At 69.3% G+C, this 57,671-nt stretch carries 49 protein-coding genes (2 of these 49 running past the window's edge); 28 read left to right on the top strand and 21 right to left on the bottom strand.

Annotation, left to right across the window (positions count from 1 at the left end; all coding sequences use genetic code 11):
* Both GC092_RS00765 and GC092_RS00760 read right to left on the bottom strand, forming a co-directional pair.
* Nucleotides 1–936 carry the 5' portion of an ABC transporter substrate-binding protein gene (locus GC092_RS00765; RefSeq protein WP_324013490.1) on the bottom strand. The gene continues 381 nt to the left of window position 1, outside the view, so only the first 936 of its 1,317 coding nucleotides appear in the window; its start codon is at nt 934–936; the stop codon falls past the left edge of the window.
* Nucleotides 937–989: 53 nt separating this feature from the next.
* Nucleotides 990–3,086, bottom strand: coding sequence for a glycoside hydrolase family 36 protein (locus GC092_RS00760; protein ID WP_324013488.1), 2,097 nt, complete (start codon nt 3,084–3,086; stop codon nt 990–992).
* A 184-nt stretch (nt 3,087–3,270) separates the two neighbouring features.
* Here GC092_RS00760 and GC092_RS00755 point away from each other — a divergent pair, with 184 nt between their 5' ends.
* Nucleotides 3,271–5,952, top strand: a complete 2,682-nt coding sequence (locus GC092_RS00755; RefSeq protein WP_324013486.1) for a carbohydrate-binding protein — start codon at nt 3,271–3,273, stop codon at nt 5,950–5,952.
* 78 nt (nt 5,953–6,030) lie between these two features.
* Here the strand turns inward: GC092_RS00755 and GC092_RS00750 are convergent, their stop codons facing one another.
* On the bottom strand, nt 6,031–7,839 hold the full coding sequence (locus GC092_RS00750) for a phosphatase PAP2 family protein (RefSeq protein ID WP_324013485.1): 1,809 nt from the start codon (nt 7,837–7,839) through the stop codon (nt 6,031–6,033).
* Between the two features lie 164 nt (nt 7,840–8,003).
* Nucleotides 8,004–8,573: a hypothetical protein gene (locus GC092_RS00745; RefSeq protein ID WP_324013483.1), complete on the bottom strand. Its 570-nt coding sequence runs from the start codon at nt 8,571–8,573 to the stop codon at nt 8,004–8,006.
* Between the two features lie 653 nt (nt 8,574–9,226).
* Between GC092_RS00745 and GC092_RS00740 the strand changes: the two genes are divergently transcribed.
* Both GC092_RS00740 and GC092_RS00735 read left to right on the top strand, forming a co-directional pair.
* Nucleotides 9,227–10,651, top strand: a complete 1,425-nt coding sequence (locus GC092_RS00740; protein ID WP_324013481.1) for an FAD-dependent monooxygenase — start codon at nt 9,227–9,229, stop codon at nt 10,649–10,651.
* Nucleotides 10,652–10,742: 91 nt separating this feature from the next.
* The gene (locus GC092_RS00735; protein ID WP_324013480.1) at nt 10,743–11,810 is read left to right on the top strand and encodes a hypothetical protein; all 1,068 of its coding nucleotides are present in this window, start codon (nt 10,743–10,745) and stop codon (nt 11,808–11,810) included.
* A gap of 45 nt (nt 11,811–11,855) precedes the next feature.
* Here GC092_RS00735 and GC092_RS00730 read toward each other — a convergent pair whose 3' ends face one another.
* The 3 genes from GC092_RS00730 to GC092_RS00720 form a co-directional block, all read right to left on the bottom strand.
* A complete protein-coding gene (locus tag GC092_RS00730) occupies nt 11,856–12,320 on the bottom strand; it encodes a hypothetical protein (RefSeq protein ID WP_324013478.1) in 465 nt (154 codons plus the stop codon).
* Between the two features lie 338 nt (nt 12,321–12,658).
* Nucleotides 12,659–14,560, bottom strand: a complete 1,902-nt coding sequence (locus GC092_RS00725) for a DUF4365 domain-containing protein (protein WP_324013476.1) — start codon at nt 14,558–14,560, stop codon at nt 12,659–12,661.
* Nucleotides 14,561–14,855: 295 nt separating this feature from the next.
* A complete protein-coding gene (locus GC092_RS00720; RefSeq protein ID WP_324013475.1) occupies nt 14,856–15,668 on the bottom strand; it encodes a hypothetical protein in 813 nt (270 codons plus the stop codon).
* 609 nt (nt 15,669–16,277) lie between these two features.
* Here GC092_RS00720 and GC092_RS00715 point away from each other — a divergent pair.
* The 7 genes from GC092_RS00715 (at nt 16,278) to GC092_RS00685 (ending at nt 27,196) form a co-directional block, all read left to right on the top strand.
* Nucleotides 16,278–17,090, top strand: coding sequence for a hypothetical protein (locus tag GC092_RS00715; protein ID WP_324013472.1), 813 nt, complete (start codon nt 16,278–16,280; stop codon nt 17,088–17,090).
* Entirely contained in the window at nt 17,083–20,394 is a 3,312-nt protein-coding gene (locus tag GC092_RS00710) for a DEAD/DEAH box helicase (protein WP_324013471.1), read from the top strand. The genes GC092_RS00715 and GC092_RS00710 overlap by 8 nt, the downstream gene beginning before the upstream one ends.
* A 2-nt stretch (nt 20,395–20,396) precedes the next feature.
* A complete protein-coding gene (locus GC092_RS00705) occupies nt 20,397–21,431 on the top strand; it encodes an Eco57I restriction-modification methylase domain-containing protein (RefSeq protein ID WP_324013469.1) in 1,035 nt (344 codons plus the stop codon).
* Between the two features lie 132 nt (nt 21,432–21,563).
* Nucleotides 21,564–23,327: a DUF262 domain-containing protein gene (locus tag GC092_RS00700; protein WP_324013468.1), complete on the top strand. Its 1,764-nt coding sequence runs from the start codon at nt 21,564–21,566 to the stop codon at nt 23,325–23,327.
* Between the two features lie 158 nt (nt 23,328–23,485).
* Nucleotides 23,486–25,819: a phosphoribosylformylglycinamidine synthase subunit PurL gene (purL, locus tag GC092_RS00695; protein WP_324013466.1), complete on the top strand. Its 2,334-nt coding sequence runs from the start codon at nt 23,486–23,488 to the stop codon at nt 25,817–25,819.
* Nucleotides 25,819–25,962: a hypothetical protein gene (locus GC092_RS00690; protein ID WP_282979923.1), complete on the top strand. Its 144-nt coding sequence runs from the start codon at nt 25,819–25,821 to the stop codon at nt 25,960–25,962. Before purL ends, GC092_RS00690 begins: the two co-directional genes overlap by 1 nt.
* A 385-nt stretch (nt 25,963–26,347) precedes the next feature.
* The gene (locus GC092_RS00685) at nt 26,348–27,196 is read left to right on the top strand and encodes a cation-transporting ATPase (protein ID WP_324013464.1); all 849 of its coding nucleotides are present in this window, start codon (nt 26,348–26,350) and stop codon (nt 27,194–27,196) included.
* 77 nt (nt 27,197–27,273) lie between these two features.
* Here GC092_RS00685 and GC092_RS00680 read toward each other — a convergent pair whose 3' ends face one another.
* Nucleotides 27,274–28,215: an SDR family oxidoreductase gene (locus GC092_RS00680; RefSeq protein WP_324013462.1), complete on the bottom strand. Its 942-nt coding sequence runs from the start codon at nt 28,213–28,215 to the stop codon at nt 27,274–27,276.
* 143 nt (nt 28,216–28,358) lie between these two features.
* Here GC092_RS00680 and GC092_RS00675 point away from each other — a divergent pair, with 143 nt between their 5' ends.
* From GC092_RS00675 to GC092_RS00660, 4 genes are all read left to right on the top strand, one after another.
* Nucleotides 28,359–29,201, top strand: a complete 843-nt coding sequence (locus tag GC092_RS00675; RefSeq protein ID WP_324013461.1) for a helix-turn-helix transcriptional regulator — start codon at nt 28,359–28,361, stop codon at nt 29,199–29,201.
* A gap of 37 nt (nt 29,202–29,238) precedes the next feature.
* Entirely contained in the window at nt 29,239–30,102 is an 864-nt protein-coding gene (locus tag GC092_RS00670; protein WP_324013460.1) for a serine hydrolase domain-containing protein, read from the top strand.
* A gap of 146 nt (nt 30,103–30,248) precedes the next feature.
* The gene (locus GC092_RS00665; RefSeq protein ID WP_324013459.1) at nt 30,249–31,124 is read left to right on the top strand and encodes a serine hydrolase domain-containing protein; all 876 of its coding nucleotides are present in this window, start codon (nt 30,249–30,251) and stop codon (nt 31,122–31,124) included.
* 129 nt (nt 31,125–31,253) lie between these two features.
* Complete coding sequence (locus GC092_RS00660) at nt 31,254–32,123, top strand: serine hydrolase domain-containing protein (protein ID WP_324013458.1); 870 nt, start codon at nt 31,254–31,256, stop codon at nt 32,121–32,123.
* Between the two features lie 19 nt (nt 32,124–32,142).
* On the opposite strand, the gene GC092_RS00655 is transcribed toward GC092_RS00660, so the two are convergent.
* Nucleotides 32,143–32,721, bottom strand: coding sequence for a TetR/AcrR family transcriptional regulator (locus GC092_RS00655; protein ID WP_324013457.1), 579 nt, complete (start codon nt 32,719–32,721; stop codon nt 32,143–32,145).
* A gap of 95 nt (nt 32,722–32,816) precedes the next feature.
* Here GC092_RS00655 and GC092_RS00650 point away from each other — a divergent pair, with 95 nt between their 5' ends.
* Both GC092_RS00650 and GC092_RS00645 read left to right on the top strand, forming a co-directional pair.
* Entirely contained in the window at nt 32,817–34,004 is a 1,188-nt protein-coding gene (locus GC092_RS00650) for an MFS transporter (protein ID WP_324013456.1), read from the top strand.
* Between the two features lie 86 nt (nt 34,005–34,090).
* Nucleotides 34,091–34,942 (top strand): hypothetical protein, encoded by an 852-nt coding sequence (locus GC092_RS00645; protein ID WP_324013454.1) that lies wholly within the window; start codon nt 34,091–34,093, stop codon nt 34,940–34,942.
* A gap of 91 nt (nt 34,943–35,033) precedes the next feature.
* Here GC092_RS00645 and GC092_RS00640 read toward each other — a convergent pair whose 3' ends face one another.
* On the bottom strand, nt 35,034–35,591 hold the full coding sequence (locus GC092_RS00640; protein ID WP_324013453.1) for a TetR/AcrR family transcriptional regulator: 558 nt from the start codon (nt 35,589–35,591) through the stop codon (nt 35,034–35,036).
* A gap of 81 nt (nt 35,592–35,672) precedes the next feature.
* Here GC092_RS00640 and GC092_RS00635 point away from each other — a divergent pair, with 81 nt between their 5' ends.
* The 4 genes from GC092_RS00635 (at nt 35,673) to GC092_RS00620 (ending at nt 39,963) form a co-directional block, all read left to right on the top strand.
* Nucleotides 35,673–36,050, top strand: coding sequence for a hypothetical protein (locus GC092_RS00635; RefSeq protein WP_324013452.1), 378 nt, complete (start codon nt 35,673–35,675; stop codon nt 36,048–36,050).
* A 57-nt stretch (nt 36,051–36,107) separates the two neighbouring features.
* Nucleotides 36,108–37,229, top strand: coding sequence for an ABC transporter ATP-binding protein (locus tag GC092_RS00630; RefSeq protein WP_324013451.1), 1,122 nt, complete (start codon nt 36,108–36,110; stop codon nt 37,227–37,229).
* Entirely contained in the window at nt 37,226–38,014 is a 789-nt protein-coding gene (locus GC092_RS00625) for an ABC transporter permease subunit (RefSeq protein WP_324013450.1), read from the top strand. The genes GC092_RS00630 and GC092_RS00625 overlap by 4 nt, the downstream gene beginning before the upstream one ends.
* 239 nt (nt 38,015–38,253) lie before the next feature.
* Nucleotides 38,254–39,963 (top strand): cytochrome c biogenesis protein CcdA, encoded by a 1,710-nt coding sequence (locus GC092_RS00620; protein ID WP_324013449.1) that lies wholly within the window; start codon nt 38,254–38,256, stop codon nt 39,961–39,963.
* Between the two features lie 58 nt (nt 39,964–40,021).
* Here GC092_RS00620 and GC092_RS00615 read toward each other — a convergent pair whose 3' ends face one another.
* Nucleotides 40,022–40,828, bottom strand: coding sequence for an anti-sigma factor (locus GC092_RS00615; RefSeq protein WP_324013448.1), 807 nt, complete (start codon nt 40,826–40,828; stop codon nt 40,022–40,024).
* Nucleotides 40,825–41,427: an ECF RNA polymerase sigma factor SigK gene (gene sigK / locus GC092_RS00610; RefSeq protein ID WP_271174179.1), complete on the bottom strand. Its 603-nt coding sequence runs from the start codon at nt 41,425–41,427 to the stop codon at nt 40,825–40,827. The genes GC092_RS00615 and sigK overlap by 4 nt, the downstream gene beginning before the upstream one ends.
* A 146-nt stretch (nt 41,428–41,573) precedes the next feature.
* Between sigK and GC092_RS00605 the strand changes: the two genes are divergently transcribed.
* Nucleotides 41,574–42,263 carry a fasciclin domain-containing protein gene (locus GC092_RS00605; protein WP_324013447.1) on the top strand — a complete coding sequence of 230 codons (690 nt, stop codon included), beginning with the start codon at nt 41,574–41,576 and terminating at the stop codon, nt 42,261–42,263.
* Between the two features lie 107 nt (nt 42,264–42,370).
* Complete coding sequence (locus GC092_RS00600; RefSeq protein WP_324013446.1) at nt 42,371–43,144, top strand: hypothetical protein; 774 nt, start codon at nt 42,371–42,373, stop codon at nt 43,142–43,144.
* Nucleotides 43,145–43,282: 138 nt separating this feature from the next.
* On the opposite strand, the gene GC092_RS00595 is transcribed toward GC092_RS00600, so the two are convergent.
* From GC092_RS00595 to GC092_RS00575, 5 genes are all read right to left on the bottom strand, one after another.
* The gene (locus GC092_RS00595) at nt 43,283–44,383 is read right to left on the bottom strand and encodes a Gfo/Idh/MocA family protein (protein WP_324013444.1); all 1,101 of its coding nucleotides are present in this window, start codon (nt 44,381–44,383) and stop codon (nt 43,283–43,285) included.
* The gene (locus GC092_RS00590) at nt 44,380–45,153 is read right to left on the bottom strand and encodes a ThuA domain-containing protein (RefSeq protein WP_324013443.1); all 774 of its coding nucleotides are present in this window, start codon (nt 45,151–45,153) and stop codon (nt 44,380–44,382) included. Before GC092_RS00590 ends, GC092_RS00595 begins: the two co-directional genes overlap by 4 nt.
* Nucleotides 45,154–45,182: 29 nt before the next feature.
* The gene (locus tag GC092_RS00585) at nt 45,183–46,037 is read right to left on the bottom strand and encodes a carbohydrate ABC transporter permease (protein ID WP_324013441.1); all 855 of its coding nucleotides are present in this window, start codon (nt 46,035–46,037) and stop codon (nt 45,183–45,185) included.
* Nucleotides 46,038–46,047: 10 nt separating this feature from the next.
* Nucleotides 46,048–46,965 carry a carbohydrate ABC transporter permease gene (locus tag GC092_RS00580; protein ID WP_271174185.1) on the bottom strand — a complete coding sequence of 306 codons (918 nt, stop codon included), beginning with the start codon at nt 46,963–46,965 and terminating at the stop codon, nt 46,048–46,050.
* A 62-nt stretch (nt 46,966–47,027) separates the two neighbouring features.
* Complete coding sequence (locus GC092_RS00575; protein ID WP_324013439.1) at nt 47,028–48,251, bottom strand: sugar ABC transporter substrate-binding protein; 1,224 nt, start codon at nt 48,249–48,251, stop codon at nt 47,028–47,030.
* Nucleotides 48,252–48,411: 160 nt separating this feature from the next.
* Here GC092_RS00575 and GC092_RS00570 point away from each other — a divergent pair, with 160 nt between their 5' ends.
* The 6 genes from GC092_RS00570 (at nt 48,412) to GC092_RS00545 (ending at nt 53,763) form a co-directional block, all read left to right on the top strand.
* Entirely contained in the window at nt 48,412–49,428 is a 1,017-nt protein-coding gene (locus GC092_RS00570) for a LacI family DNA-binding transcriptional regulator (RefSeq protein WP_271174187.1), read from the top strand.
* A 96-nt stretch (nt 49,429–49,524) separates the two neighbouring features.
* Nucleotides 49,525–49,896 carry a GntR family transcriptional regulator gene (locus GC092_RS00565; RefSeq protein WP_271174188.1) on the top strand — a complete coding sequence of 124 codons (372 nt, stop codon included), beginning with the start codon at nt 49,525–49,527 and terminating at the stop codon, nt 49,894–49,896.
* A 14-nt stretch (nt 49,897–49,910) separates the two neighbouring features.
* On the top strand, nt 49,911–50,822 hold the full coding sequence (locus GC092_RS00560) for an ABC transporter ATP-binding protein (RefSeq protein WP_324013437.1): 912 nt from the start codon (nt 49,911–49,913) through the stop codon (nt 50,820–50,822).
* Entirely contained in the window at nt 50,819–51,550 is a 732-nt protein-coding gene (locus tag GC092_RS00555) for a hypothetical protein (RefSeq protein WP_324013435.1), read from the top strand. The genes GC092_RS00560 and GC092_RS00555 overlap by 4 nt, the downstream gene beginning before the upstream one ends.
* A 108-nt stretch (nt 51,551–51,658) precedes the next feature.
* Nucleotides 51,659–52,885 (top strand): NAD(P)/FAD-dependent oxidoreductase, encoded by a 1,227-nt coding sequence (locus tag GC092_RS00550; RefSeq protein WP_324013434.1) that lies wholly within the window; start codon nt 51,659–51,661, stop codon nt 52,883–52,885.
* Nucleotides 52,882–53,763 (top strand): RNA polymerase sigma-70 factor, encoded by an 882-nt coding sequence (locus GC092_RS00545; protein WP_324013433.1) that lies wholly within the window; start codon nt 52,882–52,884, stop codon nt 53,761–53,763. The genes GC092_RS00550 and GC092_RS00545 overlap by 4 nt, the downstream gene beginning before the upstream one ends.
* Here the strand turns inward: GC092_RS00545 and GC092_RS00540 are convergent.
* The 4 genes from GC092_RS00540 to GC092_RS00525 form a co-directional block, all read right to left on the bottom strand.
* The gene (locus GC092_RS00540) at nt 53,760–54,068 is read right to left on the bottom strand and encodes a chorismate mutase (RefSeq protein ID WP_282980542.1); all 309 of its coding nucleotides are present in this window, start codon (nt 54,066–54,068) and stop codon (nt 53,760–53,762) included. The two genes, GC092_RS00545 and GC092_RS00540, sit on opposite strands and share 4 nt — an antisense overlap.
* Before the next feature lie 20 nt (nt 54,069–54,088).
* Complete coding sequence (locus tag GC092_RS00535; RefSeq protein WP_324013431.1) at nt 54,089–55,513, bottom strand: lactonase family protein; 1,425 nt, start codon at nt 55,511–55,513, stop codon at nt 54,089–54,091.
* An 83-nt stretch (nt 55,514–55,596) separates the two neighbouring features.
* Nucleotides 55,597–56,436, bottom strand: coding sequence for an SMP-30/gluconolactonase/LRE family protein (locus tag GC092_RS00530; protein WP_324013428.1), 840 nt, complete (start codon nt 56,434–56,436; stop codon nt 55,597–55,599).
* 4 nt (nt 56,437–56,440) lie between these two features.
* Nucleotides 56,441–57,671, bottom strand: the 3' portion of a protein-coding gene (locus GC092_RS00525) for an adenylosuccinate synthase (RefSeq protein WP_282980546.1). The gene runs 53 nt beyond the window's last position; the window shows 1,231 of its 1,284 coding nt (coding positions 54–1,284); the start codon falls outside the window, past its right edge; it ends in the stop codon at nt 56,441–56,443.

Genomic DNA, 57,671 nt, shown 5'->3' with positions numbered 1-57,671 from the left:
GCCGCTCGGAGAGATGGGGAAGAAGCCGATCTTCTCATCGAGCTCCGCGGTATCCGCCAGGGACTGCAGCTGGCCGAAGAACGAGTTCACCTGGACGACCATCGCCGCCTCGCCGCTCAGGAGCGCAGGGCCCTGCTCCTCGAAGGTCGCGGTCTTGATGTCCTCGTTGAAGAGCCCCTCATCGATCAGGGCGGCGTACTCGTCGATCGCGTCCTGGATCGGCGACTCGTCGAACCCCTTCTCGTTCGCGTTCACCTCGTCCCACAGGCCGTCCTTCGCGGCGTCGGCGAGCTGCACCTGAACCCACCACTGCGTGGCCCAGGGCGTGCCCCCGCCGAAGTCGAAGAACGGCGTCGTGCCCTGCTCCTTGAGGTCCCGCGCGAGCGCGATGAACTCGTCCCAGTTCTTCGGGAGGTCGGTGACCCCGGCCTCCTCGAAGACCTCCTTGTTGTAGTACACGCCCTCGACAGCGGGGGTCGTGATGAGCGCCGCGTAGCGCGTGTCGTCGAGGATGCCGGTGATATCCCGCAGCTCGGGCTTGTACGCGTCGAGCCAGGGGGCGTCGTCGAGCGGCTGAAGGTTCGTCGGGGCGTTGAGCGCGGTCAGCATGGACGACGTCGGCTGCCAGAACGCGAGGTCGGGCTTGTCGCCCGTGGCCACCTTCGTCTGCACGCCCTGCTCGTAGGGATCCGGGATCGTGACGACCTCGACCTCCGCGCCGGTCAGCTCCTCGAAGCCGGCGATGACGCTGTCCGGCACGGTGTTCGAGTTCTGCGCCGCCCAGATCGTCAGGGTCGTTCCCGCGAGATCGGCGTCCTGCGCGGGCCACTCGGCGGGGTCGCTCGCGCCGGCTCCTGCGCCGGGATCCGAGCACCCGGTGAGGGTGAGCGCGGCGACGGCGGCGAGCGCCGCGCCTGCGCGGAACGTGTTCTTCATCGAATTGCTCCTTCGTGGTTGCTCCGGCGCTCGGGATGGGCACCGGAGAGAGGTCAGCGGGTCGGGGTGCCCACGCTGAGGCGGATGGTGCGCGCGGCGAGATCGGCATCGCCCGCGTGCAGCGTCAGGGTCCCGGAGGGGGCGTCCCACGTCGTCCGCCAGGCCGGGAGGTGGAGGGGGAACACCGGCGAGACCTCCACGTCGGCGCCGATGAGGTGCGGGAACGACAGGGACGTCGAGCTCTCGCCGTCCCGGCGCCAGACCGACACGACCTCCTCGCCTTCCGAGCGGATGGACAGCGCGACCCACGGGTCGGTCCATCCCGGAAGCCCGAGGGGCCAATGGGCCTTGCCGCTGCGGATGAGCGTGCGCAGCGACTTGGCCTGCGCGACGGCCGCTGCGACGACCTCACGCTGTGCGTCGGTCATCCGGTTGAGGTAGCCCGACACGTAGAACCGGCCGAGAAGTCCCGTGACGAGGCTGAACGAGAGCTCCTCCGCGTTCATGTCGGGCTGCGGGTACGCCCAGCTCGCCGCCTGCTCGGGCAGCATCGAGATCGGAGCCGCGGCTGCGATCGGCGGGTACTTCCGGAAGTCCTGCTGGTCGGAGGTCGACTGCATGGCCAGCCGCGAGAGCATCGCGAAGTCCATCCGCATCGCTCCCGAGGCGCAGTTCTCGATCACCAGTCCGGGGTGGCGGTCGAGAACGCCGTCGAGCCAGGCGAGGTGGGCGCGGTTGTGAGCGAGGAGCCCATCGCCCGGGCTGTCGGCGTCGTGGTCGGTTCCCGCACCGGGGTTCACGTTGTAGTCGAATTTGAAGAACCCGACGCCGAAGTCGGCGACAAGGCGGTCGACGACCGCATCGAGGTGAGCGACCGCCGCCGGGTGCCGCAGGTCGAGGTGGTACCGGTGGTGCTCGACGATCCGCTGTCCGTGACGCTGGAGGAAGGCCTCCCGCGGAAGCGTCTCTGCGACGGGGCTGCGCACGCCGACGACCTCGGGCTCGAGCCAGAGCCCTGGCACCATCCCGGCGTCGCGGATGGCGTCGACCACCTCCGAGAGACCTCCCGGGAAGCGGGTGCGGGAGGGCCGCCATTCTCCGACCGTGTCCCACCAGTGACCGCTGTCGTCGTACCAGCCCGCATCGATGCAGAAGACCTCGGCCCCCACCTCGGCCGCCGCGGAGATGAGCGGGAGCAGCCGCTCGGTCGTCGGATCTCCGTTGAGCGTGTTCATGTAGTCGTTGAAGACGACCGGCATCGCGACGTTGTCCGGGTGGGCGCGCCGCGCGGAGCGGCGGAAGTCCGTGAGCGCGTCCAGCGCGTCCTCCAAGTCCCGACCGTAGGCGAGCTCGACAGGAACCGTCTCGAAGGCCTCCCCCGGTGCGAGCCGGCGCGTCCACGACGCGTCGGTGTCCGTCGGCCCCGAGAGGCTCAGGTATCCGCCGTCCGTGTCCTCGCCGATCTCGCTGCGCCAGGCTCCGTTGTGCTCGATCTGCCACACGAGCGCCAGCCCGAGCGCTGCGCTCTCCAGCCCCCCGACGGGCAGGTCCGCGCCCGTCGACCAGGTGCCGTCCGAGCTCACCGCCCAGGCGCCGCGCGGGTTGTGCCCCGTGAGGTGCTCGGCGAGGTGCGGGAAGTCCGGTCCGCGCAGCGGCGTGCGGGTCCAGCGCCCCTCCCCGAGCCAGTCGCTCACGCCCGACACGCGCACCCACCCGTCGAGCTTCTCGGGCCCGCTCGCGTCGCGCGCCGTAAAGCCGCCCGCCCATGACGTCACCGACCGCAGGACGACAGGGTCGGTTCCGAGCGCGCGCACACTCGTCTGCGCGCGGACGGCCCGAGGAGCGCCCGCGAGCCTTTCGAGCTGGGTCACCGCCTCGACGCCGTCGGCCTGCTGGCGGATGATGAGGCGCCCGTCTTCATCGACCTCATGATCGATGTGGCGAAGGCGCGCACCGAGTTCGGTGTGCGAGAGGCGGCCCGACGCAGGCAGGTGCCCGGCCGTGGCCGTGAGGATCTCGACGAGCGGGACGCGGTACAGCGGCAGCGCGCGCTCGCCCATCCGGAGAGCCGCGAGATGGACGGGGGCGTCGTCGGCCCATCCGAAGGTGAGGGTCAGGTCGCCGTCTCCCCACGCCAGCTGTTCGGTCACGTCACTCCTCGTCATTGCGGTCCACGCGACCCGGTCGAGTCGCTGATAGCGATTTCAAGAGGCGAACGTAGCGGATTCTGAAATCGCTATCAAGTCTGTCTTGTAATCGTTATCACGCGTTGCTAGTGTCGCCTCCCAGTGGTGAGCCGAAGCACCCGACTCGATGAAGAGGAGATCCCTTCCCATGAAGAGAACACTGGGCGCGGCGACGACGCTCGCTGCCGCTGCGCTGGTCACGAGCGGCTTCGCCGCTCCACCCGCGGTCGCGGCCGACGCGGAGCGCCTGACCGTCGACTTCTCCGATCGCACCGGAGAGTTCCGCGGAGGCGCGAGCGGAACGCTGTACGGGTTCGGCGACGACGGCGCTCCGACTCAGGCGCTGATCAACGGCGCGCACATCACGAACACGTCCCAGAAGCCGCCGTACGGCACGCAGCACCCCGGCGGCGACACACTGAAGATCGAGGACGGGTTCTTCGACAAGCACGGCGAGGACCTGTACATCTACCAGCAGGACTACTACCCCGAGTGGCCGTACAACAGCGGCGTCCGCCCGGGCGACGACCGCACCTACGACGTCGCGACCGGCTCCTACACCGAGGGCGGCAACGGCGTCTGGGACTACCTCGAGGTGATCGAGTTCGTCACCGAGGCGGTCGCGACGCAATCCGACCACCCCGAGGAGTACACCTTCATCCCGTTCAACGAGCCGGACTGGATCTGGTACTCGGACTGGGCGGCCGACAAGGAGCAGTTCTTCGCCGACTGGACCGCGGTGCACGAGAAGATCGAGGAGGTCTACGCGCGACACGGTCTCGACCGGCCGCGCATCGGCGGCCCCGGCGACAGTCACTGGCGGAAGACGCCGAGCACGGAGTTCCTCGACTACGCGATCGCCGACGGGTCCGTCCCCGACGTGTGGATCTGGCACGAGCTCGGCATCGACAATCTCGCGACCTATCGCGGTCATCTCGCGGAGTTCCGCGCGATCGAGTCATCGAAGGGCATCGATCCGATCCCCGTCAACATCACGGAGTACGGGATGCTGCGCGACATGGGGCAGCCCGGTCAGCTCATCCAGTGGTTCTCGATGTTCGAGGACACGAAGGTCGACGCCCAGACCGCGTACTGGGGCTACTCGGGCAACTTCTCCGACAACTCCTCACGGCCGAACGGCGCGAACGCCGGGTGGTGGATGTTCAAGTGGTACGGCGACCTCGAGGGGTCGGAGACCGTGCGTGTGACGCCGCCGCGTCCCGACACCGCCGACACTCTGCAGGGCATCGCGGCCGTCGACGACGAGAACCGGCGCGCGACCGTGCTTCTCGGCGGGACGGACGCCGACGTCGAGGTGTCGCTCGAAGGGCTCGATCGAAAGGTGTTCGGCAACCGGGTCGACGTCGAGGTGCGCGAGATCGCGACGGTCGGCGCGCAGGGGCTCGCCGACACCCCGGCTCTCGTCTGGGCGGCGGATGGCGCAGCGCTCGCGGGCGGCAAGCTCACGATCCCGGTCGACACGTTCAACCGCTACGCGGCCTACCAGGTGCTGATCACTCCGGCCGGCACGCACGATGTCGAGCAGGATCTCGCGGCGCAGCCCTGGAGCGCGACGGTCGAGGCCGAGAGCACCGCGATCACCGGCTCGTACGTGCAGAGCCACGACCCGAAGGCGAGTGGCGGCTGGACGTGGCTCGCCTCCGGCAACCAGGACGTGCGCGCGTTCAAGACGCTCGACTCGACCGCGACCTGGACGGTCGAGGTGCCGCGCGACGGTCTCTACCGGTTGCAGGCGATCGGCGCCTCCAACAAGAACCCCGGCCAGCACGCCCTGTGGGTCGACGGCGCATACGCGGGCACGGTGCAGTACCGGGCCGACCTGCACTGGAACTACCGCGGCAGCGGCGAGACCCTGGTCGAGCTCACCGCGGGCACGCACGAGCTCACGCTCCGCACCACCGCCGATGGAGAGAACCTTCTCCCCTACCCCGACGTCACGCTCGACCGCTTCCTGCTCACGGATGTGACCGACGGTGAGCCGACGGTGCACCCGGCATCGACGTTCCGTCTGTACGACGGCGCGAAGATCGCGTACCAGGGCAAGAAGGCGTCCGGATTCGCGAGCCTGTCGGACAGCGGGCGCGCCGACCTCTACGTCACGGCGATGGACTCGGGCTACTACGACCTGTCGGTCGCCTACGAGAGCGGCCGCGCGGGCGCGATCGAGGTCACGATCAACGGCGGCTCGCCTGTCGAACTCGCAAGCGACCGAAAGGGCAGCTGGGAGTCGACGGCCCGAGTGCACCTCGCTGAGGGCATCAACGAGATCGAGCTGCGCTCGTCGGGCGATGTCGCGATCGAGAGCGTGACGACGACGCGGGTCCGCGCCGCCGACGACGCGCGCGTCGTCCTGGAGGCAGAGGACGGGCAGCTCACGGGCACCGCGCAGGCCGGAACGCTCGCCCCCGCCACGGGCACGAACGCGACGGGTGGCGGCTACGTCGACGGTCTGGGCGGCGGCGAGGGGAACGCGATCGAGTTCGCGCGCTCCGCGGGCTTCGACAGCGCCGGGGACTACGCCGTGTCGGTCTGGTACTCCAACGCGAGCCTCGCCTCGCCCCACCCGTACAACCCGCAGGTGGTCGACCTCCGCCTCGACATCGCCGAGGGTGACCAGGAGGTGGGGTACGGCTACCACCGCCACACCTTCAGCTGGAACAGCTTCCTGGAGCGCAGCATGCAGGTGACCCTGTCGAGCGACGGCGAGCCGCTCCGCGTGTTCAGCGCCGACGGCGAGGCCCCGCGCGTCGACAAGCTGATCGTCGCGCCGATGGTGCTCGGTTCGCCGACGACGCAGCCGGTCGGCTGAGCATCCGGGTGGGTGAGGGGGCCGCCTCCTCTCACCCACCCCGCCGGCGGGCGGGGATCTCCCCCGCCCGCCGACACGTCAGCGCGCGTCGACCAGCGTGAGCACGCCGCCCTCGACCCGCAGCTCCGGCTGGTAGCCCTCCGGCAGCCCCGTGACCTCAAGCGCCGGAAGCGCGCCCGGGAACTTCGCGGCCTCGATGAGCGGCAGCTCTGCCGGCACCTCGGCCAGCGCCGGCACGTCGACCGCGAGCGTGCCGCGCAGCTTCGCCTTGCCGTCGACCGAGAGGGCGGGAGCGGAGGCGTCCTCGATCGTCAGCGCGAGCGTCGCGCCCTTCTTCTGCGTGAGCTCCCCGCCGACCTCGAGCGTGCCATCCGCCTGCTCGCGGACGGCGCCCCGCTGCAGCTCGACGTCGGCCGTGCCGAGCGCGGTCGCGGTCGTCGCGACGAGCTCGCCGCCCTTCACGCGCACGCCGCCCGTGAAGGAGTTCTCACCCGCGAGGATGAGCGTGCCCGTGCCGTCGAGCGTGAGCGACCCCGCGCCGTCGATGTCGTTCCGCCACACGTCCACCGCACCGTAGCCATCCGCCGTCGCGTCGAGCGAGACCGCGACGTCGCGGTCGAATGCGCCGAAGCCGTTCGCGGCGGCGAAGAGGTTGAGCCGGCCCCAGCCCTCGGCGTCGTCCGCGACGGGGAGGCCCGACTCGAGCGCGGTCGAGTAGAGCACCCAGCGCAGCTGCGCGTCGTCGAGATAGGGGTAGCGCGTGCGGATGAGCTCCTCGGCGCCCTCCGGCACGACCGGCGCGACGCCCGCCTCGCCGACGGGGTCGAGGCCGAACGTGGTGTTCGCGAGGTACTCCGCGAGGCGCGCCTGGTACGCGTCGCGGTCGGTGTCGAGATCGAGCTCAGCCTCGAGTGCGGTGTCGGCGTCCGCCGTCGCCTCGGCGATCAGCTCGGCGTTCTCGTCGTCGGCGAGGGTCGCCGCGGCGAGGCCGGTCGCGAGGATGCGGCCGCCGATGATGTCGAGCGCCGAGTGCATCCCGGCCTCGGCACGGCTGTAGCCGAGGTCGGACGCCTGCAGCAGGAGGTCGTCGTAGTGCTCGGGCACGGCCGTGGCGAGCGCGATGCCCGCGAGGAAGGCGGCATTCGTATGCCCGCTCGGGAATCCGCCGTCCGAAGCGGCCTCCGACTCGGGCTTCTTGACCGGCTCGAGCTCGGGCACGAGCACGACGTCGTCGCTCCAGCGGAACGGGCGCATGTACTGGTAGTACTCCTTGGCGCGGTTGGAGGTCGCCCACGGCCCGCGCACGGTGTTCACGAGCTGCACGACGCTGCCGAGCTCGGAGTCGACGTCGGCCCAGGCGCCGTTCTCGTTGCCGCGGTCGTCGTACTTGGTCGTGAGCGCGTCGGCGGGGATCTCGTCGGGGATGGTCGTGCCCGCGTTCGCGAGGTCGCGGAACTCCTGCGCGTCCTCCTCGAGGCCCTCGATCATCGAGTAGCTCTGGTGGCGGCGGTCGGCGAGGTAGGCGGCGTCGGCCTCCTCGTCGGTGCGGTTCTGCGTGATCCGCTCGATCGCGGCGATGTTCTGCTCATGCACCTGGGCATTCAGGACCGTGCCGTCATTCCAGGTGGTGCCGGGCGTCCAGTACTCGAGCATCTCGGAGAGCACGCCGATCGCCGGGTTCGTCTCGGGCGTCGTGAAGTCGGTCGTGTTCTGGCGGTACGTGTCGACGAACGCGCCGTACGCCGCCGCGCGCGGCTCGATGGCCGACGCGTCGACGAGGTCGTCGTCCTTCGCGGCGAAGGCAGGCTGCGCGAAGGCGGGGCCGACGAGGAGCGGGAGGAGCACAGCGCAGGCGACGGCCTTGCGACGAGGGAATGCGGATGGCACGGATCTTCCTTCCTGAGTCCGTCGGGTCGGACTCACGGCGGGCGCGGTCGGATGGCCGCGGAGGGGATGCCGGAAGGCTCGCGGATGGCGGTGAACGGTCGGGAAACGCCTTCCCGACGTCCTGCGCGCGGGGCCTGCGCCCGCGTGATCGGACGCCGGCCGTCCTATGCGGCGAGGTCCTTCCGCCACTCGGCCGCGAGGTACTCCAGATCGCCCCAGCCGGTCGGATGCCGCGTGACGGTCTCGAGCGCATAGCCCGACTCGGCGAGCGCCCGCGCCTGGGGGTCGCGCGGCGCCGCCTCACCGCCATCCGCCGCCGGGATGACGTCGCCCTCCGCATCGGGGCGATGCAGGCTCACCGCGCGGACCGCCGCGAACCAGTGCGCCCGCGCCTGCTCCTCCACGGCCTTGATGAGCATCGCCTCGAGGATGCCGGCGTCGCGGCGCGGCACGAACACGCTGATGCTCGCGAGCACTCCGCCGTCCGGCGGCGCCATGAACTGCGCGGCTCCCGCGGCCCGCCCGGCGATCCGCGCGAGCAGCGGCACGCACGTCGCGCCGCGCAGCCGCTCGAGTGCGTCGGCAGGCTTCTGCGCGCCGATACCGGCGCCGCTCTGCTCCCGCATCACCGTCGCGGCGATCTCGAGGTAGTCGAGGAAATCCTGCGCATCGCGCGCGTCGACGGCGTCCGGCAACGTCACGGGTGCGATCTCGACGGCGATCATCCGGGTCATCCTGCCAGGAGAGAAGCGGATGGCCCGGTGCACGCGCGCGGGACGCCGAACGTCAGGCCCGGGCCGTCCCACGCCCACGGGTCGAGCGGGGTCGGCCGTCCCCGTCAGCGGGCGGGCGGACGAGCCACGAGCAGCTCGCCGATGCCGTCGACCTCGACCGGTCCGTGGCTTGCGGGCACGAGGAAGGTCGAGCCGACGGCGGCCCGCGCGCCATCGATCACCGGGGAGCCCTCGCGTGAGCATCACTCGGCGTTGGCCACCGGGGCGTTGCGAGAGGGTGCTCGCGAATGGCCGCACAAGGCGCTCCATCGATACGCTCATCGACCCAGATACGTTTCGGGAGAGGTCGGATTGTCGACGCTTTCGATGAGGTCGTGGAAGTCATTGAACTTCGACGAAAAGCCGCGGCCTATATCGCCAATTGACGATCGCCGAACTGGCAGCTGGCCGTAACCGCCGCCCAGCGCTGGCGCGAACGACGGAGCGTTACGCCTCGGAGGCAGGTTTCGAAGCGTAGAGACGACAAAGGCAGGAAGCTCGAGGCCTCCTGCCACCTTCAGGATATCGCCCGCCCAGGGGCTTGCCGCAAGGCCCCCGGCGCGGAGCAGAATGGTCCGCCGCGCCGGAGATTCCGGCGCGGAAGGGGGCGGCACATGTACGACGTGATCATCATCGGCGGCGGCCCGACGGGCATGATGCTCGCGAGCGAGCTGCGCCTCCACGACGTCAGCGTGCTCGTCCTCGAGCGCGACGCGGAGCCAACCCGCCTCGTGCGGTCACTCGGGCTGCACGCGCGCAGCATCGAGATCCTCGATCAGCGCGGGCTCCTCGAGCGCTTCCTCGAGCACGGCGCGGCCTACTCCGGGGTCGGGCGCTTCGCGCGAATCGACAAGCCGCAGCCCGCCGACCTCGACACCGCGCACGGGTACATCCTCGGCATCCCGCAGCCGATCACCGACCGCCTGCTCGCCGAGCGCGCGGCCGAACTCGGCGCCGACATCCGACGCGGCATCGAGGCCGTCGGCCTCACACAGGATGAGGATGGCGTCACGGTCGAACTCGCGGATGGCGCGAGCGTGCGCTCCCGGTGGGTGGTCGGCTGCGACGGCGGTCGCAGCCTTGTGCGCCGTGCGCTCGGCGTCGGCTTCCGCGGTGAGGCCGCGACGACGGAGTGGCTGCTCGGCGAGATCGAGATCACGGCGCCGGCGGATGAGGTGGCCGCGATCTCGGACGAGGTGCGCAAGACGCATCGCGGGTTCGGAATCGGCCCGACGCCGGACGGCCACTTCCGCGCGGTCGTGCCCGCGGCATCCGTCTCGGAGGACCGCACCGTGCCCCCGACGCTCGACGAGTTCCGATCACAGCTCCGTGCCTTCGCCGGGACGGACTTCGGCGCCCACTCCCCCATCTCGCTCACCCGCTTCACCGACGCGACGCGTCTGGCCGATCGATATCGCGTGGGCCGCGTGTTCCTCGCGGGCGATGCGGCGCACGTGCATCCGCCGCTCGGCGGGCAGGGCCTGAACCTCGGCATCCAAGACGCGTTCAACCTGGGGTGGAAGCTCGCGGCGGAGGTTCGCGGATGGGCCGCGCCCGGCCTGCTCGACACCTACTTCGCCGAGCGGCATCCGGTCGCGTCGGATGTGCTGACACTGACGCGCGCACAAAGCGTGCTGATCGACGCGGCTCCTGGCCCGCAGGCGGCGCGTCGGCTCTTCGCCGAGCTGATGGACTTCGACGACGTCAACCGCTTCCTCGCGGAGCGCGTCGCATCGATCGGGATCCGCTACGACCTCGGCTCAGACAACCCGCTCGTCGGGCGGAGGCTTCGCGACATGCCACTGGCGGAGGGGCGCCTGTACGAGCGCATGCGCGACGGGCGCTGGCTGCTGCTCGACCCGACCGGCGGGCTGTCGGTCGACGGATGGCCGGAGGTCGTCGACCGGATCGTGGACGTCGGCGAGCACCTGGGTCAGGAGGCTGTACTGCTGCGGCCGGATGGGCACGTGGCGTGGGTCGGCGGCGTTCAGGAGGGGCTGGAGAGGGCGCTCGAAGAGTGGATCGCGGTCGTTCGCTGAAGACGTTGTCGAAGGGAGACGACCCGAATGTCGCATGATGCCGATATCTTCATGTGACCACCCCGGGCACCCGGGCACTCGAAGGAACACCATGAGCGATCAGAACCCTCCCGAACAGCCTCCCTACCGCCCTGGCGACGTCGTCAACGGTTGGCTCCTCACCGAAGGAGGCGAATGGGTTCCCGCAACCCAACCGCCGACGGCACCTGCCTTCACCGATACAACGGCCGTCTCGCAGGCCCCCGTGTCGTCAGCCTCGCATCCCTTCGCACCCCAGGCGACCCCAAAGAAGAAGCGGAAGAAGTGGCCGTGGATCGTCGCGGCGGCGGTCGTGGTCGTCATCCTGGCCGTGGTGAACGTCGCCGACCAGATCATCTCGAACGCCATCACGACAGCGCGCGAAGAGAGCACCTCATCCACCTCTTCAGACGGCGGCGCGAGCGCGGGTGATGAGCAGGCCGACGAAGGATCCGTTGCGGAAGACGAGCCGGTGGCCGAGGAAGAACCCGAGCCCGAGCCCGTCGACTTGAGCACCTTCGGCGAGGTTGATGCGGCGACCTGGGCGGCAATCGCCGCCGACGCGAATGCCCACGTCGGCAAGCAGGTGATCGTCTACGCGGAGGTCACCCAGTACGACTCCTACACCGGCGCCGACAGCGTGCGCGCGAATGTGGGCGCAACGCAGCCGGGCGGCGAGTACGAGCTCGATGTCAATACCTTCCTTGTCGCCGAGGACGACGCACCATTCAACGGAGTCGTCTTGGAGGACGTGCTGAAGGTGCACGCGGTGGTGAGCGGGGCGATCGAATACGAGACGACGATGGGCGCGCTGGAGGTGGTCCCCGCGCTCTCGGTCGTCGCCGTCGAGAAGGTGGGTTACAAGGACCTGACGGGCGACACGGTGATCGGCGCGCCGGTGTGGAGCGGGTACGGAAGCATGGAGCTTCCGATCACGGTGACGAACAGCGCGGCCGGCCCGATGAGCTACTCCATCGAGGTCGTCGCCGAGAGCCCGGATGGCAGCACTCAGTACGATTCCGGGTACGTTCACGTCGACAATCTCAACCCCGGACAGTCGGGAACCGACAACGCCTTCTTCATGGAGATCCCGCAGGACGCCGTGTACCGGGTCGTGTCCGTCGAGCGACGGGCGCCCTGAGCCTCTGAGCGGTTCCACCCCAGACGCGATTCACCCAGCGACAGGTCAGTCGGGGAGAACGACCAGCGATTCTCCCTTGACTCTCAGCTGGCGACGCAGTTGGCGCCTTACTTCATCGAGTGCGTCGAGGTATCGACTGAACGGTGGAACACCGCTGCCGCTGCGCGGGTCATCCTTCCCCTTGGTGAGCTCAATGAGCGCATAGGCCTCTCGCTGAACCTGAAGCGCCGCTCGACTCAGAGGTAGATCTGCCAGCAACGAGATTCGAGAGACGGATACGCGAACCTGCTCGAGCACAGTGTCCAGATCGTCTCCTGCATACTTCGACCGCGCCAGATGGGAGAGTCTCCGTGAGGTCGCCACTAGTGCATTGACCTCGTCATAAAGATCTCTGTCCCATCGGTGCTCGAAGTCGCGCTTGTGTTTGATGATGTCGGCGAGCTGCCCGACGACAAACGCGAGAACTGTTGCGATCGCGCCGGTTAGTACGGTTTGCAGAACGGCATCCACGCATCCGAGCCTATACAGCACGTCTCGACCGCACTTTCCTGCGATGATCTGCCCATGACAGCGGTGCGGTGGCCAGACGCGAACGAACTCTTCGCTGAATGGCAGAGACAGATTTCCGGCTGGGAGTCGTTCCGGCAGGAGGTCAGTGTCCTTAAATCCACCGATCCTGACCAGCAGTTTGTATGGCGTGGTCAGTCCGATGCCCGATGGAACTTACACAACTCAGAATCGGGAGAGAGTAACCGGCCAGGCGACAGACAGGCTTCTGCGTACCACGTTGGGAGCCGCACGCAAGTCGACGGATTACGTTCATGCCATCACGCCAGTCAGAGCCTGAGTCAGAGCCCCGCGCGCGGGTCGGTTGGAAGGAATACCGACTTGTAGCTTCCGGAGTCGTCGTGATCGCGCAACTCGATCGGATGGGCGGGCAGACGTAGCGTCTCGAAGAACTCGAGCGTCATCTGCCGCAGGCTATCGGTCATCATCGGATCGTCGAGAAGCTCGTCGACGAACGTGTCTCCGAAATTCGCCCAGGCGCACCACATTGCGTCCTGCGCGATGTGTCCCAGCACGCCATCCTCGTGACTACCGTCCGCGAGGGTTGCAAACAGCAAGCTGGCCCATAGGGAACCTGCAGTGTTGACCACAACAGCCGCAGTAGCGCGCGCAAGCAAAGAATCTCTGTCCTCGTTCCCCTCCCACGCTGTAGCGAGGCCGGCGAATGCCCAGCCGTTCATAGCGTCTGCCCGAATCGCCTCCAGCGCGGCGACTTCAAGCGATTGACTCCCCTCTTCGTCGAGGCTTGGCTGGAAGGAGGGAATAGCGAGGTCCTCGCGTCTCTGCTTCGCTATGCCAAGCTCATCGACGATCAGCCTCAGCGCGTAAGAGGTGAGTCGCCACTGGGCGTCTCGCGGATCATCCCAGATCGGGGCGTCCGCCAAGACATCGCGAGCTTCCTCATAGCGGCCGGTCCGCATGAGCAAGTCAGCAAGGTAAGCACATGCCTTCCAGTCACCAAGCCTGACGGCATGGCGGTAGCAGCTCTCGGCATCGGAGATCTTCTCCATCGCCCAGTTCGCGTTGCCCTTCTCTCTCCACCAGTAGCCGCGCTTTCGATAGGCCACATCGGCCGTCGCTGCTTCCTCGTATAGCCGCAGGCTCTCTGCCGGGTCGACGGTACGCAGCATGTTGCCCGCGTTATAAAGGCGAACCGCTGGATGTTCGGACGATCCGGCGGCATCTCGCACGACGTGCGCAACCGCGCGGAGCAGTTCGGGCTCGGGGTGTGAGGACAATACCGCGGTGATTGCGACATCGTGCGGCCGCGGGTTCCCAGACGTGGCGGCACGTCGGATGAAGGTAAGCAGTGTTTCGCTCTCTCCGAATTTGGTCAAGAGTCCGATCACGTACCCGAAGGAACTCGCGTTGAAGATCGCATGCGATCCGGGCGCGGCGATCCTTAACAGTCGGAGGCATAGCTCCTCAGCACCCACGCTTGCGCACGACACTGCGAAGGACGCAATCACGTCGGGTGCAAGTTCGCTGTAGTCCTGGATCTGTGGGTCCCAAGTAATCGGGTGCTCGTAATTTCCTCGTAATCCCGCAACGATCCGATCTCCATCGATCGAGGCATAGAGGTAAGGCAGAGCCGGCGCATTGTGCACCACGCGCACGAACGCTGGTAGCGCTGCGAGTTTCCGAGCGATTGCTCTACGAAGCGGTCTGCCCACAGCACCATGCAGGTCGTCGCCCTTCAAATGCACATCAATCGGCAGATGGCGCCACAGTTCGCGAGCGAATCGCCATGCGCGGGCCTCCTCGGCGAGCAGGGACGCCGACTCGCTATCCAACATCTCCTTACAGCGTACTTGTCGACTCTTCGTCTCCGGGTTCTCATCGTGCGGAAGAAGGTGCGACCAGCAAAACCAAAGGGTTTTGCTGGGCTCATGCGCGATGACTACCAGAGTTGCGTCGGGAGTCTGCGCCCAGTAGTTCAAGGTCGATCTCTTGATGGACTCAGCAGGCTGGTGTCCGCTCCCCTGCCTCGTCGACTTCAACTGCACGTTGAAGAAGATGCCGGTCGTCTGTTCGTGCTCGAAGATCTCAACGCGCCTGTCGATGCCGTAGTCCTCTTCGACGGGATGAACCACCCATTCCGGCGGCAATACGTGCGCGAATGCGCGATCGGACCACGAAGAACGAGAGTGGTTCTCGTCTCGTTTGGGAAGGTCGGGCGTCATGAGTGAGACCTTAGCCGAGGAAACCGCCCCAGTCGTCGAGCAGCGAGACCGCCGGCACCCCCTCGAAATTCTTGCGGGCCTGTCAGCCGCGGAAAGCCGGTCGCAATCGCGCGCCGATCCAGCGATCTCCGACGTTTCGAATCTTGCTCCCAAGCGGATACCCCGCACACTCCGCGGCGGTACACAATTCGACGTGGGGCTCCACACTTCCCGGATTCACGTCGACGGTAAGAGTTACCTCCATGTCTCCGCGGACCAAACTCAGCCGACGCTCCCCTACACGTCGGTCATCTGCCTACTTCGGGTGTGCCCGCATCGCCTCGATGTACGGAGCGAGGATCGCATCAATACGCTTTCGGTCAGCCGGCGAAAGTTCGGGAGTCATAGGGCCGGTCTGGGCGACTACACCATCGCGGGTCGCGAACGTCGGATAGCCGTCTTGAGGATCATCCTGACCGCGTGGTGGTTCCCAGCCACACGGGATCGATTCCGGGTTGAATCGCTCGGCCTGAATACGATCCACTATCGAATTGAGTTGCACCGCGAGGAGGGTAAGGACTTCATCCTCGTCAGGAGCAACAAAGATCCAGGCAGTTCCGTCTGGCCATTGTGCGTGTGGAGAGATGCGTTCAGCTCCCGCCGGAATGTTTCCCGTCATGCCCGCAGGGCCGTACAGGCCCGCTCGCAGGATTCCATCCTGGTCTGGGCCGGTTACCCATTCGTCCGGTTGTTTCCCTGCCGGGTGGTCGAGGAGAGTTCGGAAGTCCCGCGCCAGTCGAAGGGTGTCCCATCTATCGGGGAAGAGGGCGATGCCCACCATCCATTCCAAGAACTTTTCGTTCTTCGTGTGGGGCGGGTTGTCAAACACTGACGGGAACCGCTTCACAAGACTGACCATTGCAGAGACGGCAGCGTAGTAACTCAGGAAAAAGTCTTTCGTCGCGTTGATGACGCTTTCTTGAACCGCTCGGCTCGGCCGCGAGTTTCGGTCTAGCTTGCTTACGGAAATTGCCCCCCGACGCGCCGCCTCGACGGCGTTGCGATGCCTCAGAAGATCGCCGAGCGCTCGACCAAACGCAAGGACGACAGTACGTTCACGGTCGCTCAACGTGCTGTGATGCGTCGCAAATGCATCCAATGAGCAAGATAGCCTGGGCCAATCCTGAATAGCGCCGGTGGTGTCGACTCGCTGCGGTCGTTGGCAGGCTCACGATTCATACGACAAGCGTAGCGATCCAGACAAACGTGTACACATCGGACCTGTCCCGTGGACGAAGGGTTCCTTTTCGTTGACTTCCGGTGAATATTGCGATTCGGCGCCGGGCGATGGTGCCTTTTGAATCGGTCGGTGCTGACTCCTCGCCGGGTTGGCCCTCACTGGTTGTAGGTCAGGAGGTGTCTACACGGCGTGCTCGCGCATGTGTCAAGTCCGAGTTCGTTAGAGACTCGCGGTGGCTCGGCGACCGGCCGGTGGATCGAGGCCGGCACGTGCGGTCCTCGAGGATTTCGGTCGCACGGACCTCACTGTCGGCCGCGGTCACGTGAATCGGCGGGCGACGGACGCACCGATGCAACCATAATCAGGCGAGACCCGCCGGGCGCGGGCGCACGAACGTCCCAGGCGGCAGGTAGACATGTTCTATCACCCGCACACGACTGACGCGCCGCTCTGAACGATGCGAACTTCTGATCGCGGCGCGCCTGATGAAGAGGCTCTATGACCCCGACTGCGCTCGCGGAAACTCCGTCATCAGTGGTGACGCCGACGCGCTTGCCCCTCGGCATCAGCGGCTCCTTCACACCCGAAGCACCTGCGCGCGACGAACTCGCATCCAACGACGACGACCCCGTGTCGCTCACCTCCTACCGACAGAAGATGGCAATGAGCAAGTCTGCCGCCGACCGCCCCTTCTTGAAGTCGCGTCATCGCGTCAAGACGTACGGCGAGGTGTTCACCCCGCGCTCGATGGTCGATCAGATGCTTGACATCGTCAGCGAGGAGCTTGAACGTGGCGAAGGGTTCGTCGACAAGACCTTCCTTGAGCCGGCTGCCGGCGACGGAAACTTCCTCGTCGCAATCCTGCAGCGCAAGCTCGCCGCGATCGAGGCGAGGCTCGATCCGTCGATCTGGCCACGGGAATCGCTGTTCGCGATTGCGTCGATCTACGCGATCGAGCTACTCGAGGACAACCACCGGGACGCGCAGGCCGCACTGGTGGGCGAGTTCGTCAAGTTCCATGCCTCCCACGGCACACCCTGCTCGCCGCGGACCGACCTTCGCCGCGCAGCTGTCTTCCTCGTCAGGACCAACATCCTGCGCGGCAATACGCTTACCGGCCGTACGCCCGACGGCAAAGAGATCGAGTTCTCGTGGTGGACTCGCCAGGCGGACGACGCGTCGATGGTGAGGAGAGAGCGGTTCACCTTCAACTCGCTGCGCGAGGACGGCGCTTTCGACTTAGCGGTGCACCCCTCCTATGAGCCGTGCCCGGTCCACCACGTTCACAAGAGAGCGAACGCAGATGCCTAACCCGCCGATCAGCACGTTCCGGGAGATCACGCCGCAGATCTACTCGTGGAGCACGACCGACCTGCCCAAGTACGCCGGCTGGGAGAAGATCGGCTACACGGAGCAAGAGGGCGGTGCGCAGGCGCGCATCGCTCAGCAGGCCACGCAGCTGTCGATCAGTAAGAAGATCGAGTGGGTGTTCAAGGCGACCTACATGACGCCCGACGGTGGGCGGTTCACCGACCACGACTTCCACGCGTTCCTCAAACAGCAGGGCATCGAACGCGACGGCGTCCCGTCGACCGAAAGCCGCCCCAAGCGCACCGAGTGGCACCGCTTCGAAGGAGCCCCGAAGACCTCGCGCCAGTATTTCCTCGACTTCGCCTCGGGCAACTTCGAGATCGAGACCTCCGGCGCCATCGAGCAGGACTACGAGCTTCGTCCGGAGCAGAAGGCCGCCGTTGCCCAGGCGCTCGAGGCGTTCCATGGCGGCAAGGCCGAGGTACTCTGGAACGCCAAACCGCGCTTCGGCAAGACCCTCACGACCTACGACCTCATGCGCAAGCTCGAAGCGCGCCGGGTCCTCATCGTGACGAACCGGCCGGCAATCGCGAATTCGTGGCTCGATGACTTCCTGCGCTTCATCGGGCATCAGACGAGCTACCGGTTTGTCTCCGAGTCCCCCTCGCTGAACGGTCGCCCGACGATGACGAGGCAGCAGTGGTCGTCATATGTCGCTCACACGAGCGACGAGGATCCGCGCATCATCGAGTTCCTCTCACTACAGGACCTCAAGGGCTCGGTGTACTTCGGAGGAGGCTACGAGAAGCTCGGCCACGTTGCCAAGCACGAGTGGGACCTGCTCGTCATCGACGAGGCGCACGAGGGAGTCGACACGACGAAGACCGACGTCGCTTTCGACCAGATCACCCGCCGGTGGACGCTGCATCTGTCGGGCACGCCGTTCAAGGCGCTCGCCTCGGGCCGGTTCGCCCAGGACCAGATCTTCAACTGGACCTACGAGGACGAGCAGGCCGCGCGCGCAGAGTGGGACGACCCGACCCAGGAGAACCCCTACGAGGCTCTCCCCACGCTCAACCTGTTCACCTACCAGATCTCCCGGATGATCAGCGATCGTCTCGCTGAGGGTGTGGCGATCGCGGAGGACGAAGCGAACATCGACTACGCCTTCGACCTGGGCGAGTTCTTCCGTACGAAGGACAACGGGTTCTTCGAACACGAAGCGGACGTGCAGGTCTTCCTCGATCGGCTGTCCGTGAACGAGAAGTATCCGTTCTCGACCCCGGAGCTTCGCGACGAGATCCGGCACTCGCTCTGGTTGCTCGATCGCGTGGCCTCGGCCAAGGCTCTGCAGCGCATGCTGAGAAAGCACCCGGTGTTCAGGGATTACACCGTGGTCCTCGCAGCGGGCGACGGGCGTGGCGCGGACGACGACAGCGATCTCGTGACCTCCAAGGCCTCGCTGACTAAGGTCCGCGAAGCCATCGCCGAGGCTGAAAATGTCGGCGGCAGGACGATCACCCTCTCAGTTGGTCAGCTCACCACCGGTGTGACCGTCCCGGAATGGACCGCGGTCGTCATGCTCTCGAACGTGACCTCGCCGGCGCTGTACATGCAGGCGGCGTTCCGGGCGCAGAACCCGTGCACCTTCGAGCGCGGCGACAAGGTGTTCCAAAAGAAGAATGCCTACATCTTCGACTTCGCTCCCGAGCGCACGCTCACGATCTTCGACGAGTTCGCGAACAACCTCCATCCGAACCCCTCGGGCGACCCGGCAGTGCGGCAGCAGAACATTCGCACGCTGCTGAACTTCTTCCCCGTGCTCGGCGAGGACTCCGAGGGGCGGATGGTCGAGCTTGACGCCTCGCAAGTCCTCACCTTTCCGAAGGTGTTCAAAGCCCGCGAGGTCGTACGCCGGGGGTTCCTGTCGAACCTGCTGTTCGCTAACGTCGCCGGGATCTTCCGCTACTCGGAGCATGTGAAGCAGATCCTCGACAAGCTCCCTACCACGGAGCAGGGCAAGCTCAAGAAGAAGGAGCTCGATCTGCCGGAGCCGCTCCCCAACGTGGACCGCGACGGCAACGCCGAGGTCGACCTCGAGACCGTCATCAACCCAAAGGTCGCCGAGCTCGGCGCTCCGGTATGGAGCGTCGAGGAGATCCCGACGACGGACCCCCAGGCTCCTGCGTCCGAGGTGGCGAGGAAGCTCGCGAAACTCGCGACCGAGAAGACGCGCGAGACCCGCGACAAGCTGCAGACTGAGTACGGCTTGACGAAGAAGCAGGTCGAGCGCGACGAGAAGGCGACCGAGGCGGAGATCGTGCGCAGGTACGAACGCGCGCGCGTCGAGCACGAGATCGCCTCGAAGCACCTCGCCGACGAGCTGGCCGAGGCCCCCACCGAGGCCGAAGCCGCCGCAATCGTCATGAAGAAGGCCGATCAGGAGAAGGCCTTCCACGAGAGCGTCGCCAAGATTCTTCTGGAGACGACCGAGTCAGTCACCCGGACTGTCGTTCAGCGCGAGGAACAGAAGAAGGAGCAGAAGCGCGCCGACCAGACGATGGACGACGCACGCTCGCATCTGCGCGGCTTTGCCCGCACGATCCCGATGTTCCTCATGGCCTACGGCGATAGGAACACCAAGCTCTCGAACTTCGACGACTACACGCCCGACCACGTGTTCGAGGAGATCACGGGCATCAGCGAGGCGGAGTTCCGCCTGCTGCGCGACGGCCAGGAGGTCGCTGAGGAGGACGGCACCGTCACCAAGATCCCCGGTCTCTTCGACGAAGCGGTGTTCGACCAGTCGATCCAGGAGTTTCTCGACAAGAAGGAGGCCCTCGCCGACTACTTCGACGACGCGCAGACGGAGAACATCTTCGCCTACATCCCGCAGCAGAAGACCTCGCTCGTCTTCACACCGCAGCCGGTCGTCAAGCAAATGGTCGACATCCTCGAGACCGAGAACCCCGACATCTTCGCCGATCCCGAAAAGACCTTCGCCGACCTGTTCTCCACCGCCGGACTTTTCCTCATGGAACTCGTGCGCCGCCTGGACACGGGGCTGACGGACTGGATTCCAGACCAGGGCGAGCGACTAAAGCACATCCTCACCTCGCAGCTGTTCGAGATGAGCCATAACGAGATCCTTCACGAGATCACCCTCGAAGCCGTCTCCGGCGGGGTGCCCGAACGCAAGCGGTGGCTCGAGGAGTCCGGCCACTTCAGGGTAGGCAACCTCGCGAAGATGACCAGCGAACAGCGCACTCAGGTGATCGACGACATGCTGACGAAAGGGGACTGACGATGGGAAAGAAATTCGATGTCGTGATAGGCAACCCTCCCTATCAGGAGGAGGCGCAGGGCGACGGCACCCGCGACACACCGGTGTATCACCTGTTCATGGACGCTGCATATGAGGTCGCCAACAGGGCCGTGCTCATCACGCCGGCACGTTTCCTGTTCAACGCCGGATTCACTCCGAAGGCGTGGAACGAGAAGATGCTCGCGGATCGGCACCTGAGTGTCCCGCACTACGTCCCGAACAGCAACGATCTGTTCCCTGGAACCGATATCAAGGGCGGGATCGCGGTCACCTACTGGGACGCAGAGCGTGACGACGAGCCGATCGACACATTCACCAGCTACCCGGAGCTTAACGAAATCCTCCACAAGGTCAACGTGGCTCACGACGCGTCGATCGCACCCACCATCACCAGCTCGCGCTCATTTCGCTATACCGACGCGCTGTACGACGAGCACCCGGAAGCGCGATCGCTCCGTCCCGACGGCAATGCAGCGCTGGTGAACACAAACACGTTCGAACAATTCTCCTTCCTGTATCACTCGCAACAGCCGCAGGATGGGCAGGACTATGTGCGCGTTCTCGGCTTGATCAAGAATCGTCGACTGTCCCGCTGGATTCGCGGGGAATACGTCGCCGGTCCTGAGAGCTTCAATAAGTTCAAGGTTGTCGTCACGGCTGCGAACGGTTCTGGAACCTTCGGTGAAGCACTCTCTAGCCCGCTCGTCGCGGAACCTAATGTCGCGGTCACTCAGACCTTCATCACGATCGGGGCATTCGACGACGAGGTTCACGCGCAGGCGTGTCTCAAGTATGTGAAGACGAAGTTTGCGCGCGCGATGCTCGGCATCTTGAAGATCACGCAGCACAACCCGGCGAAGGTCTGGAAGCACGTCCCGCTTCAAGACTTCACAGAGACTTCTGACATCGACTGGAGCAGGCCAGTTCCCGAGATCGACCAGCAGCTGTACGCGAAGTACAGGCTCGATGACGCGGAGATCGATTTCATCGAGTCGCGCGTGAAGCCAATGGAGTGACGGCCCGACTTCGTCATCGGCCGCGGCTCCCATAGCCCGCGATTTCGGTTACCTGCGATAGCTTTGCTCGGTACGAGATCCCCCTGCGTTCGTGCACCGGAGCGCCGAGTCCTCACCGTTGCAAGGAGCCCAATGTCCTTCCAGACTCCTCGGAGCATTGAAGAGATGCTGGCCGCGATCCACAAGCGCGAGTACCTGATGCCCGCCATCCAGCGCGAGTTCGTGTGGGGCACGCGACAGATCGTCCAGCTTTTCGACAGCCTCATGCGCGGCTACCCGGTCGGATCGTTCCTCTTGTGGGAAGTTCATCCAGAGACGGCACAGTCTTACACGTTCTACGAGTTCCTCACGCACTTCCACGAACGGGACAACCCCTACGCGGGTCGCGCCACGGTAATGCCGGGTTCCGGCACGGTCGCGGTCCTCGACGGACAGCAACGGCTCACGTCACTGAACATCGCGCTCTACGGCAGTTTCGCGGAGAAGAGGAAGTATGCGTGGTGGAATAGCGCAGATGCCTTCCCTACCAAACGCCTCTACCTCAACCTCGCTGAAGAACCGGCCGATGAGGAACTGGGGCTGAAGTACGACCTGCAGTTCCTCAGCGATCGGGAAGCAGTCCCTGCGGACGGAGAGCCGGACAAGTGGTTCCGCGTCGGCGAAGTGCTCGGGCTTTCCGACGCTGGGCCCGCGATCATGTCACAGCTCGCGAACCGGGGCCTTGCTGGCGACGCGGCTGCGTTCCAGCGCTTGTACGACCTCTACCAGGCCGTGCGGATGCTGAAGCCGATGAACTACTTCCTGGTCACGGACCAAGACCCCGACAAGGTCCTCGAGATCTTCGTCCGCATTAACAGCGGCGGCACACCGCTGTCGTACTCCGACCTTCTCCTGTCCATGGCGACGAACCAGTGGAGGGAGCTGGACGCTCGCGAAGAAGTCCGTTCGCTCGTAACCGAACTGAACGGCAACGCCGGTCGCCAGTTCTCTTTCTCAAAGGACGTCGTTCTCAAAGCCGCACTCGCCATCGCCGGCGTGGATCTTCGCTTCAAGGTGGCGAACTTCACACAGGCCAACATGGCGCTGGTGGAGGCGAAATGGCCGGAGATCGAAAACGCCCTGTTGCGCGCAGCGACCCTCCTTCAGCAGTTTGGTTTCAACGATCGCAACCTCACGGCGAATAGCGTCATCGTGCCGGTTGCGCACTACCTGCATCTCCGCGGGGTCTCGGACTCCTATCTCGATTCGACCGCCGACGCAGCAGATCGGCTTACGTTGCAGCGTTGGGTCACCCGCTCCCTCATCAAGCGAGGCATATGGGGTTCAGGGCTCGACACGACGCTCGCACGAATCCGCGACGCACTCACATCAAGTCGACTCGACGCATTCCCTGTTGATGCGGTGGAGGCAGCGATGGCTGCCGTAGGGAAGGGCCTGTCCTTCGACTCTGCAGAGATCGACGAGCTGCTCAACCTGAAGTACGGTGGGCAGCGCACGTTCGCGGTCCTGTCGGTTCTCTACCCTGGCCTCGATTTGAGCAAGAAGTTCCACGAAGACCATGTCTTCCCGAAGTCTCGCTTCACACCGAAGAAGCTCCGCGCTGCCGGCCTCGACGAGAGCCAGATTGAGGCGTTCGTGACGAGTGTTGACCTCCTGCCCAACCTTCAGCTTCTGGCAGGAACCGCAAACATCGAGAAGCAGGACGTTCTTCCGGCACAGTGGATCGCGACGGCGTTCCCGACGACGGATCGTCAGAGGACATACATCGATGAGAACGATCTCGCTGACCTTCCTCTCAATCTGTCGGAGTTCCTCGAGTTCTTCAACGCGCGCAAGGCAAGAATGCGTGAGCGGCTTGCGGAAGCACTGGGCGCGAAGGCGAACACGAACGGATAGGGCACCGAACGGCGAAGCCGCGCCCTCAAAACTGCACCGCCGCGTGTGCGAGGCTCTCGCGAGAGTGTCCGCCGCCATCCCCCACCCCTCAACCGCCTCACGCCCCGCCCGGTAGACTCTCCCTCGTCCGCTCCCCCTCGCCCCTCAGGAGCTTCCGCGTGACCACGCCCGCATCATCCGCTGCCCCGCACGCCCACGTCGCCGACACCGTCGAGAACGCCGTGGCCACTCCCGAGAAGGAGCAGCCGTACGACGCGCTGGGTCTGAAGCCCGACGAGTACGAGCAGATCAAGTCCATCCTCGGCCGCCGCCCCACCTCGGGCGAGCTGGCGATGTACTCGGTGATGTGGAGCGAGCACTGCTCCTACAAGAGCTCGAAGATCTACCTGCGCCGCTTCGGCCAGAAGGTCAGCGACGAGATGCGCGAGCGCCTCATGGTCGGCATGGGCCAGAACGCGGGCGTCGTCGACGTCGGCGAGGGCTGGGCCGTGACCTTCAAGGTCGAGTCGCACAACCATCCGTCGTACATCGAGCCGTTCCAGGGCGCCGCGACCGGCGTCGGCGGCATCGTCCGCGACATCATCTCGATGGGTGCGCGCCCGGTCGCCGTCATGGACCAGCTGCGCTTCGGCGCGATCGACCACCCCGACACCGCGCGCGTCGTGCACGGCGTCGTCTCGGGCATCTCGTCGTACGGAAACTGCCTCGGCCTGCCGAACATCGGCGGCGAGACGGTCTTCGACTCCGTCTACCAGGCCAACCCCCTCGTCAACGCGCTCGCGGTCGGCGTCATGCGCCATGAGGACATCCGCCTCGCCAACGCGACCGGAGTCGGCAACAAGGTCGTGCTCTTCGGCGCCCGCACGGGCGGCGACGGCATCGGCGGCGCCTCGATCCTCGCGTCGGACACCTTCGCCGACGGCGGCCCGACCAAGCGCCCTGCGGTGCAGGTCGGCGACCCCTTCGCCGAGAAGGTGCTCATCGAGTGCTGCCTCGAGCTCTACAAGGGCGACCTCGTCGAGGCCATCCAGGACCTCGGCGCCGCGGGCATCTCGTGCGCCACGAGCGAGCTCGCCGCGAACGGCGGCTCGGGCATGAAGGTCGAGCTCACGAACGTGCTCCTCCGCGACCCCTCGCTCACGCCCGAGGAGATCCTCATGAGCGAGTCGCAGGAGCGCATGATGGCGATCGTCGCTCCCGAGAAGCTCGACGCCTTCCTCGCCGTCACGTCGAAGTGGGATGTCGAGACGAGCGTTCTCGGCGAGGTCACCGGGGATGGCCGCCTCGTCATCACGTGGGACGGCGAGACGATCGTCGACGTCGACCCCTCGACCGTCGCGGTCGACGGCCCCGTCTACGAGCGCCCCGTCGCCTACCCGACGTGGATCGACGCCCTCCAGGAGGACTCGGCGTCGGCGCTCCCGCGCCCGACCGAGCCCGAGGCCATCCGCGAGCAGTTCACCCGGCTCGTCGCGAGCCCGAACCTCGCCGACACCTCGTGGATCACGAACCAGTACGACTACTACGTGCTGGGCAACACGGCCCTGTCGTTCCCCGACGACGCCGGCATGATCCGCGTCGACGAGGAGTCGGGCCTCGGCTTCTCGATCGCGACCGACGCCAACGGCCGCTACTGCCAGCTCGACCCGTACGCGGGCGCGCAGCTCGCCCTCGCCGAGGCGTACCGCAACGTCGCCGTCACGGGCGCGACGCCGACTGCCGTCACCGACTGCCTGAACTTCGGCTCGCCCGAGAACCCCGAGGTCATGTGGCAGTTCTCGCAGGCCGTCGACGGCCTGTCCGACGCGTGCCTCGCCCTCGGCGTGCCGGTCACGGGCGGCAACGTCTCGTTCTACAACCAGACCGGCGACACCCCGATCCACCCGACCCCCGTCGTCGGCGTGCTGGGCATCATCGACGACGTCGCGCGCCGCATCCCGAGCGGATGGCAGGACGCGGGCGAGAACATCTACCTCCTCGGCATCACGCGCGAAGAGCTCGACGGCTCGGCCTGGGCCGACGTCGTGCACGGCCACCTCGGCGGACGCCCGCCGGCCGTCGACCTCGAGGGCGAGAAGCGCCTCGCGGGCCTCATCGCCGCCGCACGCGACGAGTGGCTCATCTCGTCGGCGCACGACCTCTCGGAGGGCGGCCTCGGCCAGGCCCTCGCCGAGGGCGTGCTGCGCTTCGGCGTGGGCGCGCGCGTCTGGCTCACCGAGATCCTGGAGCGCGACGGCGTCGACGCCGCGACCGCCCTGTTCAGCGAGTCGACGGGCCGCGTCATCGTCACGGTGCCCCGCGAGGAGGACGTGAAGTTCCGCGGACTCTGCGAGGGCCGCGGCTACCCCGTGCTCCGCATCGGCGTCACCGACACCGTCGCCGACCTCGAGGTGCAGGACGTCTTCACCGTCTCGGCCGCCGAGCTCCGCGAGCTGTCGACCTCGACGCTGCCGAAGCACTTCGGCCCGACCGTGGTCGAGCCCACCGCCTGATGACGACTCCGGAAGAGGACGACGAGTTCGCCGCGTACTCGACGCAGCGCACGCGCCGCATCCGCATCACGGCGTGGATCGCCATCGTCGCGCTCATCGCGACGGGCGGCGGCTCCGCGCTGTTCGCGCTGCTCTTCCCGTAAGCCATCGTCTTCGACGCGCAGCGGCCATCCGGATCTCCTCGGATGGCCGCTGTCGCGTTGTGGGGGCTTCTCTCCGGCGTCCTCCCTGGGGCCTGTCTCCCTCGGGCATGTCTCGGTCGTGGCGATTCCTCCCTCCGGCATGTCTCACTCGTTCAGGTTTCCGGGGCGGTTTGGCCTGCATAAGCGAGACATGCGAGGGGCGGGGAGCCGCTCACACCGCGCGCATAAGGTCGGCGGATAGCTTCGGTCGCACAGAGGGAGTACTTCCACCGCGGTCGACCCGTCAGTACGGACTCGCCATCGAGTCCCGGGCGGCCGGCTCCGTATCCGGAGCGAAGGAGACTTTGGCAGACGTCGGCTGCGCCGACCCTTCCGGAAGGACCCCATGAGCAGGCTCAACCAGTTCATCAAGCTCGCGAAGAAGGCCATGGACGCGAGCTCCTCCTCGTCCTCGTCGCAGCGCGGCTCGTCGAGCACCGACTGGATGGCCAAGGCACGCGGCGCCGTCGACTCGCTCCTCGGGGACGAGCGGTCGGCGAGCCCCCAGCCGAGCCACCGCCAGGACCCCGCGCCTGATACGCGGCGCGGGACCGGGCTCACCCCTCCTCCGTACCCCGCCCAGCATCCGTCGGCGTCGCGCTCGGCGCGCACCGCGCCATCCGGATCCGCGCAGGACCGCGCCGCGATCGCCCGCTACGACTACCTCCTGCAGACCGCGCGCCCCGATCAGATCGAGCAGGTGCACCGCGAGGCCTTCGCGCGGCTCACCCCCGAGCAGCGCGCGCAGGTCGCCGAGCGGATGCGGTCGGAGCTGCCCCCGTACGAGCACCCGCGCTCGTACGATGCTCCCGAGCTCGCCCGAGTCGCCGCTCGTGCGGAGGCGTCGCAGCCGGGCAGGCTCCGCGGGCTCCTCGCCCGCACGCGGACGGTCGGCATCGCCGGCGGCGCCGTCGCGGGCGGCCTCGCGGTCGGCGGAATCCTCGCGGCGGTCGCGGGCGGCGCAATCCTCACGAGCATCGGCTCCGAGATCATCGGCCACGCTCTCGGAGCCGGCGTCGACTTCGACGCCCTCGCGGAAGGTGTCGACGTGTCGGCGATCGCCGAAGGTGCTGGCGGCTTCGTCTCGGAGGCCGGCGAGTTCACGCAGGGCCTCGGCGACCAGGTGTCGGAGGCCGGCAGCGGTCTGGGCGACCTCGCGTCGGAGTTCGGGCTCGGCGACTTCTTCGGGCGCTGAGCCCCCCCCTGCATGTCTCGCTTTTTCACCCCAAACGGCAGCGGAAGGGTGCATAAGCGAGACATGCCGATAGGGGCCTACGCCCCGAAGCGCACGCCGGTCAGCTGCTCCGACACCTCCCACACGCGGCGGGCGTCCTCGGCGCTGCGCAGCGGACGGTACAGCGCGTGCTCGGCGGGAGCTCCCCCGAGGTGGCCGGGCCCACTCGGGCCGTAGAGCGCTCCGGGCTTCGCCGTCGCGTCCGTCGCCGCCATGAGCGCCGGGAGCCCCGCGCTCTCCAGCGTGCCGAGAAGGATGCCTCGGGCCGACAGCCAGCGGATGATCCGCACTCCCGTCGTGTCACCACTCCGGCCGATCTCGGGCCGCGCGGCGAGCAGACTCGTCGGAGCCACCCCCGGATGCGACAGGTTGCTCGTGATGCCCCACCCGTGCGCACGGCTGCGGCGCTCGAGCTCGAGGCCGAACAGCCCGAAGGCGATCTTCGACTGGCTGTACGCGCGCTGCCCGTCATAGCGGCGCTCCCACTGCAGGTCGTCCCAGTTGATCCGTCCGCGCCGCGCCGCGATGCTCACCTGCGACGTGACCCGCGCCCGCCCCGCGCGCAGCAGCGGCAGGATCCGCCCGACGAGCGCCACGTGCCCGAGGTGATTCGTCCCGAACTGCAGCTCGAAGCCATCCGCCGTCGTCTGCCTGGATGGCGGCGTCATCACCCCGGCGTTGTTCACGAGGAGGTGCACGGGGCGGCCCTCCTCGAGAAGAGTGTCGCCGAGCGCCGCGACGGAGTCGAGCGACGACAGGTCGAGCGCGCGCAGCACGAGCCGCGCGTCGGGGCGGCGCGAGCGGATGGCCGCGGCAGCGGCCTCGCCCTTCGCCGCGTTGCGGACGGGCATCACGACCTCGGCGCCAGCCGCGGCGAGGCGCTCGGCGATGACGAGGCCCATGCCGTCGCTCGCGCCCGTGACGATCGCGCGCTTGCCGCGCAGGTCGGGGATGGTGATGTCGATCGGATGGCGTGGCATCGGCATGCTCCTCGGCTCGGATGGCTGTCGCATCGATGCTCGTCGAGTGCGGCAGGCGCATCCAGGGACTGCCGATCCGCCCCTCGCGAGAGGGGGATCCGCGAACCGTGGCACACGGGGCGCGGGTCGTGTGAGATGGGGACGTGACCACGATCGACCGACCCGCGCTCGCGGAGTTCCTGCGGCGGCGCCGCGAGGCGCTCCAGCCCGAGGACGTGTGCCTCGCCCGCGGAAGCCGACGCCGCACGGCCGGGCTGCGCCGCGAGGAGGTCGCTGCGCTCTGCCACATGTCGACCGACTACTACGCGCGTCTCGAACGCGAGCGCGGGCCGCAGCCATCCGCTCAGATGCTCGCCGCGATCGCGCAGGGCCTGCGCCTCTCGCTCGCGGAGCGCGACCACCTGTTCCGGCTCGCGGGTCAGCAGCCGCCCGATCGCGGGTCATCCGAGCACGTCAGCCCCGGGCTCATCCGCATCCTCGATCGCCTGACGGACACCCCCGCCGAGATCGTCACGGAGCTCGGCGAAACCCTGCGGCAGACGCCCGCCGGCGTCGCGCTCACGGGAGATCTCACGGCGCACGAAGGCCCGTTCCGGAGCATCGGGTACCGGTGGTTCGCGGATCCCGACGCTCGGCGGCTCTACGCCCCCGAGGAGCACGCGTTCCTGTCGCGGATGTACGGGTCGGGGCTGCGCGAGCTCGCCACGCTGCGCGGTCCGTCGTCGCGGGCGGCGCGGTACGCCGAGCTGCTCCTGGCCGAGAGTGCGGAGTTCCGCGAGCTGTGGGAGCGCCACGAGATCGGCATCCGGCCGCGCGACGTGAAGCACTTCGTCCATCCGGAGGTCGGCGCCCTCGAACTGCAGTGCCAGCGGCTCATCGACCCGGAGCAGTCGCACTGCCTGCTCGTGTACACCGCGACGCCGGGCTCGGAGAGCGCCGAGAAGCTGCGCCTGCTGTCGGTGATCGGCGCGCAGTCCCTGGCGTGAGCCGGCGGGGTGACACCGACCCTGGGAGACTGAGGACGTGACCCGCGCGCAGACCGTACTCGACCGCATCGTCCGCGGCGCCGAGGAGCAGGGCTTCGTCGCCCACGGTGTGCACGTCCGCATCGGCGACGACGCGGCCGCGCACCTCTGGGCCGAGGACATCCGCCGCGACATCCACTCCGCCGCGAAGGGCGTGTGCGTGATCGCGGCGGGCATCGCCTCCGACGAGGGCCTGTTCGATCTCGACGCCCCTGTCGCGACGTACCTCCCTGGCATCGCGCTCGGCGAGGGCGTCGATACCGTCACGACGCGGCACCTGCTGACGATGACGAGCGGCATCGACTTCCCGTGGTCGGAGACGATGATGACCGACTGGCCCGATCTGGCGCGGGAGTTCCTCGGGCGTCCGTCGCGGGGCCGCGTCTTCCAGTACTCGAACGCGAGCACGTACACGGCCATGCGGGCGCTGGGCGCGGTCGTCGGCGACGTGCACGGATGGCTCGAGCCGCGGCTGTTCGCGCCGCTCGGCATCGTCGGCTCGGCGTGGGAGCGCTGTGCGAACGGGTGGATCGTCGCGGGCGGCGGCCTCTCGCTCACGCTCGACGAGTTCGCCCGGATCGGTCGCCTCATCCGCGACGGCGGGCGGTGGGATGGCCGACAGCTCGTCTCGCGCGGATGGATCGACGCGATGCACAGCGACTGGATCGAGCGCGACGCGAATCCGGGGTACGAGCGCTACGCCCTCGCCGGCTGGGGAGGGCCCGGGGAGGCATGGCGGCTTCACGGGGCGTATGGTCAGCTGCTCATCTTCCTCGACGATGCCGTCGTGACGATCACGGCCGGCGATCACTTCGGCGCCGACGAGATGGCGGCGAAGGCGGTCGCGGCGCTGTTGCGGTGACACTCCCGTCGGTGTCTCGCTCCTGCGTCTCCGCCACCACGGTCGACGGACGACCCATGTCTCACCCGCCGCGGTTATTCGCCCCGCTTACCCGCGGCAATCGAGACATGCAGAACCGGGCGTCGGAAGCCTGGCAGACTGACCGCGTGACCGCGGCACAGACAGCCCTCGACCGCTTCGTCCGCGCCGTCGATGCAGAAGGGCTCGGCGCGTACGGCGCGCACGTCCTCATCGGCGACAGCACGGCCGAGCACCGGTGGCGCAGCGACGACCGCGAGAACGTCTACTCCGTCTCGAAGGGCGTCTCGGCGCTGGCGATCGGCATCGCGATCGACGAGGGCCTCGTGACGCTCGACGAGCCCATCCGCTCGTACCTCCCCGAGCTGGAGTTCGGCGCGGGTGCCGAGGAGGTCACCCTCCGGCACCTGCTCACGATGACGAGCGGCATCGACTTCGCGTGGTTCGGCGACGAGCCGGTCCGCTGGGACGACCTCGCTCAGGAGATGCTGCGTCGGCCATCCCGCGGGCGCGTCTTCCAGTACTCCGACGCGAGCACGTATGTCGCGATGCGGGTTCTCGGCGCCCGCGTCGGCGACGTCCGCGACTGGCTGCTGCCGCGGCTGTTCGATCCGCTCGGCATCCACAATCCGCAGTGGCATCGGTGCCCGCTCGGATGGATCGTCGGCGGCTCGGGACTCGAGCTCCGCACATCTGAACTCGCCCGAATCGGGAGACTCCTTCGCGACCGCGGAGCGTGGGATGGCCGGCAGCTCGTCTCCGCCGAGTGGATCGACGCGATGCACGGCGCCTGGGTCGACGTCGGAGAGCCCCCATATGCCCGCTACGGCATAGCCGTGTGGGAGGGCCCCGGTGACGCCTGGCGCCTCGACGGACGCTACGGCCAGTACGTCATCGTGCACGAGCGACGCGACGCCGTCCTGACGATCACCGCGCACGAGGAGTCCCGCGACCACCGTCTGGCCGAGCTGGCCGTCGAGGCGCTCGACGGGTCCGTCCCCTGACCCATGTCTCACTCGCCGCGGGTTTCCACCCCGCTTACCCGCGGCAATCGAGACATGCAGACGCGGCGCGAGGCAGTGCGCCGCACGGGCCCTCGACGGAACCCCGCAGGCGCCTGGCAGACTGAACCGATGACCTCGGCACAGGCCATCCTCGACCGATTCGTCCGAGCCGTCGATGCAGAGAACCTCGGTGCGTACGGCGCGCACCTGCTCATCGACGACGACACGGCCGAGCACCGGTGGCGCAGCGACGACCGCGAGAACGTCTACTCGATCTCCAAGGGCGTCTCCGCCCTCGCGGTCGGCATCGCGATCGACGAGGGCCTCGTGAGCCTGGATGAGCCCATCCACTCCTCCCTCCCCGGCATGCGGCTCGGCGAGGGCGTCGAGGAGGTGACCCTCCGGCACCTCCTCACCATGACGAGCGGCATCGACTTCGAGTGGTTCGCGCTCGACCCCGTGCCCTGGCCCGACCTCGCGCAGGAGATGCTGCGCCGGCCATCCCGCGGCCGCGTCTTCCAGTACTCCACCGTCAGCACGTACGTCGCGATGCGCGTGCTCGGCGCGGTCGTCGGCGATGTGCGCGACTGGCTCCTGCCGCGCCTGTTCGATCCGCTCGGCATCCACAACCCGCAGTGGCATCGCTGCCCTGCCGGATGGATCGTCGGCGGCAGCGGCCTCCAGCTCCGCACCGAGGAGGTCGCGCGCATCGGGCGGCTCCTCCGAGACCGCGGAGCGTGGGATGGCCGGCAGCTCGTCTCCGCGGAGTGGATCGACGCGATGCACTCCGATTGGGTCGACACCGGAGCGCCCGAGCCATCCGCCCGGTACGGACTCGCGGCCTGGGGCGGGCCGGATGGCACCTGGCGACTCGACGGACGCTACGGCCAGTACGCGATCATCGACCCGGCGCGGAACGCGGTCTTCACGATCACCGCGCACGAGGAGACACGTGACGCCCGCCTCGGCGAGCTCGCCGTGGAGGCACTGCGCGGGTGACCCGTGATCGGGCCCCGCGTCACGGGGCCGCGAGGCGACGCGCGGCCTCGATGACCGCCGCGCGATAGCGCTCGTCGTCGGTCCCGACGCCCGTGATCATCCGGACCACCTGCGGCACCAGGGCGCCGTATCCCGCAAGCGCGAGCAGGAGCACGTGCAGCATGTCGGCATCGAGCGAGGTCGTGAGCGCGCCTGCGTCCTGCGCCACCCGGATCTCATCGGTGCGGCGCGCGTACCGCTCGACGCGCTTCTCCTCATCCGGCACGGCGTCGGTGTAGGCCAGCGCCTCCCATGCAAGCAGGCGGATGAGCTCGGGATGCGCCTGATTGAAGTCGACGAGTCGCGATTCGAATCCGCCGACATCGTCGATGCCCGTGGCGACGTACGGAACCGACACCGCCCCCTCCGCGACCTTCTCGCGAAGCACGAGCGCGAACAGCTCGGGCTTGCCGCCGAAGTAGTTGTAGACCCGTTCCTTGTTCACGCCCGCGCGCTTCGCGATCCGCTCGATCGTCGTGCCGTGCTGGCCGTGCGCGACGAACTCCTCCGTCGCCGCCTCGATGATCTTGCGCTTCGTGCCCTCGACGTCCCAGGCCATCGGCTTCCTCATTTCCAACGCCAGCGTTGCTTATTGCCCTCCACGGTACTACAGTGACTTCCAACGTGAACGTTGGATTTAGTGAAGAAGGCACCATGACCGAGTCAGCCAGCCCCCGAGGGATGTCCGCGGGCGCGACGCTCCTGTTCGCCGTCGCGGCGGGCGCCGCCGTCGGCAACCTCTACTGGGCGCAGCCGATCCTCGACGCGATCGGCGCGGACGTCGGCGTCTCCGCGAGCACCGCGGGCCTCATCATCACGGTCACGCAGCTCGGCTACGCCGTCGGCGTGTTCTTCCTCGTCCCGCTCGGCGACGTCGTCGACCGCCGGCGCGCCATCCCGCTCTTCATGCTGCTCGCCGCCGCGATGCTCGGCTTGAGTGCCCTCGCGCCGACCTTCCCGATCCTGCTCGCGACGCTCGGGCTCGTGGGCGTGAGCACGGTGTCGGGGCAGTTCCTCGCGCCGCTCGCAGGCGACCTCGCGACGGATGCGCAGCGGGGGCGCGTGCTCGGCACCGTCGCCTCGGGGCTGCTGCTCGGCATCATGATCGCGCGCGCCGTGAGCGGCATCGCGACCGACCTCATCGGATGGCGCGCGCTCTACGCCCTCATCGCGCTCGTCATGGTCGTGCTCGCGTTCGTCATGTGGCGCTCGCTGCCCCGGCTCGAGCCGCGGGCGCGGGTGTCGTACCCCGCACTCCTGGCATCGGTGCTGCGCACGCACCTCGTGAGCGCGACCGCGCGAGCGGTGGGGCTCATCGGCGCGGCGGCGATGGCGAGCTTCACGCTCTTCTGGACGGCACTCACCCTCCTCCTCTCGGCCGAGCCCTTCGGCTTCTCCGCGACCCAGATCGGCCTCGTCAACCTCGTCGGGATCGGCGGCGCGGTCGCGGCGCAGCTCGTGGGGCGCCTCTACGACCGCGGGCTCGCGGTGCCGGCGATCGGCGCGGGTCTCGTTCTGGCCATCCTCGCCTTCGCCGTGTCGGGCGTCGCGCCGCACTCGCTCGTGGCGGTGATGGCGTCGATCGCCCTGTACTCGATCGGCGTGCAGTCGGTCATGGTCCTCACCCAGACCCGCATGCTCGCCATCGACCCGTCGGCGCGCAGCCGGCTGAACACGGTGTTCGTGGTCGGCAACTTCCTCGGCGGCTCGGTCGGCTCGACGCTCGCGGTCGCACTGTGGGATCTCGGCGGGTGGCCGCTCGTCATGGTCGCCGCCGCGGCCATCCTCGCGTTCGCGCTGGTCGTCTGGACCCTCCAGCGCCGACGCTCGCTCGCCCTCTGACCCGACGCCTCCCTGGGCATGTCCCCCGGAGGCGCGGGGCTCGAGGGCCGCCCCCTACGACGGAGCCCCGCGCCTAGCATGGCCCCGTGGGGATCTTCGAGTTCATCGGCAACAACTGGTGGCTGTGGTTCATCTTCGGCGGCCCCATCGTCGCCGGAGTGAGCAGCGCCGCCAGCTGGTGGTCGAAGCAATCCAAGCTCCGCCATAAGCGTCGGCTTGAACTCCTGAAGGCACAGAGCGAAGCCCGCGCGGTCGAGATGCAGGCGCGGGCGCAGCTCAAGGCGTCGAAGGCGCAGGATGGCCCCGCCGAAGACATGGAGGCCGACGACGCAGCGAGCCGGCAGGCCAGGCTCGCGCGCCTCATGGCAACGCACGACGAGGTCATGCACCGCTGGCTCGACTACGAGCTCGACGTCGCGAAGCTCATCGCGTTCCCGACGATGAGCGACGGCCGCCAGCCCCTGACGGCCGCCTTCCTGCGGGCGAAGAAGGTGGCGGATGGCCTCCGCCCGGCATCCGCGGACGTCAAGATCGATGCAGCGACGCTCGCGGAGTACCGCGACGCTGTGCACGACTTCGAAGTCGCGTTCGACATCGCCGAGCAGGATGCCCGGCGTGTGCGCGACAGCGGCTTCACCGAGGACGAGCGCCGACGCCTCGACCGCGCGCAACAGCTCCTCCGCACCGCGGTCGACCAGTCGGCCACAGCGGCCGAGCGCCAGATCGCGTACAAGCGCGTGCGCGAGGAGCTCGACGGGCTGATCGTCCTCTCTGACGACGCGATCGAGGTGCTCGAGAAGCAGGTCGCCCCTGAACTCGAGGCCGGGCGCCCTGCCGCGACGCCGAAGCCCCGAGAGACCCCGAAGCCCCGGGAGACCCCGAAGGCCCCGGCGCAGCCCGAGCGGACGCCCCTGCGCCCGCCAGCACCCGAGGCCTGAGCCCTCCTGCGGCACCACCTCGACGACGACCGCGAGCCCGCGCACGCGGCGATCGAAGAGGGCCGCGGGGCCTGGACCGCTCGGCGCGGGGTCACCATCCGAGCGCGGCGACCCACGAGCGCGCCAGCTCATCGGGATCGGGGATGGGCCGCCCCGCGAAGCTCGCCACGAACGCCTCGTGCAGCGCCGCGCCCGTGAGCAGTGACGCGACGGCATCGACATCGCGGGCCGGAGCGACGCGGCCGAGGCGCTGCTCCGCCCGGAGGTACTCCGCCACCAGGCGGCGCGGCGCCTCCGGCCCGCCGCCGCGCGCCTCGCTCTGCGCACGCCAGCCGGCGAGCGTCTCCCGGTCGCCGAAGAGCGCTGCCGCGATGGGGAAGCCCGCCTCGTAGAACGCGAGCAGCGCGACGACAGCGCGCTCGAGGTTCTCGCGCAGGTCGCCTTCCCCGGGACGGACATCCGCGAGCGGCTGCGGCAGACGCTCGCGGAGCACCGCGGCGAACAGCTCCTGCTTGCTCGGGAAGTGCTTGTAGAGCAGGGCCTCCGAGCAGCCGGCGGCCCGCGCGATGGCCTTGGTCGTGGACTTGACCACGCCGAGGTCGCGCATCACGGTCGCCGCCGCGTCGACGATGCGGTCTCGAGTCGACATGACGTCCTCCGGTTGACAGGTGAGTATTCACTCACCACTCTAGTGGGTAAGTATTCACTCACCACTTCGAAGGACGGCTCCGTGCTTGAGAACCTGCGGCTCGCGCTGCTGATCATCCATCTCGTGGGCACGTCGGCGATCGTCGGCGCGTTCATCCTCCAGATGCCGTGGCGCAAGGACTTCGACTTCTCGCCCCTGCTCATCGGCTCGATCGTGCAGGTGCTGTCGGGCAACGCGCTCATCGCCGTCCGGATGATCTCGGGCGCGGGAGTCATCGAGGCGAAGATGATCGTCAAGCTCGCTCTCGCCCTGGTGATCCTCGGGCTCATCATCGCCGCCATGGTGCGACAGCGCCGCCTGCGCTCCGCGGGCTCCGACGACCGAGCACTCCGCCCTCTGCTGCACATCGCCGGCTGGCTGGGGGTCGTCGAGATCGCGGTCGCCGTGCTGTGGCATTGAGCGGACGCGCGCTCGCGCCCCTTTGGCTGCGGCCGGCACGGCGCTACGTTGAGGCACATGGCGGCGATCGAGACGAAGGCGCTCCACAAGCGGTACGGGCAGCGCACGGCCCTGCACTCCCTCGACCTGCGGGTCGAGCCCGGCACGGTGTTCGGGCTCATCGGCCCGAACGGCGCCGGCAAGACGACGACGCTGCGCATCCTGCTCGACGTCATCCGACCATCCGGAGGCGAGGTCCGCGTGCTCGGCGAGGACCCGCAGCACGGCGGCCCCGCGCTGCGCCGCCGCATCGGCTACGTCCCTGGCGAACTGCGGCTGGATGGCCGCACGACCGGGCGCGGGATGCTCGACTTCTACGCGAAGGTCTCCGGCCCCGTGCCGGCCGGGCGGATCGACGCGCTCGCCGAACGGCTCGGGCTCGACCTCGACCGCCGGGTGCGCACCCTCTCGAAGGGCAACAAGCAGAAGCTCGGGCTCGTGCAGGCGTTCATGCACGAGCCCGAGCTGCTCATCCTCGACGAGCCGACGAGCGGCCTCGACCCGCTCGTGCAGCGGGCGTTCCTGCAGCTCGTGCGCGAGGCACGCGACCGCGGGCAGACGATCCTGCTGAGCTCGCACGTGCTGAGCGAGATCCAGCAGGCGGCCGATGAGGTCGCCGTCCTGAGCGCGGGCCGCGTCGTCGCGGCGGGCGACGTCGCCTCGCTGCGCCTCGGGGCCGTGCGCCGCATGCGCGCGGGCATCGCAGACGCCTCGGTCGCATCGGTGCGCGATGCGCTCGGCCGGACCGGCGCGGAGACGACCCTGCATGACCTCGAGGTGACGGATGGCACGGGCCATGTCCGCGTGGCGGTCACGATCGAGGGCGACGTCGACCCGATCGTGAAGGCGCTCGCCCGGTTCCGCGTCGTCGACCTCACCCTCGAGGAGCCCGACCTCGAGGAATCCGTGCTGCGGCTGTACGGCGAGGGAGCGGGCGCAGAAGCCGCCCCGTCCCGCCGACCGGCGACGCCGCCCTCATCCGCGCCCGCGGACCCGCCGCCATCCTCGCCCGCACCCGCACCCGCACCATCCGATCCGCCGCGCCTCCGACGCGACCGCCGGCGACAGCCATCCGGAGCCGCCTCATCCGGAGACCTGCCCTCCGCCGGGCCGGTCCAGCACGAGGGAGGCGCCCGATGATCCCCGTGTTCATCCGCACGCTCGCCGAGTCGTGGCGCGGCCTCCTCGTCTGGACGCTCGCGCTCACCGCCGTGATGATGCTCTACCTCTCGCTCTACCCGAGCATCGGCATCGACGGGCAGATGATGCAGATGCTCGAGACCCTGCCGCCCTCGCTCGTCAACACCCTCGGCTTCGACCAGATCACGTCGGGCGCGGGCTACGCGCAGGCGACGTTCTACGGCATCCTCGGATTCGTCCTGCCGACGGTCGCCGCGATCGGCTGGGGCTCCGCCGCGGTCGCGGGCGCCGAGGAGCAGGGGCGCCTCGAGCTCGACCTCGCCCACGGCATCTCGCGCACGGGCTACGTCGCCGGGCAGGTGCTCGCCCTCGTCGCACGGCTCGCATGGCTCGGCGTCTACTCGGGGTGCCTGCTGCTCGCCGTGAACACGCCGTTCGAACTCGACCTCGCGCGCGAGAACGTCATCCCGCAGACGCTCGCCGCGATCGGGCTGTGGCTCTTCAGCGGCGGGGTCGCGCTGCTCGTCGGCTCCCTCTTCGGCCGTCGCGCGTGGGCGATGGGTGCGGGTGCGCTCGTCGCGGCGGCGGCGTTCCTCTTCAACGGCGTCGCCAACCAGAACGACGACTTCGACGCGCTCCGCGCCCTCTCCCCGTACTCGTGGGCCTATCACGAGAGCCCGCTCCGCGAGGGATGGACGGATGGCCTCTGGCCGCTGTGGATCGGCGTCGTGCTGCTCCTCGCGGGGAGCGTGGTCGCGCTCACGCGGCGCGACCTGCGCGGCTGACCCCGCCGGAAGCGAGACACGCACAGCCGCCCCCGCCGGGAAGCGAGACACGCGCGGCCGCCCCCGCCGGAAGCGGGACACAACGCAGGAGAAACCGGGCCGCCCGAACCCGGACCTCGCGTAATCTCGCGGCTCCCCTCAGCGCGCGCTCGCAGATCTCCTGCACCGTGTCCCGCACCCCGCCCCAATCCGCTCGACCTCCCGCCACGAAGAGGAGTCAGCGGAGAAGGGAAGCGCACATGTCACTGGCCATCATCGGGTTCCTCGGCGGACTGATCACGGGGATCTCGCCGTGCATCCTCCCCGTCCTGCCCGTCATCTTCCTCACGGGCGGGGCGCAGTCCGCCCGGAGCGGCGCCGACGACGGCAGCGTCTCACGCTGGCGCCCCTACCTCGTCGTGCTCGGTCTGATGACGAGCTTCACGCTCGTGACCCTGCTCGGATCCCTCGCGCTCGGGGCGCTCGGCCTGCCCCAGGGCGTCATCCGATGGGTCGGCATCGCGCTGCTGGCGCTCATCGGCCTCGGGCTGCTCGTGCCGGCGTTCGAGCGGCTCCTCGAGAAGCCGTTCACCTGGCTGCCCCAGCGCGAGGTCTCGAACCGCCGCAACGGGTTCGCCGTCGGGCTCGCGCTCGGCACGGTCTTCGTGCCCTGCGCGGGGCCGGTGCTCGCGGCGATCATCGTCGCGGGGTCGACCGGTCGCATCGGCCCTGAGACCGTCGTCCTGACGATCGCGTTCGCGGTGGGCGTGGCCATCCCGCTCCTGCTGTTCGCGCTCGCGGGGCGCGGCGTCATCGAGCGCATCCGCGCCTTCCGCCGCCGCGAGCGCGGTCTGCGGATCGCAGCCGGCGTCGCCATGCTCGCCCTCGCGGTGGGCCTCGTGCTCGATGTCCCGGCCGCGCTCCAGCGGCTCGTGCCCGACTACACCTCGACGCTCCAGCAGCAGCTCGCCGAGGATGAGGGCGTGCAGGACGCGCTCGACCTCGGCGGCATCGTCACCGACGAGAACCGCGATCTCGATCAGTGCACCAACGGAGCCGACGAGCTCGAGTCCTGCGGCACGGCGCCCTCGATCCGGGGGATCGAGCAGTGGCTGAACACCCCGGGCGGCGCGCCCGTCGACCTCGAGAGCCTCCGCGGCGAGGTCGTGCTCATCGACTTCTGGGCCTACTCGTGCATCAACTGCCAGCGCAGCATCCCCCACGTCGTCGCGTGGGACGCAGCGTACCGCGACGCGGGGCTGCGGGTCATCGGCGTGCACTCGCCCGAGTACGCGTTCGAGAAGGACGCGGCCAACGTGCAGGCGGGCGCGGACGCCTTCGGCATCTCCTACCCGGTCGCCCTCGACAACGACCTCGCGACGTGGACGAACTACCGCAATCGGTACTGGCCGGCCCACTACCTCATCGACGCCGACGGGACCGTCCGGCACATCTCGTTCGGCGAGGGCAACTACGCCGCGACCGAGCGGATGATCCGCGAGCTCCTCGTCGATGCCGACCCCGCGGTCGCGCTCCCCGACCCGACCGCCGTCGACGACCGCACCCCCGTCGAACCGGATCGCACACCCGAGACGTTCCTCGGCTGGACGAAGGACGTCAACTACGCGGGCGCCACACCGTACACGGGCGGCACGGCCCGCTTCGCCCTCCCCGACGAGCAGCCCCGCGACACGTTCGCGCTCGAGGGCTCCTGGACCATCGAGACCCAGTTCGCGACCCCGGCCGACGCGCCCGCGACCATCCGCCTCGCCTATTCCGCGAGCGAGGTGCGCATCGTCCTCGCGGGAGAGGGGAGCATCACCGCGCGCGTCGACGGCGGAGCCCCCGAGGAGATCGCGGTCTCCGGCACGCCGCGCTCCTACGAGCTGCGCAGCGGCGACGCGCGCGAAGGCGAGATCGAGGTGACGGTCGATCCGGGCGTGGAGGTCTACTCCTTCACGTTCGGCTGAGCCGTGGGCACGGGAGCGGCGGATGGCCCCGGGCCGTCCGCCGCTCCCGTCGCGTCGCTCAATCGGTCGGCATCACGGCGATCGGCTCGGTTGTCGGGACGCCGGTCGGCGACCCGCCCTCCTGCTCGATCGTCACGGCGACGACGTCGCCGGGCGCCAGCTCTCCGTCGAGCAGGAGCGGCTCGTCGACACCGCCGTCGAACACCCCTGCCGGGATCGGCTCGTCTCCGCGCACGAGCCAGAGCTCGTACTGGCGGCCCTCGTCGAGCGCCGGCGCCTCATCGGCGAGCACCACGACCTCGCCGACCGAGTGCGACCAGTGCATCTCGATCGCGCCCCCGCCCGGCAGTTCGCCCTCGAGCACCTGCCCGTCCTCGGCCTGCGCGATCTGCTCGAGCGCCACGACGGCGTCGGGCCGGTCGAGCAGGCGCCCGATCGTGAGCGCCGAGAGGCCGACCGCCGCGACGACCGCGACGGAGGCCGCGAGCGCGAACCAGCGGCGACGGCCCGGGCGCGCAGGCGCGGATGGCGCGGGCCCAGCAGGCTCGGATGCCGCGGGCTCGACGGCCTCGCCCGCCCGGGACCCCGCGGGCTCGGCAGGCGCGTCGGCGCTCTGCTCGGGGGTCACGTCCGCGGGAGCCGCGGCTCCCGCGATCCGCGCGAGCAGCTGGTCCCGGATGGCGGCGGGCGGCGCGACCTCGGGCGTCGCATCGGCGAGCAGCGCGGCGGTCTCCTCGTCGCGCTGCGCACGGGCGCGCAGCGCGGGATCCGCGGCGAGCGCCTGCTCGAGCCGGGCGGCGTCCTCGGGCGACAGCGCGTGGAGGGCGCGGCCGGCGAGCAGCTCGTCGAGATCCTTCTCGGTCATGCCGGCACCCCCATCCAGGTCCTCAGGCGCGACAGCCCGTCACGCATCCTCGTCTTCACCGTTCCCAGCGGCGTCGCGGTCATGGCCGCGATCTCGCTCTGCGAGTATCCCCCGTAGTACGCGAGGGTGAGCGCCTCGCGCTGCGCCTCCGGCAGGCTCTGGAGCGCCTCGACGACGCGTCGTCCCTCCATCCGGAGCTCCACATCCTCGGCGACCCCGTCGAACGGCACTCCGAGGTCCCGGAAGCCCACGCGAACATCCCGGTCGGTGCTCGCCTGCGCGGATCGCACGCGGTCGACCGCTCGGCCGTGCGCGATGGTGAGGACCCATGTCCTCCCCTGACCTCTGTTCGGAGAGAAGCGCGCGGCGGATTGCCAGATCTCCAGGAAGACCTCCTGCAGCACCTCCTCGCTCTGCGCGCGATCCACGAGCACCCGCAGGATGAGGCCGAAGACCCGGCCCGAGAGCATGTCGTAGAGCGACGCGAAGGCGCCCTGATCGCCGTCCGCGATGCGCACGAGGAGGTCCGCGACGTGGTCGACGGGTCCGTCGGCGTGCTCGCCCACCTCGACGCCGTCGATCACCATGCCCACAAGCATGCCGCATCCCCGTCACGGGGCGGTCCGCGGGCCATCCCGACGCGATTTCGAGATCGACCCATCCGATTCGCCGACCACCCCGAATACGTCGTGAAAGCCGAGAGGCACCGCCCCTCGGGGCACCCACCGTTGAAGAGGAGAACGCCATGTCCACGAAGAAGTCCACGTTCGCCGGCGCTGCCGTCCTGTCGCTCGTCGCCGTCTTCGGCCTCGCCGCCTGCAGCAGCGGCGCCACCACCGCCGAGGAGGAGCCGACGTCGGGCGATTCCGGCATGGTCGAGGAGTCGGCCGCGCCCGAGGAGACGACCCCCGAGGAGAGCCCCGAGACGATGGCCGACCCGGCCGCGAACCTCGTCGGCCCTGGTTGCGCCGACTACGCCGAGGCGGTGCCGGATGGCGCGGGCTCGATCGAGGGCATGTCCGCCGACCCCGTCGCGGTCGCGGCGTCGAACAACCCGCTGCTGACGACCCTCGTCTCGGCCGTGTCGGGAGAGCTGAACCCCGACGTGAACCTCGTCGACACGCTCAACGGCGACGAGTTCACGGTCTTCGCCCCCGTCGACGACGCGTTCGCGCAGATCGACGAGGCCACGATCGAGACGCTCAGCACCGACGCCGACCTGCTGACGTCGATCCTCACCTACCACGTCGTCCCCGGCCAGATCGCTCCCGACGCGATCGCCGGCACCCACACGACCGTTCAGGGCTCCGACCTCGAGGTGACCGGCTCGGGCGACGCCCTCATGGTGAACGACGCGACCGTCATCTGCGGCGGCGTCCAGACCGCCAACGCGACGGTCTACCTCGTCGACACGGTGCTCATGCCCGCGCAGTGACGTCCGAGGGGGGAGGGACAGCGGGCGGTCGGGCGCGAGCCCGGCCGCCCGCCGCGCACCCAGGAGCCTCTGCGTCTGCGCCCGAGTGCGCCGAGTATCCTCCGACCATGAAGGTCGCACGCGCAGCCGCCGCTCTCGCTCTCGCCGCCGCGATCGCGGGCTGCGCGGCCCAGACGCCGCCCGACGAGACGGCGCCCGAGGAGACCGCCGCACCCTCGCCGACGGCGGAGACCGCGCCGGCCACGGTGACGCCGACGCCCACTCCGAGCGGATGGACCGCGCCCGACTCGTGCGCGGGGATCGAGGCGGGCGCGACCGTCGACGGAGCGGACCTCGGTGCCTGCGTGCAGGACGTCCTCGTCGCGCAGGGGTCCGGGCGGATCAGCCTCAGCGGCCCGATGCTCCGCGGGACGGTGGACTTCACCTTCGAGCCCGACTATGCCTTCCACCTCGACGGCACGGGAGGCACCGACATCCCGTTCGACCTCTGGTTCGTCGACGGCGCGCACTGGCTCGACCGCGGCGACGGCGCCGTCGAGGCCGACGCGTCATCCGACGACCGCGACCAGCAGATCGCCGCCGAGGCCGCCGACTACGCGGCCCCGTTCTCGGATCCGCGGGCGATCGCCGAGCTCATCGCGGCGAGCCCCGCGTGGGAGGTGGCCGCAGAGCCGGCCGCCGCGGGCGTCTACCGCATCGCGAGCACCGCGCCGTTCCGCTGGAACGAGGTCGACGTCGACACGTTCGTCCTCCGCCTGGCGTCCGATGCGACGCCGCTGAGCGCCGAGGTCGCCCTCACCGTGCACGGCTTCGCCGGAACCGTGACGCAGACCTTCGAGCGGCTCGGTCAGCCCGTCGAGATCACGGCCCCGACGGGCTGAGCCGGGCACATCGGCGTTTCGACTCGCTCCGCTCGCTCAACGACCGAGAAAGACGAGCTCCCTCAACGACCGAGAAAGACGAGCTCCCTCAACGGCCGAGAAAGACGAGCTCCCTCAACGACCGCGTCGAAACATCGCTCACCGACGGGGAAGGAGCACCTCGGCGCGCCAGCGCTCGAGGACCTCGCGCACCGCGTCATCCTTCTCGTCGACGAGCGCGGCCTCGTACGCCTCCTCGATCACCGTCGCGATGCGCACGCGGCGGCCCGTCGAGGCCGAGCGCACCGCCGCCTCCACCATCGCGAGGCTCGCGACGTTCGACCGGGCGTCGGTCGAGGGCGTCTCCCCCGCGCGCACGGCGGCCACGAACTCGGCGAGCGAGCCCTCGATCTGCTCGGGAGCCGTGTCGAGCTCCTGCTCCACCGACCCGACGCCGATCTCCGCGCGCGGCGCGCCGTCGCCATCCCACTCGGCCGATCCGGCCTCGCCGCTGATGCGCCACCGGCCGTTCCAGGAGGTCTCGAGCCCCGGCGCGCACCAGCTCCCGCTGTAGGTGTAGCGCGCCCCGCCCTCGAACTCGAAGACCGCGACGGCGTTCGCGTCGCCGCGGTACCAGCTCCAGCTCGGGTTGTACTCCTCGGCGTACACCGCGACCGGGTCGCGGCCGATGAGATACCGCGCGGCATCGAACTGGTGGATGGCCATGTCGACGAGGAGCACGTGCTCCATCTCCTCGCGGAAGCCGCCGAAGTGCGGTGCCCGGAAGAAGTCGGTCGTCACGGCGCCGATCTCGCCGAGCCGCTCGGTCTGCCGCTTGAGGGCGCGCAGCCCGTCGAAGTACCGGCGCGACTGGCTGATCATGAGCAGACGGCCGTGCACCTCGGCGGCCGCCGCCTGGCGGAGGGCATCCGAGACGGTCGGCGCCGCCGGCTTCTCGCACAGCACGGGGTAGCCCGCGGCGAGCGCCTCGACGTTCACGGGCAGGTGGGCGACGGGCACCGTGACGTTCACGACGACGTCGGCGCCGACCGCGCGCGCGACCTCGGCCGCCGACGTGCCCACCGCGACGTCGGTCAGGCCCGCGTCGGCGAGCGCGTCGTGCGCGGTCGTCATGTTGAGGTCGACGAGGCCGACGAGCTCCGTCTCATCCGAGGCGGCGATCGCCCCGATCCAGGCCCGGCCCATCCCGCCGGCCCCGACCTGCACGACGCGCAGGCGGCCATCCGATTGTCCGGTCAATTGTGCATCGCCCCTTCGTAGCCGCGTCCGTTGTAGAAGTCCTCGGTCTCGTACCGCAGCAGCGTCGGCACGGAGCGCTCCGGACGAAGAGTCTGCGCCCATGCGACGCCGTTCGCGATGACCTTGCGCACCTCGGCCTGGTGGTACACGGGGTAGTCCTGGTCGCCCGGGCTGAAGTAGAAGATCTTGCCGAAGCCGCGGCGGTACGTCATGCCGCTGCGGAACACCTCGCCGCCCGAGAACGTCGAGAGGAACACGAGCTCGTCGGGGGCCGGCACGTCGAAGAACTCCCCGTACATCTCCTGCGCGGGGATGATGAACGGATGCGGCACGCCCTGCGCGATCGGGTGCGTCGGGTCGACCGTCCACACGATCTCGCGGTCGTCCTTCGACCGCCACCGCAGCGTGCACGTCGTGCCCATGAGCTTCCCGAAGATCTTCGACCAGTGCCCCGAGTGAAGCACGAGCAGGCCCATCCCCGCCAGGACGTGCTGGTGCACGCGCTCGACGACCTCGTCCGCCACCTCGCCGTGGGCCGCGTGCCCCCACCACACGAGCACGTCGGTCTCGGCGAGCACCTCCTCGGTGAGGCCGTGCTCGGGGTCGTCGAGGGTCACGGTGCGCACCGACACGCGGTCGCCGAGGTTCTCCTCGATGCCCTCCTTGATCGTCGTGTGCATGCCGTCGGGGTAGATGTCGCGCACGTTCTGCTGCACCTGCTCGTGGCGGTTCTCGCCCCAGACGATCACGCGGATCGGGTTGTTCGTCATCGATGTGTCCTTTCAGAGGTTCCGGAGGCTTACTTGACCGCGCCGCCCATCGCCCCGGCGGCGATGTAGCGCTGCGCGAGCAGCAGGAGGAGGATCGCGGGCAGCGACGACAGCACGGCCGTCGCCATCACGGCGCTCCAGTTCGACACCTGCGTGCCGAGGTACTGGTAGATGCCGAGGGTGACCGGGCGGATGTCGGGCGTCGTCGTGAGCGTCAGGGCGAAGAGGAAGTCGCTCCACGCGAAGAGGAACGCGAACAGGCCCGCCGTGATGAGCGCGTTCTTCGACACCGGCAGCACGATCGACCAGAACGCGCGGAACTGGCCAGCGCCATCCACGCGCGCGGCCTCGATGATCGAGGGGTGCACGTTCATCATGAACGCGCGCAGCACGAGGATCGCGAACGGGATCGCGTGCGAGGCGTCGGCGAGGATGAGCCCCGCGACGGTGTTGAGCAGCCCGAGGTCGTTGTACGCCGCATAGAGCGCGTTGGCGATGACGATGCCGGGGATCATCTGCGCGATGAGGATGACGAGCAGCGCGATGTTGATCCAGCGGTACCGGAACTGCGCGAGCGCGTACGCGGCCGGCGCCGCGATGCCGAGACTCACGACGACCGCGCCGACCGACACGATGAGGCTCGTGAGGAGGTTGCGGCCCTGGTCGGCGATCGCGCGCTCGTACCCCGCGAAGCTCGGCTCGAGCGGGATGAGCGCGGCATTGAGCGTGTTGCCGGACGGCTGCAGCGACGCGTTCACCATCCAGTAGACGGGGAACAGCATGATGCCGAGGAACAGCAGCCCGAGCGCGGTGTAGACGAGCGGACGCCGGCCGCCGGCCCGTCGAGCGGCACGGGGGTCGACCGTGATGAGTGCGGTGGTCATGGTCGTCTCCTTACTCGTCCACGGCCTTGCGGGTGCCGCGCAGGTACACGAACGCGAACACGAGCGAGATGAGGATGAGGATGTTGCTGAAGGCCGCGCCCACGCCGAACTCGAAGTCGATGAACGAGGTCTGGTACGAGCGGATGGCGATCGTCTGCGTCGCGTTCGCCGGCCCGCCGCCCGTGAGGCCGAGGATCACGTCGAGCACCTTGAGCGTGTAGACGACGCCGAGCACGAGCACGACGCCGATGACGGCGCGCAGGTTCGGCAGCGTGATGTGCCAGAACGCCTTCCACCCTGTGGCGCCGTCGAGCGACGCGGCCTCGTAGAGCTCGCCCGGGATGTCCTGCAGCCCGCCGTAGAGCAGCGTCACGTTGAACGGGATGCCGACCCAGATGTTCACGAGGATGACCGCGATGAGCGCGACGTCGGGGCTCGTGAGCCAGGGCACGGCGTTCAGCCCGATCGCCGTGAGGAACTGATTGAGGATGCCGCTGTCCTGATCGAGGATCGAGCGCCACGTCGCGCTCGCGACGATGAGCGGGAGCAGCCAGGGCAGCAGGAGCATCGCCCGCATGAAGCCGCTCAGCGGGAAGCGCTTCTGGAAGAACACGGCGAGCGCGAGGCCGATCACGAACTGGCCCGCGAGCGATCCGAGCGTGAACAGCAGGGTGTTGACGATGGCCGGCCAGAAGAGGTTGCTCGTGACCGCCGTGACGTAGTTCTGGAGGCCGACCCAGGGCGCCTCGCCCGTGAAGAAGGTCTTGGTCGTGTACTCCTGGAAGCTCATCATCAGGTTCTTGACGATGGGGTAGCCGAAGTACAGCAGGATGTAGACCCCCGCGGGGATCACGAAGAGCGCCTTGACGAAGTCGTCGCGCTGCAGCCGTCGGCGCGGACGTCGCGCGGTGGACGGGATCGAGGTCATCAGCGTCCTCTTCCTCGGGCCGGCCGGGCGCTCGCGCGCCCGGCCGGACGACGGGTGGTGGATCAGCCCTGCGAGGCCTGCTCGAAGGCCTCGGCCGGCGTGGCCTTGCCGGTGATCGCGAGCTGGATCGCGTCGTAGATCACGGTGGCGGCCTCCGGCCAGTCCTCGCCGAGCTTGCCGGTGCGGGCGCGGGCGTCCTTGATCTGCTCCGCGAAGGCGGCCATCTCGGGCACCTGCTCGACGTAGTCGTCGATGAGGTCGGTGCGCGTCGGCACGAGGTAGCGGCTCTCGGCGAGCGACATCGAGATGTCGGGGCTCGACATGCACTCGACGAACTCGGCCGCCTTCGCCTGCTTCGCCTCGTCGCCGGTCTGCGGGACGGTCCACACCTCGCCGCCGAGCGGGGCCACGGGCGTCTGGCCCTCCTCGTTCACGGGCACCTGCACCGAGTCCCACTCGACGTCGGTCTCGGCGAGCGCGGGGATCTGCCACGGGCCGTTGATCATCATCGCGGCCTTGCCCGCGACGAACTGGTCCTTGACGTCGCCCTGCTTCCAGTTGACGACGCTCGGCGAGGCGGATCCCGACTCGACGAGGTCGACCCACAGCTGCAGCGCCTCGGCGACCTCGGGGCTCGTGAGGTCGGTCTCGTCGCCGCCGTTCGTCCACATGAACGGCAGGAACTGCCAGCTGCCCTCGTAGTTCGCGATGGCCGAGAACGCGATGCCGTACTGGTCGCCCTGCGTGAGCTTGGCGGCGGCGTCCTTGAGCTCGTCCCACGTCTTCGGCGGCTCGATGCCGGCCTCCTCGAGCGCGGTCACGTTGTAGAACAGGCCGAGCGTGTTGACGGCCGGCCCGATGCCGTAGACCTCGCCCTCGTACGTCGCGGCGTCGAGGATCCCCTGCGCGAAGCCCGAGGTGTCGACATCGAAGTCGCTGAGCGGCGCGAGGCCGCCGGTCGCGGCGATCTCCTGCACGTCGGGGTTGTCGAGCATGAGCACGTCGGGCAGCGTGCGCGACGACGAGCGCTGGAGGACGGTCTGGATGAGGTCGGCGCCGGGGACGGTCTCGCGGTCCAGCTCGACGCCGACCTCGGCGGCGCACGTGTCGAGGGCCTCCTGCACGAGGGTCTTGTCGGGCTCGTTGTTGTAGTAGTCGAGCACGGTGAGCGTGTCGGCGTCGCCGGAGCCCTGGCCGCCGCCTGCCCCGCCGCTGCACGCGGCGAGAGCGAGGGGGACGGCGGCGAGGGCCGCGGTGGCGGTGAGAGCGCGGGTCCTGGTGCGCATGGCGATACTCCTTCGTACGCGGTGGCGGGGGCGGATCCAGCGCTTCCCCTTCGGGCGGTTAAGCGCTTAGATGCTGTGTGAAAGAGTATGGGTTCGGGAGCGGTAAGTTGTCAACCCCACGGTTTGCCCCGACTCGATCTGGGGAGAGGAGGATGATCGGATGGCCACGATGCAGCAGGTCGCGGAGCGCGCGGGCGTGTCGATCGCGACGGTCTCGTTCGTCGTGAACGGCTCGAAGAAGGTGCTCCCTCACACCCGCGAGCGCGTCGAGGCAGCCATGCGCGAGCTCGGCTACTCGCGGAACCACGCCGGCAGCGCCCTCGCCCGCGGGCGGACCGACATCATCGCGCTCCTCTACCCGGCCTTCGAGCGGAACCTCAGCGGAACGGCCATGACGTTCTTCACGAGCGCCGCCGACCGCGCACGCGAGCGCGGGTACACGCTCGTGCTCTGGCCCGCACACAACGAGGCGGCGGAGATCACCGAGCTCACCGCGAGCGGCCTCGTCGACGGCGTGCTCCTCATGGAGGTCCAGCTCGAGGACGGGCGAGTCGACCGCCTCAAGGAGGGACGCACGCCCTTCGCCCTCATCGGGCGCACGCAGGATCCGGAGGGGATGGCCTGGGTCGACGTCGACTTCGCCTCCTCGGTCGAGACCGCGATCGAGGAGCTCGTCGCGCTCGGCCACACGTCGATCCTCTACATCTCCGGCGCGACCGAGAAGCGCTTCGTGGCGCACGGAGGCGTGGCCCGCGCCCGCGAGTCGTATCTCCAGACCATGGCGCAGTCGGGGCTCACGGCGACGACGCTGACCTGCGGGGAGAACTCGGCGGCCGGTCGCCTCCTCGCCGCCGAGCTCGTGGAGCACCACCCCGACGCGACCGCGATCATCCTCATGAACGAGCATGCCGCGCCCGGGCTCGCGATCGGGCTCGCGCAGCACGGCGTGAGGGTGCCCGACGACCTGTCGATCATCTCGATCGGCACATCGGCGCACATGGCCTCGATGGCCGAGCCCGTCCTCACCCACATGGACTCCCCCGCCGCCGAGCTCGGCCGGCTCGGTGTCGACGCGATCATCGAGCGCATCAACGAGCCCGACCGGCCGCTGCCGCAGACGCTCATCCCCTGCACGCCCGGCGAGGGCGCCTCCGTCGCGCGCGCTCCCCGCCGCTGACCGCAGCCATCCGAGATCCCTCTCGAAGAGGGGTTGACGCGCGCCCGCTTCCATGGTTCATTAGTCGAGTAACTAACCGACCAACCGGAGGTCGCCGTGATCGAAGAAGGCAAGCCCCTGTTCGTGCAGATCGCCGAGCAGGTCGAGGACTCGATCGTCGACGGGAGCCTCGCCGAAGAGGCGCAGGCGCCGTCCACGAACGAGCTCGCCGCCTTCTACCGGATCAACCCGGCGACCGCCGCGAAGGGAGTGAACATGCTCGTCGACAAGGGAGTTCTCTACAAGCGCCGCGGCATCGGCATGTTCGTCTCCCCGGGGGCGCGCGAGCTGCTGCTCGGCGAGCGGCGCAGCGCGTTCGCCGACCGCTACGTGCAGCCCCTGCTCGTCGAAGCCCGCAAGCTCGGGCTCGGGCCCGACGACGTCGCCGACCTCGTGCGCGAGCACGCCGCCCAGACCGCCTCTTCGTGATCGAGAAGGACACCATGAACCCCGTCATCGAGGTCCGGAACCTCACCAAGCGCTACAAGGACAAGCTCGCCCTCGACGATGTCAGCTTCGACATCGAGAAGGACACGATCTACGGCTTCCTCGGCCGCAACGGCGCCGGCAAGACGACCGCCATGTCGATCCTCACGGCCCAGAACTTCGCCACGAGCGGCGAGGTCCGCGTCTTCGGCGAGCGCCCCTACGAGAACGCGCACGTGCTCAGCCGCATGTGCTTCGTGCGGGAGAGCCAGAAGTACCCCGACGACGCGACCCCGCGTCACGCGCTGGCCGCCGCGCGGCTGTTCTTCCCGCACTGGGATCAGGACTTCGCCGACGCCCTCGTCGACGACTTCCAGCTGCCGCTCAAGCGCACGATCAAGAAGCTCTCCCGCGGCCAGCTCTCGGCCGTCGGCGTGATCATCGGGCTCGCCTCGCGCGCCGAGATCACGTTCTTCGACGAGCCCTATCTCGGGCTCGACGCGGTCGCGCGGCAGATCTTCTACGACCGGCTGATCGCCGACTACGCCGAGCACCCGCGGACGATCCTCCTCTCGAGCCACCTGATCGACGAGGTCGCCAACCTCATCGAGCGCGTGCTCGTGATCGACGACGGCCGCATCATCATGGACGAGTCGACCGACGACGCCCGCGCGCAGGCCACCAACGTGGTCGGCGACGCCGCGGCTGTGGAGGCGGCCATCCGCGGCCGGGAGGTCATCCACCGCGAGAGCCTCGGCCGCGTGACCTCGGTCACCTTCCTCGGGCCGATCGACGACGCCGAGCGGGCCGAGCTCGCGGCAGCCGGCCTCGACCTCGCCCCCGTCTCCCTGCAGCAGCTCATCGTCCGGCGCACGCAGCGCACCTCCGCGCACGCCGGCGCCGGCGCCCAGGAAGGAGCACTCCGATGACCGCTCTCTCGACCCCCGAGCACGTCACGCCGCACGGCCGCACGCTCAAGGTCGTGCGCCTGCAGTTCATCAACACGCAGACCTTCATCTGGGTGCCGCTGATGGTGCTCGGCGGCGCGTGGCTCGTGACCCTGCTCGTGTACCTGATCCTCGCGGGCGCCGGCGTCGACGGCCCCAAGTACGGCGGCGGATCGCAGGCCCCGATGTGGTACTTCGCGGTGGTGGGCGCGTACGCCATGACGCTCACCTTCCCGTTCTCGCAGGCGATGAGCCTCACGCGGCGCGAGTTCTTCCTCGGCTCGATGATCGCCGCGGCCGTGAGCGCGCTCGGCCTCTCGGCGGTGTTCGTCGCCATCGGCCTCTTCGAGCAGGCGACCGGCGGGTACGGGATCAACGGCTACTTCGCGTACCTCGACTGGGTGTGGGAGGCGGGTGCCCTCGGCGCCGGCTTCACGTTCTTCGTCCTGACGATGCTGTTCTTCACGGTCGGCTTCTGGTTCGCGACGATCTACAAGCGGTTCGGGCCCGCCATGCTGACGGCCGCGATCCTCGCCTCGGTGCTCCTGCTCGTGGGCATCGCCGCGCTCATCACGTGGCAGCAGGCCTGGCCCGAGGTCGGGGCCTGGATCGTCGAGAGCGGCGCCGTCGGGCTGTCGCTGTGGGGCCTCCTGCTCGGCGCGGTGCTCGCGGCGGGGTCGTACGCGACGCTGCGGCGGATGCCCGCCTGACCGCGGATGGCGATGGCCGCTTCCCGAGGGAGGCGGCCATCGCCGCGTCCTGTCACACATCCGCCCCGGCCGGCGTCTCCATGTCGAAGGCTCGACAGAGGAGGCATCATGGGGAACGTGACGGGACGCAGGACCGAGGTCGTCGTCATCGGCGGCGGCTACGCGGGAGTGCTGGCGGCGAACCGCCTCACTCGCCGCGACGACGTGGCGGTGACGCTCGTGAACGCGCGCGATCGCTTCGTCGAGCGGGTGCGTCTCCACCAGCTCGTGGGCGGATCGGATGACGCCGTCGTCGACTTCGGCGACCTGCTCGCGAAGCGGGTCCGCCTCGTCGTCGACACCGTGACCGAGATCGACGCGCCCCGCCGCCGGCTCGTGCTCGAGAAGGGCGAGCCGCTCGCGTACGACTACCTCGTCTACGCCGTGGGCAGCACGAGCGGCCCGCTCGAGGTGCCCGGCGCCGCGGAGCACGCACTCCCGCTCGCGACGCTCGAGGAGGCTGAGCGGGTGCGCGCGGCACTCCGGAGCACTCCCGTCGACGCGCCCCTCGTCGTCGTGGGCTCGGGCCCGCTCGGCGTCGAGACCGCCGCGGAGCTCGCCGAGCTCGGCCGCCGCGTGACGCTCGTGTGCGGGCGCGTTCTCAGCCCGTACAGCCCCGAGAGCGCGCGCCGGACCATCCGCCGCCGTCTCGAGAGTCTCGGGGTGCAGCTGCTCGAGGGGACGACCGCCGTGCGCGTCACGCGCGCATCCGTCGAGCTCGCCGACGGGCGCTCGACGCCGAGCGCGGTCACGATCTGGACCGCGGGCTTCGCCGCCGCGGATCTCGCGCGCCGCAGCGGCCTCTCGACCGACGCGGACGGCCGACTGCTCGCCGACGAGACGCTCACGAGCATCGACGACGACTGCATCGTCGCGACCGGCGACGCGGTCTCGCCGCAGGGCGTGCCGCTGCGGATGAGCTGCCAGGCCGCGCTGCCGCTCGGGTCGCACGCGGCCGACACGGTGCTGCAGCGGATCGCGGGAGGCACGCCCGCCGGCTTCGACCGCGGCATCGCGGCGATGTGCGTGAGCCTCGGGCGCCGCTTCGGCGTGTTCCAGTTCGCGCGCTTCGACGACACCGCCATCCGGCTGCACGTGCCCGGCCGACTCGGTGCGCTCCTCAAGGAGGAGGCGTGCAAGAGCCCGATCTCGCAGATCAGGGCCGAGGCGCGCCGCCCCGGCACGCATCGGTGGCCGGTCAAGGACGGCCGGCGCGCCGAGCGCGTGCGCGCCGCGGCGGATGGCAGGGGCCGGCTCCGCGAGAGCGGCGAGCGCCCGGCGGCGAGCGCGGCATGAGCACCCCCGCGACCGAGGCGTTCGTCCGCCACCGCAACCTGCTCTTCACCGTCGCGTACGAGATGCTCGGCTCCGCCGCCGACGCCGAGGACGTGCTGCAGGAGGCGTGGCTGCGCTGGTCGGGTGTGGACCGGGACGAGGTCCGCGACGAGCGCGCGTACCTCGTGCGGATCGTCACGCGCCTGTCTCTCGATCAGATCCGGACGCTGAGCCGCCGCAAGGAGACCTATGTCGGCGAGTGGCTGCCCGAGCCGCTGCGGACGACCCCCGACGTCGCCGAGGATGTCGAGCTCGCCGAGAGCGTGTCGATGGCGCTCATGGTCGTGCTCGAGACGCTCGCACCCACCGAGCGGGCCGTGTTCGTGCTGAGGGAGGCGTTCGGGTTCGACTACGCCGAGATCGCCGAGTCGCTCGACAAGTCGCCCGCGGCCATCCGCCAGATCGCGCATCGCGCGCGGGCGCACGTGGAGGCCCGCCGCCCCCGGCAGACCGTGTCGACGCGCGAGGCGCGCGTCGCCGTCGCGGCGATGCAGCGGGCGATCGAGGCCGGCGACTTCCAGGCGCTGCTCGACGTGCTCGCGCCCGACGTCGTCATGATCGCCGACGGCGGCGGCCGGAAGCGGGCCGCGGTGCGCCCGATCGTGGGCGCCGACCGCGTCGTGCGCCTGCTCACGGGCGGCATGGCGAAGCACGGCGGGGTGCTGACCTCGGCGCCCGCCGACCTCAACGGCACGCCGGCGCTGCTGCTGTCGGTCGACGGGGAGGTCGACGGGGCCCTGGCCCTGCGCGTCGAGGACGGCCTCGTCACGGGGCTCTACTACGTGCGGAACCCCGAGAAGCTCTCGCGCATCGCGACCGAGACGGCGCTCTCGCGCTAGCTCTGGCGCTCCTCGGCCGCGGCCTCGTGGTGGCGGATGACTTCGGCGACGACGAAGTTGAACCACTTCTCGGCGAACTCGGGGTCGAGGTGCGCGGCCTCGGCGAGCGCGCGCAGCCGCGCGACCTGCTGCTCCTCGCGCTTCGGGTCGGACGCCGGGAGGGCGTGCTCGGCCTTGAGGCGGCCGACCTGCTGCGTGCAGCGGAAGCGCTCGGCGAGCATGTAGACGAGCGCGGCGTCGATGTTGTCGATGCTGGCGCGCAGGCGCAGCAGCTCGGCGCGGGCTTCCTCGTCGTTCAGGCTCATGCCATCGAGGGTACCGGCCCTCAGCGCGTGGGCAGGAGGTGCGTCGGCGTCGCCAGCGGCAGGCGGTGCCGCGGCCGGGAGGGCACGCCCGTGCGCGTGTCGAGCGGGAGCGAGACGATCTCGCTCGACCCCTGGCCCGCGACGAGCAGGGCGTCGCGCCCGACGAAGTGGTGCCGCGGCGTCACGACGCCCGCCTCGACGAGCGCGACCTGATCGAGAGATCCGCCGTCGCCTCGCACCCTCAGCACGGCGATCGTGTCGCTGCCGCGCAGGCCCGCGTAGAGGAACTCGCCGTCGCGCGAGCGGGCCAGCTCGGCGCCGGTGTCGCCGGCGAGCGATGCGCCCGACGCGGGCGATCCGCCGCGCAGCGCCCAGCGGCCATCCCGATCGCGCCCGAGCACGAAGACCTCGCCCGAGAACTCGGTGAGCACGTAGACGTACCCGCTCGGATGCAGCACCATGTGCCGCGGCCCGGTGCCGAACGGGAGCACGACCTCGTGGTGCGGCGCGAGCCCGCGCGCCGAGTGCCGCCAGAAGCGCACGAGGTCGTAGCCGAGGTCGGTCGTCGCGACGAGCCCACCGGGCAGGAAGAGCGCCGAATGCGCGCGAGACGGCCGGGGCTCGGATGGCGCGCGGCCCCCCGCCTCCGGGTCGCCATCCGCGGCGCGCGCGTCTCGGAGGAGCGTCTCGAGGCCGCCGTCGTCGTCGCGCTTCGCGAGGAGGTCGCGCACGGCGGGATCGTCGAACGGGTCGGACGCGCCCTGGCCGAGCGCGGCGAGGAGGCCTGCCAGACCGTCGTCCTCCGTGTTCCCCGCGAGCATCGAGGCGATCCGGCTCGGGTCGGCGTCGCCCTCGACGAGCGCGCGCAGGTCCATCGCGCCCTCCCATGACGGCTGCGCGCTCTGCTCGCCCGCGAGGAGGGCCGCGATGTCGGTCGGCTCGGCACCCTGCGCCAGGAGGTCCTTCACGTCCACCGTGCCCTCGCCCTCGAGCGCCGCCCCGAGGTCGGGCTCGGGCGCCGCGGCGTACGGGTCGGCGGCCGCGGCGCCGAGCGTCGGTGCAGCGAGCGTTCCGTCCGTACGCAGCGGGACGTGCACGACTCGTCCATCGCCCCAGCACGACGCGATGAGGTGCGAGCCGTCGGCGGCGACCGCGAGATGACACACGGCGGCTCCCGCCTCGACGGCGTCGCCGTGCGGTGTCAGGGAGACCTCCCCCGTCCGCGTGAACGCGGCGATCCGGCCGTCCGCCTCGAGCGCGGCGTAGACGACGTCGCGGGTCGGATGAGCGGCGAGCCACGACGCCGATTCGGCGCGCGCGGCGAGGCCGCGGTCGGCGAGCATGCCTCCGGCGAGCGGCGACTCTGCCTCCCCCGCCGTGATGAGCGAGATGCCCTCGGACTCCCCGCCCTGCGCAGGGCCCCAGCCGCCGATCCAGAACTTCATGTGGCCATCCTCTCGCGCCGGGGCGCCTCCCCGCTGCCGGACGGGTGACGCGCGGGGCGCCTCCCCGCGGGTCGCCGTGCGGGCTACGCCGGCCCGCGGTTCGCCGTGCGGATGCGGTAGAGGCTCGTCGTCGCCGTGATGAAGAGCTCGTCGCGGTCGGCGCCGCCGAAGCACACGTTCGACACGACCTCGGGCACGGCGATGAAGGCCGACTCGCGGCCGTCGGGCTCGTACACGTGCACGCCGTCGCCGGCCGACGACCACACGCGGCCGTCGACGTCGATCGCGATGCCGTCGGAGTGGCCCACGGCCGGTGCGGCGAACCGACGGCCGTTCCCCACCGCGACACCCTCCACGTCGTAGGCGTGGATCGCAGGGGCGGCACCCGTGTCGGTCACGTAGAGGATCGCGCCGTCGGGCGAGAACGCGATGCCGTTGGGGCGGTCGAGGTCGCGGACGACGGGCGCGAGCGTGCCGTCGGGACCGAGCCGGAACACCCAGCACGCCCCGTACTCGCGCTCACCCGGGTGCCCCTCGAGCGGCTGCGTGATGCCGTAGTCGGGGTCCGTGAACCAGTACGCGCCGTCCGCGGCGATGGCGACGTCGTTCGGGGAGTTGAGCCGCACGCCGTCGTACCCGTCCGCGAGAGCCGACACCGTGCCATCCGCCCGCTCCCGCTCGAGCCGCCGACGGCCGTGCGAGCACTGCACGACGCTGCCGTCCCGATCGAGCGCGCGCCCGTTCGTGAACTCGACGCCCGTGCGGTGCTCGGTCGCGTCGCCGGTCGCCGCATCCCACCGGAGGATGCGGTCGCCCGGGATGTCGCTCCAGCGCACGCAGCCCTCGTCGGGGACCCACAGCGGCCCCTCGCACCAGGTTCCGCCCGTCCAGAGCCGCTCAAGCGCGGCGCCCGCGGCGATCACGCGCTCAGATGAGGTCGTGGCGCACGATCACCTGGTCGCGGCCGGGGCCGACGCCGATGACCGAGATGCGCGTGCCGCTCATCTCCTCGAGCGCGAGCACGTAGTCCTGCGCGGTCTGCGGCAGGTCCTCGAACGTGCGCGCCGAGGAGATGTCCTCGCTCCAGCCCGCGTAGTGCTCGAGGATCGGCGTCGCGTGGTGGAAGTCGCTCTGGTTGACCGGCACCTCGTCGAAGCGCTCGCCGTTCACGTCGTATGCGACGCACACGGGGATCTTCTCGAGCCCCGTGAGGATGTCGAGCTTCGTGAGGACGAGGTCGGTGATGCCGTTGATGCGGGTCGCGTAGCGCGTGATGGGGGCGTCGTACCAGCCCACCCGGCGCGGGCGCCCGGTCGTCGTGCCGAACTCGAAGCCGGCCGCACGCAGCCAGTCGCCCTGCTCGTCGAAGAGCTCGGTCGGGAACGGGCCCGACCCGACGCGCGTCGTGTAGGCCTTGACGATGCCGACGATGCGGTCGAGGCGGCCGGGGCCGACGCCCGATCCGGTCGCGGCTCCGCCCGCGGTCGCCGACGACGACGTCACGAACGGGTAGGTGCCGTGGTCGATGTCGAGCATGGTGGCCTGGCCGCCCTCGAACACCACGACCTCGCCCGCGTCGAGCGCCTGGTTGAGGAGGAGGCCGGTGTCGCACACCATCGGGCGCAGGCGCTCGGCGTACGACAGGAGGTCCTCGACGATCTCGTCGCACGTGATGCCGCGCCGGTTGAAGACCTTCACGAGCAGGTGGTTCTTCTGCTCGAGCGCGCCCTCGACCTTCTGGCGGAGGATGCTCTCGTCGAACAGGTCCTGCACGCGGATGCCGACGCGGTTGATCTTGTCGGCATACGCGGGGCCGATGCCGCGCCCGGTCGTGCCGATCTGGCGCTTGCCGAGGAAGCGCTCGGTGACCTTGTCGAGCGTGCGGTGGTACTGCGTGATGATGTGCGCGTTCGCGCTCACGCGGAGCTTCGAGACGTCGATGCCGCGCGCCGAGAGCGCGTCGAGCTCGGCGAAGAGCACCTCGAGGTCGATGACGACGCCGTTGCCGATGACGGGGTTCACGCCGGGGCTCAGGATGCCGGAGGGCAGGAGGTGCAGGGCGTACTTCTCGTCGCCGATGACGACGGTGTGCCCGGCGTTGTTGCCGCCGTTGAACTTGACGACCCAGTCGGTCCGCTCGCCGAGCAGATCGGTCGCC

It is taken from the genome of Microbacterium sp. JZ37, from assembly GCF_035188445.1.
GTDB classification, from domain to species: domain Bacteria; phylum Actinomycetota; class Actinomycetes; order Actinomycetales; family Microbacteriaceae; genus Microbacterium; species Microbacterium barkeri.
This window is presented reverse-complemented; position numbering and strand designations above follow the sequence as displayed.

What these genes read in the sequence shown, in the direction of transcription:
- GC092_RS00755 (WP_324013486.1), top strand. Translation starts at nt 3,271, where the DNA reads ATGAAGAGAACACTGGGCGCGGCGACGACGCTCGCTGCCGCTGCGCTG.
- GC092_RS00745 (WP_324013483.1), bottom strand. Translation starts at nt 8,573, where the DNA reads ATGACCCGGATGATCGCCGTCGAGATCGCACCCGTGACGTTGCCGGAC.
- GC092_RS00740 (WP_324013481.1), top strand. Translation starts at nt 9,227, where the DNA reads ATGTACGACGTGATCATCATCGGCGGCGGCCCGACGGGCATGATGCTC.
- GC092_RS00735 (WP_324013480.1), top strand. Translation starts at nt 10,743, where the DNA reads ATGAGCGATCAGAACCCTCCCGAACAGCCTCCCTACCGCCCTGGCGAC.
- GC092_RS00725 (WP_324013476.1), bottom strand. Translation starts at nt 14,560, where the DNA reads ATGACGCCCGACCTTCCCAAACGAGACGAGAACCACTCTCGTTCTTCG.
- GC092_RS00715 (WP_324013472.1), top strand. Translation starts at nt 16,278, where the DNA reads ATGACCCCGACTGCGCTCGCGGAAACTCCGTCATCAGTGGTGACGCCG.
- GC092_RS00710 (WP_324013471.1), top strand. Translation starts at nt 17,083, where the DNA reads ATGCCTAACCCGCCGATCAGCACGTTCCGGGAGATCACGCCGCAGATC.
- GC092_RS00705 (WP_324013469.1), top strand. Translation starts at nt 20,397, where the DNA reads ATGGGAAAGAAATTCGATGTCGTGATAGGCAACCCTCCCTATCAGGAG.
- GC092_RS00700 (WP_324013468.1), top strand. Translation starts at nt 21,564, where the DNA reads ATGTCCTTCCAGACTCCTCGGAGCATTGAAGAGATGCTGGCCGCGATC.
- GC092_RS00690 (WP_282979923.1), top strand. Translation starts at nt 25,819, where the DNA reads ATGACGACTCCGGAAGAGGACGACGAGTTCGCCGCGTACTCGACGCAG.
- GC092_RS00685 (WP_324013464.1), top strand. Translation starts at nt 26,348, where the DNA reads ATGAGCAGGCTCAACCAGTTCATCAAGCTCGCGAAGAAGGCCATGGAC.
- GC092_RS00680 (WP_324013462.1), bottom strand. Translation starts at nt 28,215, where the DNA reads ATGCCACGCCATCCGATCGACATCACCATCCCCGACCTGCGCGGCAAG.
- GC092_RS00660 (WP_324013458.1), top strand. Translation starts at nt 31,254, where the DNA reads ATGACCTCGGCACAGGCCATCCTCGACCGATTCGTCCGAGCCGTCGAT.
- GC092_RS00655 (WP_324013457.1), bottom strand. Translation starts at nt 32,721, where the DNA reads ATGGCCTGGGACGTCGAGGGCACGAAGCGCAAGATCATCGAGGCGGCG.
- GC092_RS00650 (WP_324013456.1), top strand. Translation starts at nt 32,817, where the DNA reads ATGACCGAGTCAGCCAGCCCCCGAGGGATGTCCGCGGGCGCGACGCTC.
- GC092_RS00640 (WP_324013453.1), bottom strand. Translation starts at nt 35,591, where the DNA reads ATGTCGACTCGAGACCGCATCGTCGACGCGGCGGCGACCGTGATGCGC.
- GC092_RS00630 (WP_324013451.1), top strand. Translation starts at nt 36,108, where the DNA reads ATGGCGGCGATCGAGACGAAGGCGCTCCACAAGCGGTACGGGCAGCGC.
- GC092_RS00625 (WP_324013450.1), top strand. Translation starts at nt 37,226, where the DNA reads ATGATCCCCGTGTTCATCCGCACGCTCGCCGAGTCGTGGCGCGGCCTC.
- GC092_RS00620 (WP_324013449.1), top strand. Translation starts at nt 38,254, where the DNA reads ATGTCACTGGCCATCATCGGGTTCCTCGGCGGACTGATCACGGGGATC.
- GC092_RS00615 (WP_324013448.1), bottom strand. Translation starts at nt 40,828, where the DNA reads ATGACCGAGAAGGATCTCGACGAGCTGCTCGCCGGCCGCGCCCTCCAC.
- sigK (WP_271174179.1), bottom strand. Translation starts at nt 41,427, where the DNA reads ATGCTTGTGGGCATGGTGATCGACGGCGTCGAGGTGGGCGAGCACGCC.
- GC092_RS00605 (WP_324013447.1), top strand. Translation starts at nt 41,574, where the DNA reads ATGTCCACGAAGAAGTCCACGTTCGCCGGCGCTGCCGTCCTGTCGCTC.
- GC092_RS00600 (WP_324013446.1), top strand. Translation starts at nt 42,371, where the DNA reads ATGAAGGTCGCACGCGCAGCCGCCGCTCTCGCTCTCGCCGCCGCGATC.
- GC092_RS00590 (WP_324013443.1), bottom strand. Translation starts at nt 45,153, where the DNA reads ATGACGAACAACCCGATCCGCGTGATCGTCTGGGGCGAGAACCGCCAC.
- GC092_RS00585 (WP_324013441.1), bottom strand. Translation starts at nt 46,037, where the DNA reads ATGACCACCGCACTCATCACGGTCGACCCCCGTGCCGCTCGACGGGCC.
- GC092_RS00580 (WP_271174185.1), bottom strand. Translation starts at nt 46,965, where the DNA reads ATGACCTCGATCCCGTCCACCGCGCGACGTCCGCGCCGACGGCTGCAG.
- GC092_RS00575 (WP_324013439.1), bottom strand. Translation starts at nt 48,251, where the DNA reads ATGCGCACCAGGACCCGCGCTCTCACCGCCACCGCGGCCCTCGCCGCC.
- GC092_RS00570 (WP_271174187.1), top strand. Translation starts at nt 48,412, where the DNA reads ATGGCCACGATGCAGCAGGTCGCGGAGCGCGCGGGCGTGTCGATCGCG.
- GC092_RS00560 (WP_324013437.1), top strand. Translation starts at nt 49,911, where the DNA reads ATGAACCCCGTCATCGAGGTCCGGAACCTCACCAAGCGCTACAAGGAC.
- GC092_RS00555 (WP_324013435.1), top strand. Translation starts at nt 50,819, where the DNA reads ATGACCGCTCTCTCGACCCCCGAGCACGTCACGCCGCACGGCCGCACG.
- GC092_RS00550 (WP_324013434.1), top strand. Translation starts at nt 51,659, where the DNA reads ATGGGGAACGTGACGGGACGCAGGACCGAGGTCGTCGTCATCGGCGGC.
- GC092_RS00545 (WP_324013433.1), top strand. Translation starts at nt 52,882, where the DNA reads ATGAGCACCCCCGCGACCGAGGCGTTCGTCCGCCACCGCAACCTGCTC.
- GC092_RS00540 (WP_282980542.1), bottom strand. Translation starts at nt 54,068, where the DNA reads ATGAGCCTGAACGACGAGGAAGCCCGCGCCGAGCTGCTGCGCCTGCGC.
- GC092_RS00535 (WP_324013431.1), bottom strand. Translation starts at nt 55,513, where the DNA reads ATGAAGTTCTGGATCGGCGGCTGGGGCCCTGCGCAGGGCGGGGAGTCC.